The sequence below is a fragment of the Occallatibacter sp. genome (genome assembly GCF_036502485.1).
Taxonomy (GTDB): domain Bacteria; phylum Acidobacteriota; class Terriglobia; order Terriglobales; family Acidobacteriaceae; genus Telmatobacter.
Map to the genome: position 1 here is coordinate 1 of NZ_DASXYM010000088.1, position 54,373 is coordinate 54,373.

Genomic DNA, 54,373 nt, shown 5'->3' on the forward strand with positions numbered 1-54,373 from the left:
ACCGGGAGTTCATGCGCCGAAGGATGGCACCAGCATCTGCCGAAGTCAATGCGCATCACTCCGAATGCTTGCGGCTGCGCTTCCACTCCTCCACAAGCTGGCTTTCATCCTGAGGGGGCGTCCAGAAGCGGCTGACGGCGATTCCGGCGAAAACCAGCACCAGCCCGACGGGGATGTCGCGGGCCGGAACGCTATGCCAGGAGAGATAAGGAACCGGCATCTGGAGCCCCACCGCGAGAAAGAACGCACCGCAGGCGATGAGCAGCGCGACGACCAATGTCCGGATGAAAGGCATGGAAACGCCTCCTGGGAATTCAATCCCGGCAGACGCGGACATAGTAGCAAAGTTGTGGCGCCGCGGGCACCTAGTCGGCAGCGACGGCTTTTTTTGCGGGGCGGCGGGCGCTGGTGGATCGCCGCGTAGTGCGGGGACTGCGAGGCTTTTGCTCAGGCTGCCGGGGGATGGCGCTGATATCCGTCTTGCCTTCGGCCAGCTGCATCAGAAACTGCTGCGACGAGAACGCCGGCGCGTCCTTGAGGGCCTTGTTAGCGCGCACATACATGCCGTCGGGCTGCTGCAGGCGGGCCTTTGTGGTGTCAGCCAGATAAGCCGGCAGGATCTCGTCGTGAATTCTGGCCAGCGCTGCCGGGTCGCGAACGGGGAACGCTACCTCGCAGCGCTCGAAGAGGTTGCGCGGCATCCAGTCGGCCGACCCAAGATAGATCTCGTGATCCCCACCGTTCGCGAAGAGGAAGATGCGTGAGTGCTCCAGGAAGCGGCCCACAATGGAACGTACCCGGATGCGCTCCGAAAGACCGGGAACGCCGGGGCGAATGATGGAGACACCGCGAATGATGAGGTCGATTTCGACACCGGCCTGCGATGCCTGGTAGAGCGCCTCGATCACAGAAGGCTCAAGCAGAGCGTTCATCTTGGCAACGATGCGAGCGGGGCGGCCGGCGCGCGCGTGGTCAGCCTCTCGCCGAATGAGGCCGAGGAAGCTCTCTGCCATGGTCAGGGGCGCCACCAGCAACGGGCGATAGTCGTCCACCTCGGCGTGGGCGGTCAGGTAGTTGAACACCATGTGCACGCGCTCGGTAATTTGCGGATCGCAGGTGAGCAGGCTGAGGTCGGTATAGAAGCGCGCGGTCACGGGGTTGTAGTTGCCGGTGCCAAGATGGCAGTAGCGGCGCGTTACTCCATCTTCGTCGCGGCGAACCAGGAGGGCCAACTTGCAGTGGGTCTTGAGTCCCACCACGCCGTGGAACACCTGCACGCCGGCGTCTTCCATGTTGCGCGCCCAGCGAATGTTCGAGGCCTCATCGAACCGCGCCATCAGCTCCACTACGAGAGTGGCTTCCTTGGTCGCAGCGGCCTCCGTGATGGCCTGGAACATGGGCGAGTCGGAACTGGTTCGATAGAGCGTCTGCTTGATGCTCACCACGTTTGGATCCTGCGCGCCCAGCTCGATGAAGTTCACCACCGGGTCGTAGCCATCGTAGGGGTGGTGCAGCAGGATGTCGCGCGTGCGCAGGTCTTCAAAGATGCTGGTGGCCTTGCGGCTCAGCACGAGTGGGTGCGGCACGAAGGGCTGGAACTTGAGGTCGGCACGCTGCACGTCGCTATAGAGAAACATGATGCGTGATAGATTGACCGGGCCCTCGCCGCGAAAAACCTGATCCTCTTCGAGTTCGAAATTCGTGCGCAGGCGCTCAACGATTTCGGGGTGCGCGCCGCTCTCAATCTCCAGCCGGACGGCATCGCCCTTGCGGCGATTATGCAGTTCCACGCGAATCGTCTCGAGCAGCGAGCGGGCTTCTTCTTCTTCGAAATAGAGATTGGAATTGCGCGTGACGCGGAAGGCGGTGTAGGCCTGAACCTCGTATCCGCGATACATGCCGCTGAGGTTCTGCGCGATCAGATCCTGCAGCAGCACGTAATCGAAATGGCCGTCACTGGAGGGCAGGCGCAGGAACCGCGGCAGGGCGCGCGGCACCGTGACGACGCCCAGCACCAGCGGGCCGGAACTGCGGCGCTTGGGCCGCAGCAGCAGCGCCAGGCACAGGGCCTTGTTCAGCACCCGTGGAAACGGATGCGCCGGGTCAATGGAGATGGGCGTGAGCAGCGGGTCCACCTCGCGCTGAAAGTAGCTTTGCGCGTAGGTCTTTGCATCCGGGCTGAGCTCGTTCCAGTCGAGCAGGCAAATGCCCTGCTTGCGCATCTCGGGCAGCAGACGCTGATCCCAGCAGGCGTACTGGGCCCCTACGAACGAGTGGATCTCTCGCGTCAGTGCCGCCAAAGATTCATCGGGCTGAAGGCCATCGTAGCCGGGCTCGCGGTAGCCGTCCTCAATGCGCTGCATGAGGGCGGCCTGGCGGATTTCCACGTACTCGTCAAGATTGGACGCAGTGATGGCGAGGAACTTGACCCGTTCAAGCAAAGGGTTGGTCGCATCCTCTGCTTCTTCCAGGACGCGTCGATTGAACTGCATCCAGGATTCGTCGCGGCCGTTGAACAGCCGCGGTTTTTTTGTGGTCTTGGCCATTGCAATGACACCTGCGCCGTTCACGTCAGCATAACGGATGTGCCGACCAGGGCAAAAGGACAGAACCACTTATATCTGCACAACTACACGCTGTTCACGCACTTTTCACAGGGGCATGCCAGGGTTCGTCAATCGGCCAGCTTGATCTGGGCCAGCTTGCGAATCGCCGGCAGATCCGTCGCCCGGTGCACCGTCAGGCGTACTCCTGTGCCCTCGGGAAACTTGGGAGCTGAGGCGAGTGCCTGCTCCGCGGCTTTGGGCAGGTGTGCTTCCCGCGCGGCAAGAATGGCTTTGTCACTGAATGTGAAGGCTACCCGAAAGCAGTCGTGGCAGGGAGACATGAACACGACATTGCGCCCTTTCTTCTTCAGGCGGAGCGACCATCCATATTTGTTGGCGTAGATGGCCTTCCATTCCTGGGTGAGCTTGCCGGCATCGGCGGTCACTTCCTCAATGAGTTCGTTCCAGAGCGGCGCCGCGGACCCGAGAGCTGCGTCGACCTCGGCATGGGACGGTTCGGTAGTCTTGCCGATAAATGCATTAGGCGTATTCATGGGCACTTCCTTTCACACCGCACGGTGATCGGATGGGAATGCGGTGGGATTGTAGCGCGCTGGGTCGAATGGCGCAGTGACATCCCGAAGGACCGGGGGCCCTGCCCGGAATTGACCTGCACGCCCGCGGGGTTGAGGATGGAAGCAGGCACCTGCCAATTCCCCCTGAGGAGCTCCCCATGCCAAACGAGACGGACAACCCGAAGTCGCGGCTGGATCCTGCGGAGCCGCTGCCTCAAGAGGCTCAGGATTTTGCGCGCAAGCTGCACAAAATGCTGGATGGGAAAGAGAAGGACGAGGCCACCGTGGCCCATCAGTTCGCGGGTCTTGAGGATATGTTCGACCTCATCGCCGCTGGACTCTACAGCCTGGCTTCGATGCTGGTGGGCGAGGGCGAAGACTCCATCCGGCTGGTGGAGACGGCGGTGACCAACGCCGATGTTTCCTCTGCTACTCAGCCTGAGGAGGCCCGGCAGGCAAGCCGGCACGCGCTCGTCGCCGCGGCTCTGAGTATGATCGCCGAGCGCGATCCCGCAGCCCTGGCCGCTCCCGAGGCACTGGAGCACGCCGAGACCTGTATTGAGGATGACGATCTCAATGCCGCGGGCGTGTCGCGTGAAGAACTGGAGCGCATGATGGCCGGTCCCGATCGCGACCGGGTACGGGCGTGGCTGGAAAGCCTCCCCACCCCTACGCGGACCATCTTCGTGCTGCGCGCCGTGGCGGGCTACTCCACCGCGGAAACCGCTTCCATGCTTTCCGAATACGCCGGGCCGGCCGCCAGAGGCTGGACCCCGGAGCCCATCCGCGAACTGTTCCGTCAGGGACTGTGTTCGCTGGCATCGCAGATGGTCAAAGCCGGCATTCGCGAGTAGCCTCCTCGCAGGGCGGGGAGGCTCAAGCCGCCGGCTTCCTCCACTGTGTCATGGCTCCCAGTCGTCACTCCGGTCCCTTCCCCGCGGCCTCGCCGGGGGCAGGCGCCGGCAGACCTATCCGGCGTCGCGAACAGAAGTTCTTTTGCGTTCGATACACTAGATTAAGAACCTTGCCGCGGGTAGTGTGCATCCATTGGATGAACCGATGTTTTGAGTCAACCGCCTCTTATCAGTTTTGACCGGATCGAAGACCATTGAAGCCAATTGATTGTTCAGCTAAGCCCTCAATCCGCCGCCGTGTGCCTTGCCTTGTGCAGGGCGCACTTGTGATGGCCCTGGGACTATCGGCGAGCGACGGCGGCATGCGGCTCTACGCACAGGGACAGGGCCAGTCGCAGTCAGCGCCAGCGCTGCCCAGCGCGCAGACTCTCCAGACCTCCGTACCGACTGCCGCGCCGAGCGCGGGTTCCAGCTTCCAGGGAAGTGTAACGGCCGGCGAGGCAAACGATCAGACTCTCGATCTGACTCTCGACGATGCCATGCAGAGGGGCCTCAGGAATAACCTGGGCGCCATCCTCAGCGGGCACCAGGCGGCTTCAGTCAAAGCGGAGCGCCTCAGCGCTCTGCAGTCGCTTTTGCCCAGCATCGACGCCAGTCTGAAGGAATCCGTGCAGCAGGTGGACCTGGCCGCTCTCGGCCTGCGGATCCCCGGCTTCCCCACGATCGTGGGCCCGTTTGGCTATACCGATCTGCGGGCCTCTCTGACGTGGTCGGTGGTGGATGTGAAATCGTTGCGCGGGTACCTGGCCGCCCGCCACAACTTTACCGCGGCGCAGTTGACCGCGGAAGATGCTCGCCAGATGGTGATTCTCAGCGTCGGCAACGCCTACCTTGTGGCTCTCGCGGACGAGTCCGAGGTGCAGAGTGTGCAGGCCCAGGTGAACACGGCCAAGGTTGCCCTCGATCAGGCGGTGGCGAGCCATGAGGCCGGGACCGCGCCGCTGCTGGACGAATTGCGGGCGCGGGTGGCCTATCAGACGTTGCAGCAGCAGGTGATCGTGGCGCAGAACAAGCTGGACAAGGACCGACTGGCCCTGGCCAGAACCATTGGGCTGCCCGTCGCGCAGAAATACAATCTCGCGGATAAGGCGCCTTACGCGGCGTTCGATCAAGTCGATCTTGAATCGGCGTTGAAGCAGGCGCATCTGAATCGCAAGGATCTTCAGGCGATGGCCGAGCAGACCAAAGCGGCTGAAGAACAGCGCAAGGGCGCCACCGCGGACCGGTTCCCGCGGGTGACGACCAATGTCGACTACGGCCTGATTGGCGTAAATTTCGGCAGTTCGCATGGTACGGTGGACGCGACTGGTGCGGTGAGCGTACCGGTGTTCAAGGAGTTCGGCCTGCGCGGCGAGGCCCAGCAGGCACAGGCGCAGCTTGACACGCAGCGCGCCCAGTTGAGCGATATGAACGCCCAGGTGGACGCGGATGTGCGGGATGCACTGCTTGATATTCAGGCGGCTCAGCGGCAGGTGGAAGTGGCACGCTCCAGCGTCGAGTTGGCCAACGAGGCGCTCAACGAGGCCCAGCAAAGATACGTTGCCGGAGTGGATAACAATCTGGCCGTGACCCAGGCGCAGCAGAGCGTGGCACAGGCCAACGACCAGCTTGTCAGCAGCCTTTACCGGCACAACCTTGCCAAGCTGAGCCTGGCGCGCTCGCTGGGCGCAGCCGAGAACTACAAGAGTTATTTGGGAGGAAAGTAGACGTGGCGGATACAACGACAACGCCCGCTTCAACAGAGCAGGAGACAGAAGTAGTTCAACCTCGGTCACGGCGCAGGGGAATCATTGTCATCGTCCTCGCTGTCATCGTGGTGGCCGCTCTGGCGTTCTGGTGGCACTCCACCTTTTATGAAGATACGGATGATGCGCAGGTAAGCGGTCACCTCATCCAGGTGAGCGCGCGCATCCAGGGACAGGTGCTGCACGTAGATGTTTCGGAAAACCAGATGGTAAAGAAAGGCGACCCCATCGCCGAACTGGATCCTCGCGACTACCAGGTGGCAGTGGAGAACGCCAAGGCAGCTCTTGCCAGCGCCCAAGCCAGTGCGCTGGCGGCCAACGTTGCCGTGCCGCTGACGACCGTGAACACCGGCGCCAATCTCACCTCCGCCAACGCGCAGTTGAGCGGAAGCCATGCCCAGGTGCAGCAGGCGCAGGGACAATTGCAGGCGGCGCAGGCGCGAATTGCGCAGGCTGAAGCCAACAATGCCAAGGCTCAGAGCGATCTGGAACGCTATAAGCCGCTGGTCGAGAAAGATGTGATCAGCAAGCAGCAGTACGACGCGGCCATCGCCGCTGCCAAGGCTGCTGAAGCCGGCGTAGCGGATGCGCGTGCAAGTGCTGCGGCATCTGGGGATGCTGTACGCGTCGCGCGTCAGCAGGAAGCTGCGTCCGAGGCTTCGCTCAAGTATGCGCAGACCGGCCCTCAACAGGTGGCCGCCCAGAACGCCAAGTACAAGCAGGCCCAGGCGCAGGTGCAGCAGGCGCAGGCACAGCTCGACCAGGCGGAGCTGAACCTCAGCTACACCAAGATCGTGGCGCCCGAGGACGGCATCATCACCCGCAAGAGCGTGGAGGTGAACCAGAACGTGTCCTCAGGACAGAACCTGCTCACGCTCGTCAGTCTCAGCGACATCTGGATTACCGCCAACTTCAAGGAAACCCAGTTGGAGCACATGCAGGCTGGTCAGGCGGTCGATGTTTCAGTGGACGCGACCGGAAAGACCTATCACGCCAAAGTGACGCAGATCGGCGGCGCGACCGGCTCGGTTCTGAGTCTGTTCCCCCCGGAGAATGCGACCGGCAACTACGTCAAGGTGGTGCAGCGTGTCCCCGTGCGCATTGACTTCACCGATCTCAAGGACGAGGATCCCAACCACGCCCTCCGCCCCGGCCTGAGCGTGGAACCGAAGGTCCGCGTCAAGCAGTAATCTCGCATCTGATCTGTTCCTTCACAACCGGCGTGCCCCAGGTCTCGATTCTGAGACCTGGGGCACGCGTCCCATCCCGCCCTGTGCGTTCCGCAAGCCCGCTGCCAGCACCAAACAATATCTGCGCGCAGGTTATGGGCTGGTAATCTGATTCGTGCCCGGAGTCACTGCCCAGTAGCTGGTGCGCGCCGTGATCTCAAGCCCTGGGTACTCCGGCAGCTTGAGGCGCAGGGTATGCAGCCCCTCCCGCGGCTCGTGCGGATGGAAGCTGAGCATGTACCGGTTCGGCAGGCGATTGCTGATGGCCGCCAGATCGCGTTCCAGGTCCTTCTCGTTCCCCAGCTTGAAGTACTCTCCCCCGGTGAGCCGCGCCACGGTGGCCGGCACATTCTTCTGCAGGCTGTCGGCGGTAGCAATCGCCGCCATCTTGGCGAACGTGAGCGGCGGCACAAGCTGGCCAACGCAGTCATAGAACTGCGACCATCGGCTTGTTGGCGCGTCAGGATCGGGGTCTGGATCCTTGCCCATGCATCCATTGGGCGGGTTGGGATGATGATTTTCCAGGCTCAGAATTCCCGACGGCCGGCCGCTGGGCTGGGTGGGCAACTGTCGCGCGGCGTAATGCGAGGCCTCTGCCTTTCCCGTGGAGAACGCGACGCTGTAGATCGTCGTATTCGATTCCGTGACTGCCCGGACGGCCTGCTCGATGGTCGTGTGGCTGCCGCGATCGAGGGTCTCGCTGATCAGCAGAATGGCGCGCCTGTACCCCGACGGCTCGGCCCGCAGCAGATTCACGGCAAACGAGAGCGAATCCAGAATGGCCGCGCCGTTGTCTCCCAACGGCACATTGTGCATGGGGTCAGGGCCGGCGCAGTTGTAGAAATGATGTTGGCGCGTGCACCCTGGCCGCAGACTGCGCAGGGCAGACTCCGCCTCCTCCACATCCGAGGTAAACGGCTGCAGAAGCTCTGGTTCGCTGTCGAAGGCGACCACCGCGACGCGGCGCCGCACCCCGCCTACTATCGAACCGAGCATGGGCGCGAGGGGTGGCGCAAGGGTGTCGTACTTCTCGAATTCCCTGGCGCCCGCGCCGCCGGTCTCGAGCACCACCACCAGCGCGAGAGGTTCGCTGCCCGAGTCGGCGTCGAGAGAAAGCTTTTGCGGAACGCCATCATCCGTCAGAACGAAGTCTTCCGGCTTCAGCGTGTAAACCAGCGCGCCGGACTTGTCGCGAACCAGAGCCGGCACCAGAACCACGGTGCTCTGTGAGCGAAAGATGGAGCCCTGCGGGCCGGCTGGTGACTGGGCGTCAATCCCGCTCCACGCCGCGAACACCGTTGACATTGCAACGGCGCCGCATGCGGCTCGGTTTGCCAGAAGTCCCCGCAGTTCTGCACAGCCGCGCCGCATAGTCACCCGATCATCCCATTAGACGGGAGCGGCCGAGGTACGTCGCCCGGCTTTCCCCAGTCGCCTGGGAGCGGTATTCTCGCCAACATGAAGTCCTCTTTGCGCAACCTGCGATTCGCATTCCGCATGATGGCGAAGAGCCCCGGGTTCACGGCGGCCATCCGCTCACCCTGGTCCTTGGCATCGGGGCCAACGCGGCCATCTTCACCGTGGCCAATGCGCTGAAGTTGCCGCCATCGATCCCGACCAGCCCATGACTAAGGTCGAGACGGTGAAGGAACTGGTGCAGGATGCGCGGAGTCAGCCGAGCTTCCTGTTGATGCTGGTGGGAGCCTTCTTCACGACCGCCGTGGTGTTGACCATCGTCGGTGTCTACGGCGTGCTCTCCTACTCGGTGTCGCAGCGGCGCCAGGAGTTTGGCATCCGCATGGCCATGGGTGCCGAACCGCGCGACATTCTCCGCCTGGTGCTGCGCCATGGCTTCAGCCTGGCCCTTGCAGGAATCGGGGCGGGGCTGGTTGCAGCGTTCGGCCTGACCCGCCTGCTGGCGAGCATGCTTTTCGAGACCGGCGGCCATGACCCACTGACGTTTGTAGCGGCGCACGCTCTGTTTCTCGTCGTCGCGCTTGCGGCGAGTTACGTACCGGCGCGCCGGGGCACCCAGGTGAGCCCGGTCGACACTCTCCGATGAGAACCAGACCGAGCCGTCCCGCTGCAGCGCATTAGACTAGTGCCTGCACCCATGCGCGATTCCATCCACGTATCGAAGGAAAACTATCTCAAGGCCATTCTTGAAGCCGACGCGGAGGGCCGCCAGGTCATCCCTGCCACGCTCGCACATTGGCTTGAAGTTTCACCCCCGGCGGTGACCATGGCCGTGCGTCGCCTCAAGCGCGACGGATACGTGCTGGTCGGCGAGGACGGAATCGTGCGACTGACGGAAAAGGGCCGCGAGACCGCATACCAGACAGCTCTGCGCCACCACCTCATCGAGCGCATGCTAAGCGAGATTTTCGGCATGGAGTGGTACGAGATCCACGAAGAAGCCGAGCGCCTGGAGCATGCCGTCTCTCCGGCCTTCGAGGCCAAGCTGAAAGAAAAGCTGGGTGAAGGCGGCGCCTGCCCCCACGGAAACGCGGTTCTGCCTGAAACCTCGCAGGCGCGGAAAGCGCGCGGCGAGGTGCCGCTGAGCGAAGCCGGGGAGGGAAAGCGCTACACCGTCGTCAGTCTTCAGGAGCGCGATCCGCTGCTCCTGCGTTTTTTGCATCGAAATGGAATCGGGCCGGGCAAGTCCCTGCGTGTACTGCAGCAGAACTACGACCAGACCGTGGCGATTCAGCTCGATAGCGGAGATTCAATCCTGGGCAGGCCGGCAGCAGAGGCGGTTTGGCTGCAGGCACGGTCGGAAGTAAATTCAAAATAACACTTTCGAATTAACTACGATTAACGAACTTGTGTCATACTGCCTTTAGAAGCCTGCTCTCCCGGCCTTCGTCACCCTATGGCCACCGAAATCTCAGGAAAACTGCTGGTTCCCGAGCCCTCGTTACCCGAGGTGCACGCCAGCGTCCGTATCTCTGGGTCGACGCTTTACTGGCGCAGACTGCTCGGTTTTATCGGACCAGGATTCCTCATTTCGGTGGGATATATGGATCCCGGCAACTGGGCCACTGACATAGCCGGCGGCTCGCAGTTTGGCTACACCCTGCTTTCCGTCATCATGATCTCCAACCTGATGGCGATTCTGCTGCAGAGTCTGAGCCTGAAGCTGGGAGTGGCCACAGAACGGGATCTGGCGCAATTGTGCCGTGAGTCCACGGGCCCCGTCGGGGGCACAACCCTCTGGCTCATGGCGGAGGTGGCTATCGCCGCCTGCGATATGGCCGAAGTGATTGGATCCGCCATCGCCCTGAATCTCCTGTTCCACATCCCCTTGCTCTGGGGTGTGCTGATCACCGGCCTGGACGTTCTGCTGATTCTGCTGCTGCAGCGGTGGGGCTTCCGCACCGTAGAGGCCATCGTGATCGTGCTGATCGGCACCATTCTCGGGCTTTTTATCGTGCAGACGATCCTTTCCCGCCCGCAATACGGTACGGCAATTGCCAGCCTTCTGATCCCGTCCTCGAAGATTCTCACCGACCGCCGCGTTCTGTTTATTGCCATCGGCATGCTGGGCGCCACGGTGATGCCGCACAACCTGTATCTTCATTCGTCCATTGTGCAGAGCCGGCGCTATAAGCGCACTCCCGAGGGCAAACGTGAAGCCATCAAGATGGCAAACATCGATTCGGCCCTGGCGCTGACCCTTGCCCTGTTCGTGAATGCGGCCATCCTCGTGGTTGCGGCGGCGGTCTTCCACCGTTCCGGGCACTTCGAGGTAGCCGCCATCGAGGACGCTTACAAGCTGCTGAGCCCGCTGGTGGGCGCCACGTTTGCCAGCACATTGTTTGCGGTGGCTTTGCTGGCTTCAGGCCAGAACTCCTCGATCACCGGCACGCTGGCCGGACAGGTAGTGATGGAAGGCTTCGTCCATATGAAAGTGGCGCCCTGGCTCCGGCGCCTGATTACCCGGGCGATCGCCATTGTTCCGACCATCGCGGTGGTGGCCATCTACGGCGAGCACGGCACAGAAAAGCTGCTGCTGTTAAGCCAGGTGATCCTATCCCTCCAACTGAGCTTTGCTGTGATTCCTCTCGTTGTGTTCACCAACAGCCGCAAGCACATGGGCGAGTTCGTGAACGCGGCCTGGCAGAAGGGGTTGGCGTGGGCAGTTGCGGTGGTCATTGCCGGGTTGAACGGCTGGTTTCTGGTTCTGATGGCAAAGTAGCAGGAAGGCAGTGGTCAGGTTGTCAGGTGATCCAGTGATCAGGTGATGAGCCCGGGGATTGCCCATGAGACCCCTCCGCCTGGTCACTATTCCGTTACAATCAATACAGATATGATCCGATTTTTCAGTGCCGGGGAATCGCACGGCGAGGCTTTGATCGCGATGATCAACGGCCTTCCCGCGGGGGTACCGGTCGATCTCGAATTCGTGAACCGCGAGCTGTGGCGCCGCCAGCAAGGCTACGGCCGTGGCGGCCGCATGAAGATCGAAACCGACAAGGCCCACGTGCTCTCCGGTGTTCGCCACGGGAAGACCATCGGCACTCCCGTCGCTATCGAGATCGTCAACCGCGACTGGAAGAATTGGGAAGAGAAGCTGCCTGTGGAGGCTGGCGATCCGGCCAAACACCAGGCGGTTGCGTCGCCACGTCCCGGCCACGCTGACCTTGCCGGCGCGCTCAAGTACAACTTCCCCGATGCGCGTTATGTGCTGGAGCGTGCCTCGGCTCGTGAATCCACCTCGCGCGTGGCAGCCGGCGCATTTGCCAAGCTCATGCTGCGCGAGCTCGGCATCGAAATCCTCAGCCACGTCATCCGCGTGGGCCATATGGAACTGCAGCGCACGGCCGCGTGGGATGAGATTGTTGCAGTGAACCAGAAAGACGAAGTTCTGCTGGGCTGTGTAGATGGGGAAGTCGAAGCCGGCATGAAGCAGGAAGTGGAACAGGTATCGCGCACGGGCGACACGGTGGGCGGTGTGTTCGAAGTGGTGGTGCATGGCGCGCCCGCCGGCCTGGGCACGTACGCCCAGTGGGACGAGCGCCTGGATGGTCTGCTGGCCTGGAGCGTCATGAGTCTGCAGGCTGTGAAGGCGGTGGAGATTGGCCGCGGCGTTACGGCAGCCGAGTCGTTCGGCTCGCAGGTGCATGACGCCATCCACTACGCGGACGAGAACAACGGCCGCCCCACTCGATTCACCCGCGAGCAGAACAACGCAGGCGGGATTGAAGGGGGCGTTTCGAACGGCGAAGACATTGTGGTGCGCGGCTATCTGAAGCCAATCTCGACGCTGCGGCGACCGCTGGAGTCGGTGCGGTTCGATACGCGCGAGGCCACCAGCGCTGCCTATGAGCGGAGCGACATCTGCGTGGTTCCGGCCGCGGGCGTGGCTGCGGAATCCATGGTGGCGTTGACGATTGCGGACCTTGTACAGAGAAAGTTTGGCGGCGACTCAGCTCTGGAGATGAAACGTAACTTCGCCGGCTACATCGAACAGATCAGGAGTTATTAGTCGCAAGCGATGATGTTGAAGATTGTTAAGTATCCCGAGCCGGTTCTCTCTCAACCCGGCGAGCCGGTCACGGAATTCGACGACGAACTGCGCAAGTTAGTGGCCGATATGTTCGAGACCATGTATGCAGCGCAGGGCATCGGACTGGCCGCGCCGCAGGTTGCCGTGCCGAAGCGCGTTACCGTGATCGATTTGAGCATGGGCAAAGACCCGGAGCAGAAGCTGGTGCTCATCAACCCCGAAATCATCCATCGCGACGGCAAGCAGTACGAAGAGGAAGGCTGCCTCAGCTTCCCTGACATTCGCGAGAAGGTGCAGCGTGCCTGGACGGTGACGGTGCGCGCCCAGGACGAGTACGGCAAATGGTTCGAGATGGACGGCGAGGAACTGCTCTCTCGTGCTTTCCAGCACGAGATTGACCACCTCGACGGCATGCTGTTCATCTTCCGCATGAGCGCGCTCAAGCGCGACCTGGCGCTGCGCAAAATTCGCAAGATGCAGCGCGAGGGAACCTGGTAGCGCCGTGAAGGTCGTCTTCTGCGGTACGCCGCGTTTCGCGGTGCCCACGCTTGAGGCACTGATGGCGGCGGGGCATGAGATCCCGCTGGTGGTGTCGCAGCCGGACCGGCCGGTGGGCCGCGCGCAGGAGTTGACTGCTCCGCCGGTGAAGCAGATTGCACTGTCTGCGGGTCTGGCGGTCACGCAGCCCGAAAAGATCCGCAACAACGCAGAGTTCCGTGCGCAGCTTGAGGCCATACAGCCTGATGCGATCGTGGTTGTCGCGTACGGCCGCATCATTCCGCCGTGGATGCTTACGTTGCCGCGGCTGGGCTGCATCAATCTGCATGCGTCGCTTTTGCCGCGCTATCGTGGTGCGGCGCCCATCCAGTGGGCCGTCGCGGTGGGCGAAAACGTGACCGGCAACACGACGATGCTGCTGGAAGAGGGGCTCGACACCGGCCCGATCCTTTTGCAACAGGCCCGCGCGATTCTTCCCGAAGAAACCGCGGCAGACCTTTTTGAAGAACTGGCGACGGGCGGTGCGCCGCTCGTTGTGCAGACACTTGCCGGCCTCGAGGACGGCAGCATCATGCCACTCCCGCAGGATCATGCGCGGGCCACGCTGGCGCCCATCCTCACCCGCGAGGATGGCCGCATGGACTTTGCCGGGCGCACTGCCCAGGAACTTCAGAATCGGTGGCGAGGCTTTCAGCCCTGGCCCGGTGCGTTCACGTTGTTCGAAAGCAAGAAACTGATCGTGCATCGGGTGAGCGTCGTTGACGGGGACGGGAGTTCGGCCACGCTCCCGGTCGAAGCAGGTTCCGGCGTCGTGGTTACGAAGGATCAGCGCATGTTCGCGGGGTGCGCGCAGGGCACTTGGCTTGAACTCCTCGAAGTTCAGCTCGAGGGCAAGAAGCGCGTGAGCGCCGCCGAATTTCTGCGCGGTCACCACGCTGCGAATATGCGGCTGGGCTGAGACATGGCGCAGGTTTCCGCAGCGCGCAAGGCTGCATTCGGTATCCTGCTGAGCGTTGAGCGCGGCGATGGCCACTCCGACGATCTGCTGCGCGGGGAGTCGATTGCGCGGCTCTCTCCCGTTGATCGCAATCTTGCTACGGCTTTGGTGCTCGGCGTTCTCCGCTGGCAGATCGCCCTCGATGCGGCGATCCGGCCGCTGCTCAACAAGCCCAATGCAAAGCTCGATGCAGAAGTGCTGATTGCGCTCCGGCTCGGGGTCTTTCAACTTGAGCACATGGACCGCATTCCAGTGCGCGCCGCAATCGACGAAAGCGTGGAACTCACAAAGCAGGCGGGCCACCGATTTGCCTCGGGGATGGTGAACGCGGTGCTGCGCAAGCTGAGCGCGCCCTCCGATCGACCTCGCGCGGATGGCTCGGATGCGAGTGCCTATCCCGCGTGGATGACGGATCGCTGGACGCTGGGCTTCGGCCAGGATGTGACCTGTGAGATCTGCCGTTACGGCCAATCGCAGGCATCCGTTGCAGTGCGTTTGAGAACACCGGATGTGGGAGCGGAACTCGTCAGCGAGGGAGTGAAACTCGCGCCCGGAGCATTGCTGGCCGGTGCCCGCCTTGTCGTGGCTGGTGACGTTACTGCGACAGAGGCGTTTCGCGCGGGTCGCGTCCGGATACAGGACGAAGGCTCGCAGCTTGTGGCGGAGATAGCAGGGCAGGGGAGCGCGATTCTGGATTGCTGTGCTGCGCCCGGGGGCAAGACGATGGTGCTTGCGGAGCGCAATCCTGATGCGACGATCGTGGTGTCTGACGTCAGTCCGGTACGTCTCGATGCGCTGCGTGATCGCCTCAAACCGCTGGGAGATCGCGTGGAGTGTCGGCTGGCCGATGCGACTCAGCTTCGGTATGGAGCCGAGTTTGATCTCGTCCTGGCAGATGTGCCCTGCAGTGGCACCGGAACCCTGGGGCGCAATCCGGAGATTCGCCATCGGCTCACGCCGGCTGAGTTCGCCCGTCAGGCCGAACGGCAGAAGCTGATTCTGTCGAGCGCATTGCGTGCCGCCCAACCAGGGGGAGTCGTCGTTTACTCCACGTGTTCGCTCGAACCGGAAGAAAATGAGCAGGTGATTGGGGCCGTGCTGAGCGACCATGCGACTGCGCGCGTGCTCTCAATGAAATTGCGGCTCGAGCAGATGGAAGCTGAAGGCATTCTTATCGCTGGCGCCGCCGCGAAGCTGAATGAGTGCATCGCGCCAGACGGCTATCTGCGGCTGTTCCCCGGCATGTTTGGAACCGATGGTTTCTTTGTCACGCGATTGCAGAAGAGCTGAGTCATTGCTCGTGCGTTAGCTTCAACTCGGCGTAGTCGCGGCCAAGGATCGCACAGAGTGCCTCGATCACCAGTTCATGATCGGCGCGCATCGGCAGCCCCGATACGGTGACGCTGCCCACCACCCCGGCGCCTGCGACGCTTAAAGGAAACGAGCCGCCGTGGGTGGCATAGTCGGAGAGCGCGAGCCCCTGGGACTCGCAAATGGTCTCGCCTTTGATCCTCTCTTTGATCCCGACTGCATATGAACTTCGATGAAATCGCGCTACCACATTGGTCTTGCGACGAACCCATTCCACGTTGTCGGGAGTGGTGTCATCCATCGCGGCGTAAAAGAGCGGCTGACCGAAGCGGCGGATATCAATGACGACAGGGAGCGAGCGTTCCTGTGCAAGCATCCGCAGACGCGAGCCCAGATCCCAGGCAGTCTGCGCGTCCAGGCGCGGCAGCACGAGTTCGCGTTCCTGCAGTGCGATGCGGTCGAGGTCTTCCTGCAATCCCATATGCGCTTATCTCCGCGGACTCCCATCATCCTACACGGGACGCGACGGATCGTTGCGAAGGGTCCGTGCATATGCGAACGGCTTCTCCTGGTGGAGAAGCCGTCTGCGTATTCTACCCCGAGATACTACTGAGGCCGCTTATCCTCAGGCTTTCGATCTTTGTTGTGCTGCGGTTGAGCGTGCTGTTCCTGCGGTTTCGCCTGGGCAGGATGCTGCTCCGGATGGGACTGCTCTGAACGAGGCTGTTGCGGATGTGCCTGCGATTGGGCGCGGGGTGTTTCGGGGTGACCCGAATCTGGCCGCTGGGGCTGCACTGGATGCTGCGCACCCGTATGCTGAGGCTCCTTTGACTGGGGACGCTGCGGTTCTGCGTGCTGCTGCTGTGGAGTGGGGTGGGCCTGCGGCTGTGCATGCGCCGGCGGACGCGCCGGAGTGCTCTGCTCGGGCCGCGTACGCTGCTCCGGCATGGGTGCGCGATTCTGCTCCGGAACCTGGTGCCCTTGGACCGGTTGTGGATGATTCGGCTGCGCAGCAACATGCTGTTGTTGCTGTTGCGCCCGCTGGCGGTCCTGCTGGGCCTGCAGTTGTTGTTGCTTATGCTGCTGTTCCGTCTGCTGCTGAGTCTGGTTGTTATGCTGCGCCTGCATGGGCTGGCCGCCGCGCATAGGTGGCTGGGCCGGCTGGTTGAAGCGCGGCTGCTGTTGTGCCTGCTGCGAAGGGGCCTGGCTTCCCTGCCGCGGCTGCTGTTGCTGCATGCGCACCGGCTCGGGCGGTCGCACATTCTTGTCCGCGGCCACGGGATGCGTCACCGCCACCATCTGCGGACGGTCGTGATTCACGCGCGCAAAGTTCTGCCGATCGCTATGTGCCTGCTCCCTGATCTGCACCTGTGTGTGCATGGGCGGATTGTGCTGCTCGTGCATGGCGGCTATCTCTGCCGGTCGCGGACGATACTTGACGCCGCCGCTGCCGCCGTTGTAGCTCACGCGCGTCTCGTTCACGTTCACCACCTTGGTGACGTTGTAGACGTACACGTTCTTCACAACGGTGCTGTTCACGTTGTTTACGCTCCGGTTGTAAGCGAAGTCGTTGCCGTGCCAATAGCCGCCTTCGTAGCCATAGCCGTTGTAGCCGTGGCCGTAAGGAATGCCGCCGTAGTAGCCCACGTGCCGGCCCCAGTAGCCGCGATGCCAGCCATACCGATGATTGTTGTCGTTGAAGCCCCACCAGCCGGGGGTCCACAATGCGCCCACATAAGGCGCCGTAACCCACGCCCCCGGCACCCAGTAGTAACCCTGGCTGTTATCCCACTGCCACGACCCCGGCGTCCAGATATAGCCATCACCGGGACACGGCGGCTGCTGATAGGCAGGCAGCGGCGGCGGAGGCTGCTGTGCATAGTCCACCGGCTGCTCGTAGTCGTTGTAGTTGTCGGAATTGCTGCCTGAGGGGTATTGGTCGGAATACTGATCCGGCTGTGTCGAGTACTGGTCGTATCCCGTGCTGCCCTGTGCCGGCGGGGGCTGGCTGCCGGCATACTGCCGACCTGAGCCCGGCTGCGCCGGCGAACTGGATTTCTTGCTGGGGGCGGTTGGCGCAGGCTGCCCATATTGATCTTTCCCGTTGGAATAGGCGCCACTGGGTGCGGCCGTGTTGTCGCTGGCGTTCGAGATCGGCGCAACATTCGCCGAGGCTGGATCCTGGGACGCGTTCGGGTCGGCGCTCTGATCTGCGCTAGGGTTTGCACTGGCAGCTTGATTGTTCTGATTGCTCTTGCATCCCGCTGCGCCTATAGCCAGCACCAGCAACAGCGATGCACATCCTGCGAGTCTGGGAAAGACTTTCATCCACCACACCTCATCAGTGCACTTGGATGCGCCGGGCGATCAAGGTTTTGTTTCGGGGCAACCGAATGGAATCCCGCCGCTATTTTTTCGGGGCCGGAACGCGCGCCCCCGGTGGAACCGACCTGCCCTGGGCGTTGGGGGGAGGAGTTGTCACTGGCCGGCGCTCGGGCCGGTTCCCGGACGGCTGGCAAAGCTCGGAGTCCTGCCCCCGCGACAGTCCGGAGGCCTGCCCTTGAGCCGCGCACAGGCGGGGTTTCAGATCGTCAGCCTGTTTGTGGGTTATGAGCTCCGTGTGCTCCACGGCGTTGAACGCATCCACGCCGAAGCGGTAAATATAGTCCTCAGCCGGCTTCTGCCTGCCGTAATCGAAGTGGCTCCACGTTGTGAGGAACTGTTGGCCGTCAGGCTGCGCCAGCACCGCGTAGACCTGCGTCTCATTCACGCCGGCCGGTGTATTACTGGTCCACACCGGGACCGCCTGGCCGCCGCGCATCCAGCGCGGAATAATCATGTGCTGTCCAAAATCGTAGTGAAACGTCGTGAAGTACGTGGTTGCGGCACAGTCCCGGCAGTCGTCGTAGAGGGCAGCCAGTTCCCGCGGCGAACCTTCGCGCAGCGTCAGCCAATCCACCCAGCGCAAATTCACGCCCTTCAGCAACGGAGTCCTCATGTGATTCGTCAGGTTCACGCTCCACAGATCGAAAGTATCCGATCCCGGCAGCGCATCGGCGCCGGCGCGATTCGTAGTTACCACCAGCGCTGCGTCGTAGAGCACACCGATCTCGCGAATCGCGGTCCATTTTTCCGTCGTCAGCGCGCGACTCACCCAAACAATGACGGCTTGGTCGGTATCGCTGTGGAAGTCCACCCAATGAAATGCCATCGCATCCTGCTTTGGGGCATCCTGTTTTGAGTTTTCCGGCTTCACGGAGTCCGGTGCAGTCGCGGCGGGTTTGGGTGCATCCTGGGCGGACGCGACAAGAGCGCACGAAACACTTGCCAATAGAAGCAGCCAGAGGAAGGTGCGGCGCATGCAATCAGACTAAATCAAAGCATCGCCGCACTCGGTTGACCAGCTGAGGAATGGTTTCGGGCAGGCTGCAGTTTGTCCCGGTTGGGCCGGGCGTTCCCGGTCCCTGCACCCGTGCTTTACGATAAGAGAGCGTGCAAACCATACGAGTAGAAACACCATCGGCCCGGTATGACGTTTTCGTGGGCAGCGGACTTGTGAGTTCGCTAGCCCCGCGCATTGAGCGTGTGGCCGGCCGTCTTCCGCGCCGCATCTTTGTCGTCACCTCGCCGGAAATCTGGGCTCTCTGGGGCGAAGCAGTTTCAGCTTCGTTCGCGGAGCAACCGGTCGCTTTGTTCCTGCCGGTCGGTGAGAAGCACAAGACCCTTGTCAATGTTGAGAAGCTTGCCCGCCAAATGATCTCTGCCGGAGGCGATCGCAGCGCCCTGCTGATCGCATTCGGCGGCGGCATCGTCGGCGACGTGGGCGGCTTTCTTGCTGCCATTTTCATGCGCGGCATCCGCTACGTGCAGGTCCCCACCACCTTTCTGGCGCAGGTTGATTCCTCCGTAGGGGGCAAAACCGGCGTGAACCTGCCCGAAGGCAAAAACCTCATCGGCAGCTTCCATCATCCTCTCGCCGTGTTCGCCGACATCGGCGTGCTGGGTACGCTGCCGGATCGCGAGTTGCGCGCGGGGCTGATGGAAAGCGTGAAGGCGGGCATCATTCGTGACCGCACGCTGGTGCGCTTTATGGAAGAGCACGTGGACGATGTGCTGCGTCGCGATCCCAAAGCGTTGGAGAAGGTCATCGCCGCTTCCGTGCGCATGAAAGCCGAGGTAGTCAATCGAGACGAGCGCGAAAACGGCTTGCGCATGATTCTCAACTTCGGCCACACCCTTGGCCATGCCATTGAGCAGGTCACGCGCTACAAAGTTCTGCTGCACGGCGAGGGGGTGGGCTGGGGCATGGTGGCCGCCCTGCAACTCGCAAAGACGCGCGGCACCGTAAGCAGCCGCCAGGCGGAACGCCTCGAGAGCCTCGTCCACCTCTACGGGCCTTTGCCTCCGCTGAATCTGCGGGCGTCAAAACTGGTGGCCGCCACCGCTGCCGACAAGAAGAACACCGGCGGGGTGCGGCGATTCGTTCTTCCCGTAGGCATTGGCGATGCCGGCGTTGTGGATGATGTGACGCCTGCGGAGCTTGAATCTGCAGCCGCCTACATGCTGGCGCGTGCCGCGGAAAGGCACCCCTGATGGCAGTCTCCGGGGCCAAGCCGGCGGGCGCGCTGGATGAATCGAGCGCGGCTCACGCGGTTCAGCAGATGTTCAACTCCATCGCGCCTCGCTACGACCTGCTGAATCATGTTCTCTCCGCCAATATAGATCGTTTGTGGTGGTCGCGCACCGCGCGTCGTTTCCGCACAATTCTTGCCGATCCAAATGCGGCCATTCTCGACATCTGCTGCGGCACGGGTGACATGACCATGGCCCTGCTGAAGCATCGCCCCGCAGGTGCGCGTCCTGTCCTCGCCGGGGACTTCGCCCGCGCCATGCTCGCGCGCGGAGCACGCAAGTTCGCCGGCCGCGGCGCCATCGCCATTGAAGCCGATGCCATGCATCTGCCGTTGCGCGACGGTTCGCTCGATCTGATCGTGACGGCATTCGGGTTTCGCAATCTCGCCAATTACGAGGCCGGTCTCGGCGAGTTCCATCGTGTGCTCAAGCCGGGCGGGCAACTCGGGATTCTTGACTTCAGCGAGCCGGGCGGACTAACAGGCAAGGCTTACGCTGTGTATTTCCGCCGCGTTTTGCCCGCCATCGGCCGCCTCATCTGCGGCGCAGATGGTCCATACAATTACCTGCCCACATCCGTCGGCAATTTCCCGTCGCCCCCGCAGATGCTCGAGATGATGCGCCGCTGCGCCTACCAAGAATGCGGGTGGCAGCCGTACACCTTCGGCATCGCTGGACTATACACCGCAAAACGGACAGGATAGGCTTGAGGGCAAAATGAGTTCCGGCGCGACAGCCATCGAAGCCATCTCCGCTGAAAAGCGCCAGGTCGCGCTGCACTCCATGCTTGCCGCAGCGGTGATGACGCTGCTGAAGATCGCCGCCGGTATCTTCTCGGGCTCGCTTGGCATTCTGTCGGACGCAGCTCACTCAGCTCTGGATCTTGCCGGCGCCACGCTTACGTTTTTCTCGGTGCGCGTGTCTGACCGGCCGGCAGACGAAGATCATCCGTACGGCCACGGCAAGGTCGAGAACATTTCCGCGTTCCTTGAAGCCGGACTGATGGCCATCTCCTGCGCGTGGATCATTTGGGAAGCGCTCTCGCGTATCTATAGCCACTCGGTCGAACTGCGCCATTCGCTGTGGCCCGCTCTCGTCCTCCTGGCTTCGATCGGCGTGGACTACTGGAGATCGCGCCAATTGCGAGAGGTCGCACGCCGGACCGGCTCGCCGGCCCTGGCCACAGACGCCTTCCACTTTGCATCGGACATCTGGGCGACGCTCGCTGTTCTCATCGGTCTGGCTGCAAGCTGGATGGGCAATCGCCTTGGACTGCCGGGCTTGCGATACGCCGATCCCTTTGCTGCCATCGTGGTGTCTCTGATGATCCTGCGCATCACCTGGCACCTCACGCGCGAAACCGTGGGCGCTCTCACCGATCAGATTCCCGTAGAGACGCGTCAGCGCGTCGTCCATGAAGTTGAGGGCGTCGATGGCGTGCTGGCGGTGGAGCAGGTGCGCGTGCGCCGGTCGGGCGCCGCCTTCTTCGCCGACCTTACCCTCGCTCTCCCCAGCCGCTCTACCTTTGAGCACACAGGCGAACTCGTCCGCGCCGCCACGGATGCGGTGCATCGCGCGCTTCCACAAGCCGACGTGGTCGTTCACACGGTTCCTCGCCAGGCGCAGGCTGAAAGCATTTTCGATCGCGTGCGCGCCGTGGCTGCGCGCAACAACGTCTCCGTGCACGAACTCAGCGTGCAATCGCACCACGGCCGCTTGCGCGTGGAGCAGCACGTGGAGCTCGACGAGAACATGCCACTGCTCGATGCGCATTCCTTCATCACCGGTATGGAGCAGGAAATTTTGCGCGAAACTCCGGAAGTGGATGCGGTGCTTACTCACATAGAAAGTGAGCCTGCCACCATCGAACAGCCCGAAGAGATCATCGTCGAAGACCGCCGCATCGAACTGGCGTTGCGTTCGGCGGCTGAGTCGTTTCCTGAAATTGTGGACGTGCACGAACTGGTTGTACGACGCGCGCATGAGCACGTCGATCTCTCGTGCCACTGCACTCTGCCGGACGACCTTTCGATGCAGCGCGTGCACCAGGTCATTACGGGCCTTGAAGACCGGCTCAAGATAGAGTGCCCTGAGATCAGCCGCGTGACCATTCACCCCGAGCCGGTGACCGATAATACGCGTTAGGGGGACGGAGCATGATTGCGCACAGCGAATGGCGGCACGATGGCGTCTTTGAAGGCGTAACCGAAAGCGGCAATAAGATCCAGTTCGATACGGATGCACCTTATGCGCATGGCCCCAGCCCCATGGAGGCCGTGCTGGCCGCTCTTTGCAGTTGCACCTCAGTCGACGTGGTCTCCATTTTGAAAAAGAAGCGTCAGGAAGTCACCGCCCTTCGCGTCAGCGCCGTTGCCGAACGGGCCGCGGATCCACCGCGCGTTTTCACGCACATCAAGCTCACCTACGCCGTGCGCGGCAAGCTCAGTCGCAAAGCCGTCGAAGGCGCTGTCTCGCTGTCGAAGAACAAGTATTGCTCTGTATCGAAAATGCTTGAAAAGGCTGCCACCATCGAGTACGAGATCGTCTATCCCGATGGAGAGCCGGAGCCATGAGCGCCTACGCAAGGCCACGCAGCACGCATCCCCTCCTGCGCTTCTTTCGCATCGCCTCGCTGATGATGATTCTGGTCGCGATCGGGCTGCTCGCGGCAATCACCACGATGCACTTTGCGATTCACGGCGCCGAGGTGCAGGTTCCCGCGCTGAAAGGCATGACTGTCGCCGAAGCGCGCAGCGAGACCAGCGCGCTAGGCCTAAATCTCACCGTGGACAATCGCTATTACTCCTCCAGCCTGGCCGCCGGACACATCCTTACGCAGTCCCCCGCGTCCGGCGCTGTGGTGCGTCGTGAGTGGCGCGTGCGTGTCTCTGAAAGCCTGGGGGCCCAGAAGGTGGATGTTCCCAACACAATCGGCACCGACCAACGCGTTGCCGCTTTGAATCTGCGTCGCGTCGGCTTATCTGTAGGAGCTACAGCTCACCTGCCCTACCCCGGAGCAGCCGAAGGCACAGTGCTCGCGCAGGACCCGCCGCCGCACGCCCAGGGCATCGAGGGCCCCAGCGTGAATCTGCTGGTGGCTGCGGCTCCCGATGAGACCGCCGATGGCTTTCTGATGCCGGACGTGACCGGTATGCCGGTAGTGACGGCTCAAACCGCACTTACGCGCGTGGGCATCAAGTTCGCTCCGCCGACGTTCGTTGACGTAGCCATCCCACCCGTGGGCGAAGGCGGCACAACTCCCAAGCCTCCTGTCCCGCCCGGCTCCGTCATTGCACAGCAGCCACCCGCGGGCACTCGCATTGACCAGACCACGCAGGTCCACCTGACCGTGGCCAAATGAGATTCGACTTGGCGAGCTGGAGCATCTAAACACCAGAATGGCAGCCGATCCGCAGCATCCGCCCGCACCTCAAAATGCGCAAGACGCCGGGCTGTCGCACGCGTGGCGCGCACTGCGCCATCGCAACTTCCGTCTCTTTTTTGGCGGCCAGAGCATATCTCTTATTGGCACCTGGATGACGCGAGTGGCCACGTCCTGGCTTGTCTATCGGCTCACCAAATCCGCGGTCCTGCTGGGGACGGTCGGCTTCGCCGGCCAGATTCCCACGTTCCTTTTGGCGCCGATCGCCGGCGTAATCGTCGATCGCATCGACCGCCGCAAGGTCCTGGTGTGGACTCAATCCGCGGCGATGCTGCAGTCACTTCTGCTGGCATGGCTCACGCTCACCAACCGTATCACTATTACCGAGATCCTGATTCTCAGCGCCTTCCAGGGCGTCATCAATGCTTTCGACATGCCCGGCCGCCAGTCGTTCATGATTCGCATGGTCGAGGACCGCACCGATCTCTCGAACGCGATTGCCATCAACTCGTCCATGGTGAATGTGGCGCGTCTCATCGGTCCTTCGCTGGCGGGCATAGTGATCGCTGCGACCAACGAAGGCTGGTGTTTTTTCATCGACGGTGTCAGCTACATTGCCGTTATCGCATCCCTCGTGATGATGCGAATCAAGCCTGAAGAGCAGTTCCATCACGGCGTGACCATGGTCGAACAGTTGCGCCAGGGCTGGGTATACGTGGCGGAGTCGCGTCCCATCCGCAGCATCCTGTTGCTGTTCGCATTACTGAGCCTGATGGGCTGGCCCTTTATGGTTCTCATGCCCATCTTCGCCGCGCAGGTGCTGCACGGCGGGCCGCACACACTGGGATTCTTGATGGGCGCCGTAGGTGTGGGATCACTCATTTCGGCACTGTCGCTGGTGCTGCGGCGATCTGTTCGCGGCCTCACCAAGATCATTCCCATCGCGGCCGCGATCTTTGGCGCCGGACTCATCGCCTTCGGCTTATCGAACAACCTGTGGCTTTCGATGCCAATGATGCTCGTCACCGGATTTGGAATGATGCAGGGCCTCACCGCCAGCAACACGATCTTGCAAACGCTGGTCGACGAGAAGATGCGGGGCCGCGTGATGAGCTACTACACCATGGCGTTCGTCGGCATGGCGCCGTTCGGCAGCCTGCTCTCGGGCGCGCTTGCGCATGCCATTGGCGCTCCGCACACGGTCATGCTCAGCGGCGTCGCCTGCATTATAGGGGGCATTCTCTTCCAGGCGCGGCTCGGCGCCATCCGTCACGACATGCGCCCCATATACGAGCGGCTGGGCATCATTCCGCGCAAAGAAACCACTCCGGAAGAGATACCGCTCGACGAAGCCGTCGAGTCTTGAGCAACTCCAGCGCACCCAGCACCCTGTTGTGTCAGGCCGGGTGTTACTGTTCGTGTCTATTTTCACGGGGTATTGCGTAGGAACTGGGGAAGCCCGGGGTGTCGGACAAATCGAAAAAAAGACCCGGGACTGCGCTCAGGTGCAGTCCCGGGCGGGAGTGAGTTTCAACGCGCGAGCTGGCCACCAGCGCGTTGCCGCTCAGAGCTTCTCTAATCGCGCAAAGCGGCGTGCCTTGCCGGTGCGTTCTGAAAGGGACTGCCCTCCAGGCTGAAACGGCGGCCGAACAGAATCGCATTCAGGACGTATGTGCCGTTGGCGGAGCGGCCAAAGTTCATCAGAACGTGCCCGCCGTTCGATTCCGAGCCGGGCCCCATGGTCCAGTTGAGCGTGGCATCGCCTTTGAGCTGGTGCAGTGTTACCAGATGCTTTCCGGAGTTCTGCTCCACGGTATAACTGCCGCTGGGGAAGCTATGGCCCTGCGCGGTGAACTCGAAGGGCACGTTGATTGTTTCGGCGGCGTGCGCGGTACCGCAGGTGAGCATCGCCGAAGCGGCGAGCGCGGAGATCAAGAACAGCTTCGAGAGCTTGATGCGCATAGCGATTACTCCTCCAAAAAACTACCAAGCGGCGTACACGGGATGCGTCAAGCGCGCGTCAAGAAAACGTGGAGATTGACTGGCCGCTCGGTTGCATGCCTGCTGCGATGGTGTTTATTGCTACTCCGAAGGCATGGAGAAATACGTTACCCCCCGACTATCATGCGCGTGCCGCGCGAGGCTTCCTCAGTGCGGTGGCTGTGCTTGATCAGGTTGGGGGTAATGGAACCGCCGAACTGGATCGATTCGAGAGAGTAGTTGCTGCCTGTGGTCTCAAAGCGCAGGACCACGCGATGATCGCGCGGTTCGGGACTGCCCGGACCGAGGATTCTGGTGATGCTTCGCGAACCGTCCGTGAGCTCGAGCGTGACGAAGTTCGCGTTCTGATCCGTAGCGACCTTGTACTCCCCTGCTGGGAAGGTCTTGCCCATGACCGAGAAGCTGAACGGAACCTGGAGCGTCTCTGCCTTCGCAGTTTGGCTCAGTAGCGCTGCGGCTGCGGCGATGGCTGGAACCAGGAGAAGTTTGGACAGTGTGGACCGCATGGTGTGTCCTCCATAGAGGCACATTAGCGGTCGCGAAAAACAAAAGCGTCAAATGCGCGTGGAGAATGCGTCAAGGTTAGCTGAGCGCCCAACGCGCTCACCGCTGCCTGAGCCGCTCGCCGCGCCGGATGGCTGGTTGTGAGAGTCCTGCGCCTCAAGTCTTGCGATATGCTCGTGCAGATCCGCGGCTTCGCCGTAGGCCTGCATGTTCATTGCGCGGTGTAAGGCAAGGCGCAGCATGGCTGTTGCGTTGGCCCAGTCGCCGGCGGCTTCGTAATGCGCAGCGGCGTCCTGGGCAATCAGTTCGTCACGGCCGTAGAAGATGGCGCGTAGCCGCTCCGCCACGCGCACGTGGCGCGCAGCGCGCCGGCCAGGAGACTGGCGCTGATAGAGCACTTCGCGGAACATGGTGTGAGCAAACACGTAGAAGCTGGACCGCGTGCCGTCGGGCAAGTCATCTTCGCCTGCGCGTCTCACGAACGATACGCGCCGCGCCAGCGCATCGCAGGCCTCTTCAGTTGCCGCGAGATCACGTCCCAGGGCGGCCGCGATCATCCATGCGGGGAAAGCGACGGGCGCCAAGCTGCCCGCTTCCAGCATTTTCTGCTCTTCCACGGAGAGGTGCTCTATCTCCAGTTCGATCATGTGCGCCAACTCGCCGGGCGTTGCGGCATCCGTCTGATCAAGCGGCTTCTGCAACTCCCATCGCGGGGCGTCACCATGGCTTACGGAGGCGAGAATCTTCTCCGCAATCAGATGCTCCAGTATGCAGAGCACAAAGCGCGGATTGCCTTCCGAGTGCTCATACACGAAATCGGCGAGGCCAACCGGCAGCACGCTCTGCTGCAGGCGCGCGCGCATCAGCGTAGCAGCTTCAGTACGCACCAGCCTGGGCAGCGCAATCGATCTGCACAGACGGCGCATGCAGAGGTCATGCATGAGGTGGGCAACCGGCTCGTATGTGGAACCCGTTTGTGGCGCGGCCGTGGTAACAATGGTGAGCTTTGCGTCGCCGCGGCGGCGTGCCAGCGCCGAGATCACCGACAAGGTCGACTCATCAGCCCACTGCAGGTCTTCAAGGATCAGCAACAGCGGCTTCTCGCGAGCCAGATCTTCCAGAGAGGCGCACAACTCGCCGGGAACGAGCGACGCGGAGACATTGCCCTCCGTCCCCGAGACCCCAGGCGTTCCCTTGCTGTTGCGAAGCATCCGGCAGACAGCCTCAGCGACTGCGGAATCGGAACCACACCGGAACGCGTCTGCCAGTGGATAGTATTCCTGCTTCCCGGCGAAACCCGGAATGCACTGTCCATGCGCGACAAGCACCGATGCGGTCGCCTCCACCTGGCTGCGGAAGGCCTCGATGAGTGCGGTTTTGCCGATGCCCGTTTCCCCGGTAACGAAGAAGACCTGGCGTGTGCCGGCGGCGGCGTCGCGCATGGCGGCTTGCAGCGCGCTCAGTTCAGCGCGGCGGCCTGTGAGGCTCGAAGGAGGCAGAGTCAAGGGTGAAATTGTTTCCGCCGCGGCGAGTCCCCCGGCGGGCGCGTCCGTTAGCCCGGCGATAAAGCAATAGCCCCGTTTGGGCAGCGACTGGATGAAACGTGGATTGCGTGCGTCGTCATTCAGTACCTTGCGGAGATCGAGCATATAGGTGCGCAGGATTTGCGGCTGCACATAGGTCTCAGGCCATAGTGCGTCGAGCAGTTCGTCGTGCGACACAAGGCGGCCGGGGTGCTCCACCAGATAGCGCAGAACCGCGAACGGCTTGGGAGGCAACGGAATGCGGACGCCAGCCTGCCATAGGCATTCATTGAGCGTATCGAGCGTGAAGGTGCCAAACTGCTTCAAGAGAGGGGAAGCCTCCGAGGAATCTGACGCTGCGGAATGCAGCACGTCTCATGTCTATTTCATTTTCTTGTATTCCGCTCTCTTTGTGTTACGAACGGGACGACATCACTGCAATCCGGGACGAACGTGTTCGCAACAGGCGCCAGTGTTCGAATCTGTGAGGGTGAGTTGGGTTGAGAGTCGCAATTTGAATTGCTGGTTACAATGGTGCGAGTTCGCGGAGAAGAAACTGGTTTGAATCAAAGGTTTTCAATGGATGGCGCGGACACCTGGCAAGTTTCTCTTTTTGTTTTCGCATGATTCTCAATGCGAGGACTTGACGATGTGTCCGGGCTGCGATAATTCCGTTGAGATGCCATGACAGAGGATCCACTCAGGGAGAGGCCAGCACAACTATCCAATAAATGAAGCGATCCCGGCCGTTCCAACGATTCACGTTGTTGATTCTTTGCGCGTGCGCTTGGCTGAGCTGTCATGCGCAGACTGACATCCCGGCATGGTGCAAGGCGTTGCCGCGGCCGGAGTTCAGCGAGCTGGAGCGTGTTCCTGTGTCCGATTCGTGGTTCGAGGTGTACAAGGTAACGCCCGGCGTGTTCGCGATTTACGAGCCGCACCAGTCGGAAGAGACCATCGGCTATCTGATTTTGGGCGAGAAGCGCGCGCTCGTATTTGATACCGGGATGGGCATCGGGGATTTGAAAGCGCTGACGGCGCGGCTCACGCACCTTCCCATCATCGTACTCAACTCGCACACGCACGACGATCACGTGGGCAATAATTGGCAGTTCGACATCGTGTACGGAATGGATACCGAGTTCACGCGGCAGAACGCGCGTGGCTCCCGCGACGATGCGCAGGCAGAGATCGGCACCGGCGAAGTATGCGGCAGCCTTCCGCCCGGATTTGATCGCAACGCATACGCGACGAAGCCGTGGAAGATTGCGAAACTTGTGCATGACGGCGAGCGCATCGACCTCGGTGACCGCATCCTTGAGATAATCGCCACCCCTGGCCACACGCCCGATTCGATCACGTTGTTCGATCGCGCGCAGGGGCTGCTATTTACGGGCGACACGTACTATCAGGGCACCATTTGGATCTACCGACCCGAGACGAATCTGGCAGCATATGGCAACTCTGTGCACCGGCTTGCAGCGCTGGCGCCACAGGTGAAGATGGTGCTGGGCGCCCACAATGTGCCTGTGGCGTCCCCTTCCGTGTTGCCGGAATTGTCTGCCGCGTTCGACAAGGTGCGCGCACGCCAGGTGCAGCCCTCACCGCTGGGTTCGGGCAAGGTGGTCTACAAGGTGGGTGCAATTTCGTTCCTGATCCGCAAGCCCTAGGATTGCCGGGCGTCAGGTGAGGCGGGCTGAAAAAATCCACGTGCATCCACGCGGAACAATCCATAGGCGAAGAGGGCGAAGAGAATGGCATGGGGAACAAACTGCTGCCAGTGGCCAACGCTGATCGCCACGTGGAAGGCCATCCACGCAAGCGCAAGCCAGCGCGCCCAGTTGTGGCCGCGCAGCATGAAGGCTCCGGCCACAATGGCGAGCAGGTGCACGCCTGCGATCAAAGCGGTCTCGTAGTGGTTGGCGGAGATCGGGTAGCCGTTCATGAAGTCGCCGACCAGGCCTGCGAGTCCGGCAAGGATCAGCAGCGCGGCGATGACGATGACGGGAAGCGGGGGTCTTTTCATTCTGCCTTCTTATAATGGCTTGCCGATTTCCCAGTGATGGCCGAAGGGGTCAACGAGGCGCCCCACGCGCCAGCCGTACTCCTGGTCGGCGACGGCACGAATCTCGATCGCGCCCGCATCGAGGGCACGCTGGAACCCGCTGTCAGGATCTTGCACGACGAGGATCATGCGGCTCGTGCTCCCGTAGAGGGTTTCGGGACTGAAGTTCTTGTGTTCGGGCGATTCGTCAGCGACCCAGAAGCGCGACTCGCCTACGGCGAGCTCCGCAACGATCGCGCCATCCGGCGCCTCGATCTGAAACAAAACCTGCGCGTCGAAGGCATCGATGTAAAACTCAACTGCCGTCTTGCCGCGCCGCACGCTCAGCATGGGAGCGACTCGCGCTGGTGCGGCGACGGGGTGCGCAACGCCAGCACCCCACTGCGCGGGATCGAGGTTGCGCGCGTGACGGGAGAAGAGCCAGTGATGTCCGGCGAGATCGCGCGCGGCATACTGGAACTCGCCGTACACGGTTTCGTGCGGCTCTTCGAGGATGAGCGCCCCCGCCGCCCGCGCCTGTTCACAGTGCGCCTCCACGTCGTCGATAAAAATGGTGAGGCTCTGCGTGCCGTAGCCGAGCTGATCAGGCAGGGAAGTCTGAAGGCCGGCGGCCTTGATCATCACGAATGCGCTGCCGGCGCGCATTTGCGCTCCGCTCACTGGGTCTCCGTAGCGGTAGTGCTCTGTAAACCCAAAAGCTCTGGCCAGCCACGCAAGCGATTCTTCCACGTCGTGGTAGTAGATGTGCGGCAGAACGGTATCAACCGGAACGGAAGAGTTGAACGTCATGTTAGTGATCCAAGGAAGGTATTCGTGCTTAGCGAAAGAATAGGCCAGCAGCCGTCGGGCTGTATTGTAAAAAAGCGTCAATGCGCGGCGAGAGGAATGTGGTTGCTGCGAGCGGCAGAGTGCGGCCGGTAGGCGGCGGGAGTGATGTCGGCCAACTCGCGGAATTCATGAATAAGATGCGACTGGTCGTAGTAGCCATGCTTGATCGCAAGCGCGGTCCAGTCAGTGGGCGGTCCGGTGCGAATGGAGCGAAGCACGCGCTGCAAACGGCGCACTCGCGCGAAGCGCTTGGGCGTGAGTCCCACCCGACTGGCAAAGCGGCGCTCGAAGGTCCTCGGCAGCAGGCCGAGCTGCGAAACAATTTCAGAGATGCGCATACCGCGCTGCACAGCGCCGATAGCCCAGGCTACGGCGGGATCGAACCGCTGGTCGAGGTGTTCAAGCAGCAACTCCTCGACTACTGCAAAGCGCTGCTGTGCGGAGGATGCGTCTAGCAGGCGCTCGCGCAGCGTCCCGCCACCTTTTCGCCACAGGACATCCAGGCTCACCACCTGGTTGGAAGCTTCGCTCGCCGGCATGCCAAAGAAGTGTCCCGCGCCACCGGCGCGGAACTCCACTGCGGCGAGCCAGCACATCTGGCTGGTGTCGAGAACGACCGATTGTGCGTGAGGACCGGCGAGCACAGCGCCCGCATGGCGGGTCACGAGCGCGGGCCGCACATGGTCGTAGGTGCGGAAGGCGTTTTCCGCGAGGTTGATCATCAGATGCGCCTGGGCGTTGGGTACAATGCGCTCGAGTCCCGAGGCAAGGTAGGTCTGGTGATAATGAAACGATCGGACGAACGGCAGCAACTTAGAGGATCGCGGACGCGCGTTGACGTTCACCATGGTGAGGAGAGTAGCACGATGCCGGACTGGGCAGGCTCCAGTCGGATTATGATGACAATCACTATGCGACCTCAACCGCTCATTGCTGTTTCGGATGTGGAAGCCAGCAGTCGCTGGTATCAACGCCTGCTGGGCTGTCGCAGCGCTCATGGTGGCAGCACGTACGATCAGCTTACTCATCATGGTGAACTGGTGATGCAACTGCACAGCTTCGCCGTGGAGCACCATCACGGGTCAATAGGCGATCCGAAAGACAAGCCCTATGGCAACGGCGTGCTGCTGTGGTTCGAGGTGGGCGACTTTGATGCGGTGATGGAGCGAGCGGCTGAGATGGACGTGTCGATCGTTCTGCCGAAGCATCGCAACCCCCCTGATGGCGAAGGCGGTCCTAATCACTGGGAGTGCTGGATGCGCGACCCGGATGGATACCTCGTGGTGGTCGCCAGCCCCTATGGGACCGCCGATGGCGATTGGCGACCGCCTGAGAACCTATGGGACTGAGTCCGCGCGCGCACGTAAAATCGAGACAAGGCGACCGGCTGTGCAGTGCGGCCAGTTGAAGTCTCGTTGGAGGTTTTTGCGGCTTGCTCATCGATTCGCATGCGCACCTGGACAGTCCGCGCTATGGGGAGGATCGCGCCGAAATGCTGCGGCGCTGTACCGACGCTGGCGTAGGCGCGGTGCTTTCCATCGGGATCGGGGAAGGCCCGCAGGAGATGCACCAGGCGCTAGATATCTGCCGCGAGTACAACGGGCAGCCGGGGATGCCGCGGCTGTTTGCCAGCGCGGGCATCTATCCGCACGCAACGCCCGAGGCGGATGATGCAGCGATTGCAAAGCTCGACAGCCTGCTAGCCGAGCCGGAGGTCATCGCATGCGGAGAGATCGGTCTCGACTATTATCACGAGGGCGCCCCACACGATGCGCAGAGAGCCGGCCTCATCCGTCAGCTTGAAGTTGCAGCCGCGCGCAAGCGGCCCATTCTCATTCACTGCCGCGGAACCAACGAGACCACCGACGCCTGGAACGATCTCTTCGTCGTCCTCGACACGTACTGGCGACACACTGGCCTGGGCGGCGTGATGCACTGCTTCGGCGCGGGATGGGAAGAGGCAGAGCGCGCGCTCGACATGGGCTTTCTCATTTCATTTGCCGGAAACGTGACGTACGCCAAAGCGCAGAACCTGCGCGATGTGGCGGCCAGGGTTCCGCTGGATCGGCTGCTGGTGGAGACCGATGCGCCGTTCCTCGCCCCCGGCCCTTTGCGTGGGAAGCGCAATGAGCCTGCGCTCGTCATACATACCGCCCAGACGCTGGCAGAGAAAAAGGGCGTGACTGCCGCCAAGATCGCAGCAGCTACGACAGCCAACTTCGTCCGGCTGTTCAGGCTGGAGGAGGAGTTCGCCTGAACGGGCCGCCCATCCACTTTGTGTGACAGAGCATACCCCCGGCATGGGAAACTGATAGAGATTCAGCGCGAAAAGGGTAGTGGCTGCATGTGGTTACCCGTCGCGCATTGAGGTACGGCATGGCGCAGGATAATTCGTTTGACATCGTAAGCAAGGTCGACATTCAGGAAGTGCGTAACGCGATCGACCAGGCCTTGAAGGAGATCCATCAGCGATTTGATCTGAAGGACTCGCACTCGGAGATCAAGCTGCAAGAGGCCGATAAGGAAATCCAGCTTGCTTCAAAGGATGAGTACAAGCTGGAAGCGGTGAAGGAGATCCTGGGGCAGAAGCTGGTCAAGCGCGGGGTCTCGCTCAAGAACCTGACCTATGCCAAGGTGGAGCCCGCGGCCGGCTCAAGCGTGCGGCAGAAGATCACCCTGCAGCAGGGCATTCCCGGCGAGAAGGCTAAAGAGATTGTAAAGCTGATCAAGGACTCGAAAAAGAAGGTCCAGGCCAGCATTCAGGGCGATACTGTGAGAATATCCGGCAAGGACAGAGACGACCTGCAGGGGATCATCGCGTTTCTACGAGGCAAGGACCTGGGCGTGGACCTGCAGTTCACCAATTACCGGACGAATTAGGATGGCGGAATCCCGGCAACTTCCCTGCAGCAAGCCGGAACCCGAGAAGCGTGGAAAGCGGACAGATTTGAGCACACTGGCGATAGCGACGGCGAGGGAAGTCTTCGATCTGCTGCGGGACGACCTTGTAGCCATCGAGCAGGAACTGGGCAGGGACGCGGCATCGAGCGTCAGCACCATTACGGAGATTGCCGAATATCTGCGCGGCGGCGGCGGCAAGCGCATACGCCCCAGCCTGCTGCTGCTGTCCGCGCATATGCTGGGCCACTCGGGCCACGGTGCGGTTCGTCTGGGTGCAGTTGTAGAGATGGTGCACACCGCCACGCTGGTCCACGATGACATCATCGACGGCGCTGATATGCGCCGGGGGCGCCCCTCGGCCAACACTACCTGGGGCAATGAGAAGTGCGTGCTGGCCGGCGACTGGCTTTACATGCAGGCTTTCAGGGTGGCACTCGAAGAAAAGAACCTCAAGGTTCTGGACCTTCTCATTGGCCTGACGCAGCAGATGGTGGAGGGCGAACTGCTGCAGATACAGAAGTTGGGCAAGGCTGTGAGCGAGGCGGAGTACTACGACCTCATTTTCCGCAAGACCGCGTGCCTGTTTTCTGTATCGATGCGGCTGGGCGCGGTGCTGGCCGGGGCGACCGAGCAGCAGGAAGCGTCAGTGGGCGTGTATGGGCGCGCCGTGGGTCTGGCGTTCCAGATTGTCGACGACGTGCTCGACCTGACCGCCACCGAAGAAGTGCTGGGCAAGCCTGTGGCCAGCGATCTGCGCGAAGGCAAGGCGACGCTGGCGGTGATCCACTCGTTCGATCACGGAACGGCTGCTGACCGGCAGGCAATCCAGCGCGTGCTGGACGATCGCAGCTTCGAGAATGTGAGTCGGCAGCAGATAAAGGACATCCTCGTCCGCAATGGCTCAGTGGCGTACGCGATGAGTGTGGCCGATCGCTACGCCGAGCAGTCGCGCCAGGCGCTGAAGTCGATGCCGGAATCTGATTTCAAGCGGGCGCTGCTGTGGGTGCCTGATTTCGTGGTGGCGCGCGACAAGTAATCTCCACTTTGCGGAGATTCCATGGAAAAGCTCTGGGCCGAGGTCGATGAATACCTAGCCAATCTGCTGGCGCCGCACGATCCGGCGCTGATTCAGGCGCTCCACGTGAACTGTGACGCCGGGTTGCCGCAGATCGATGTGCCCGCTTCTAGGCAAGTTTCTCGATGTGATCATCCGCATCTCAGGGGCGCGGCGGGTGCTGGAGATCGGGACGCTCGGCGGTTACTCGACCATTTGGATGGCGCGGGCTCTCCCGGATGACGGGCGCGTGGTGACGCTCGAACTGGAACCACGACACGCCGAGATTGCGCGGGCAAATCTCGAGGCCGCCAAGGTGCTGAACCGGGGTCGAGATTCGCGGGGGGGCAAGCGCTGGAGAGCATGCGCGCGTTGCTCAGAGAGAAGGCGGACCCATTCGATCTCATCTTCATCGACGCCGACAAGCAGAACATGCCCGCTTACCTGAAAGCGTCCCTGGAACTCTCCCGGCGGGGCACAGTGATCGTCGCCGATAACGTGGTGCGCGACGGCAAAGTGGTCGACCCGAGCAGCGGCGACCCGCACGTGCGCGGCGCGCGGCGGTTCCTCGAGATGGCAGCGAAGGAACCGCGCCTCAGCATGACTGCCATTCCGACGGTGGGCAGCCGCGGCTACGATGGTTTTGGCGTGGCGGTGGTTCTAGGATAGCGGCACCCAATCCAGATTTGTGCATTGCGTAGACCCCATTCCCATTCCGAAAAGATTGCCCAGGACGGGCGGATTTGAAATGAATCTCAAGATTTAAATTGATTTTTAGCAAAACAAACCTTTACAGTGTGTGCATTCTCCGGATGCTGTTTTGTTTACTCCCCCTGTTTGAGGTGTAGTTGTGTTCTGTCCGAAATGCGATTCTGAGGCTCTTGCCACTATTCCGGCCGAAGTCCGTCTTTATCGGAACGGCCCCCGTACCCTGAGCCATCCGCCGGTCTCCCCGGCACCTTCAATCCTGGTGTGCCTGGATTGCGGATGGGGCGAGTTTTCCCTTCCCCAAGCATGGCTTTCAGCCGGGTGGCTTCATTCGCTGCGGCCTGAGCCGGCGGCGAAACCGACTCCCGCGGCGCATGCGCCAATTCCGTTCCGGCCAGTAGCCCGCTCGGCGTAAGGTAAAAAAGGAAAAGGCCCCCAGCCGAAGCCGAGGGCCTTCAGGTCTCTGATCAGTGGTCACTGACCACTGATCACTGGTTCTAGTACATGCCGTCCATGCCGCCGCCGTGACCGCCGGCCGGAGCAGCTGCCTTCGGCTCGGGTAGCTCGACCACCAGAGCTTCGGTGGTCAGCAGCAGCCCGGCGATGGAAGCCGCGTTCTGCAGGGCGGTGCGGGTCACCTTGGTGGGGTCGATGACGCCGGCCTTCACCAAGTCTTCGAACTGGCCGGTGGCTGCGTTGTAGCCGAAGTGCGGCTCAGACGACTCCAGCACCTTGGCGACAACCACTGCACCCTCTTCGCCGGCGTTGGCGACGATCTGGCGCAGGGGCTCTTCGAGCGAGCGGAGCACGATCTGCGCGCCGATCTTCTCGTCGCCGGTCAGGGTCTCGATCAGCTTCTTCACGGCCGGGGTGGCGCGAACCAGGGCTACGCCGCCGCCCGGGACAATGCCTTCCTCGACAGCCGCACGGGTGGCATGCAGAGCGTCTTCCACGCGCGCCTTCTTCTCCTTCAGCTCGGTCTCAGTGGCTGCGCCAACCTTGATGATGGCCACGCCGCCCACGAGCTTGGCAAGGCGCTCCTGCAGCTTTTCCTTGTCATAGTCGGAGGTGGTCTTTTCGATCTGCGAACGGATTTCCTTCACGCGGCCGTCGATATCGGCAGCCTTGCCGGCGCCGTCCACGATGGTGGTGTTGTCCTTATCGATGGTGATGCGCTTGGCACGGCCCAGATCCTCGAGCTTCACGCCTTCCAGCTTGATGCCCAGGTCCTCAGTGATGGCCTTGCCGCCGGTGAGGATCGCGATGTCGCCCAGGATGGCCTTGCGACGATCTCCGAAACCGGGAGCCTTGACGGCAGCAACGTTCAGCGTGCCGCGCAGCTTGTTCACCACCAGGGTGGCCAGCGCTTCGCCTTCCACATCCTCAGCAATGATCAGCAGCGGCTTGCCGCCACGCGCCACCTGCTCCAGGAGGGGCAGCAGATCCTTCATCGCCGAGATCTTCTTCTCATAGATCAGGACGTATGGGTCATCGAGGGCCACTTCGAGACGCTCGGCATCGGTCACGAAGTAGGGGCTCAGGTACCCGCGATCGAACTGCATACCGTCCACGGTCTCAAGGCCGGTGTGCATGGTCTTCGATTCTTCGATGGTGATGACGCCGTCTTTGCCCACAACCTTGACGGCATGCGCAATGATGTCGCCAATTTCCTGGTCGCCATTGGCCGAAATTGCGCCAACCTGCGCCACGGAACCTTCGTCAACCGGCTTCGAGAGCTGGCCGAGCGCGCCGCCTGTGGTCCACTTGCCGTCCTTGTCGCGGGTACCGATGATGGTGGTCACGGCCTTATCGATGCCGCGCTTGAGGGCGGTCGGATTGGCGCCGGCAGCCACCGTCTTCACGCCTTCGCGGAAGATGGCCTGGGCCAACACAGTTGCGGTCGTCGTACCGTCACCGGCCACGTCCGAGGTCTTCGAAGCAACTTCCTTCACGAGCTGCGCGCCCACGTTCTCCAGCGGGTCCCGCAGCTCGATCTCCTTGGCCACCGTCACGCCGTCCTTGGTGATGGTGGGCGAGCCAAACTTCTTCTCAATCACGACATTCCGGCCCTTGGGGCCGAGCGTTGCCTTTACAGCATCCGCGAGCGTGTTGACGCCGCGCAGGATTGCCTGACGGGAATCCTCACCGTGCAGAATTTGCTTTGCCATTTTTCTTCTCTCCAGAGATCAGTGATCAGAGATCAGAGATCAGTTTTGAACTGTGAAACAAGTGCGTTTCGTTCACTTGCGTCGGGCGAGCTTCCAGGGTCAGAAATGAGGCAGCGAGTACTTGCATTCGCAGATCTCGATCTCGTGGCCGCAGGTATCGGCCTGGTTACTTCTTGACGATTCCGAGGACTTCTTCCTCGCGCATGATCAGGAACTCTTCACCGTCGATCTTGATCTCGGTGCCGGAGTACTTGCCGAAGAGGATCTTGTCGCCTGCCTTGACGTCGAGCGGGAAAACCTTGCCTTCGTCGTTTGATTTGCCCTTGCCAACTGCGATGACTTCGCCTTCCTGCGGCTTTTCTTTGGCGCTATCAGGGATGATGATTCCTCCACGAATGGTTTCGCCCTCTTCGAGACGGCGGACCAGGATACGGTCGTGGAGCGGGGTGAAGGTGGTCGTAACTGAAGTTGCTGCCATTGCTTTGCTTCTCCTTCACACGCGAACGGGTCGAGAAGGGCCCGGCCGCGGGCATTTAAGATTGGGATTTACTGCTGAAACGGTCAGAACGCGCTCCGCTAGTGCGGCTGGGAGACCCGTCAGGAGCAGTCACCCCGGGAGTGTGCTAGCACTCTCGCCTTCCAATTGCTAACGATAGGCAATGCCGCGGACTCTTGTCAAGCCCTTCGGGGCAATAATATGAGTACATCATGCTCAGTTTTTATGATTCTGTAATCATTTAACCGGCGGCTCGTTACCTCATTGAAGCTATTCGACGGCGGGAATGAGCAAGTCGGGCGGCCAGCCGGTTCTTCGCACGGCTCGCCGGGTGTCGAACACAAAAGGTACAATACCTCCCATGCACCGCCGTACATTTGTGTCGTCTATCGTTCTGCTGGCCATCTTCGGCCTGAGTCTCGGAAATTTGTCTGCCCAGGAGAAGCGTGGCCGCAAGTATAAGGCCCCCCCGCCCACCGCCAAAATTGAAGTCACTGTGCTCAAGGACGCCAACGGCAAGCCCATTGAGAATGCTGCCGTGGTCTTCCATACTCTCGATGATCCCGGCAACATGGAGCTGAAGTCGAACGAGGAAGGCAAGGCACTGATTGATGTGCTGCCCCTGGGCGAAACCGTACGCCTGCAGATCATCGCCAGGGGTTATCAGACCTACGGTGGAGACTACAAGATTGACAACAACGAACTGGCAATCGAAGTTCGCATGAAGCGCCCCGGCGAGCAGTACTCGATCTACAAGTCGCACGCGCCTGAGAGCCAGAAGGACAAGCAGAGCACGGTTCAAAAGACTGGCGACGACGACAAGGACAAGCCGAATAGGGATGCCAAGCCGCAGTAGCTGCTGCGATAGGTCAGGTCATCAGGTGGTCAGTTGATCCAGTAGTGGTCATGATCTAGCAGCAGAATCAACGGGACAACTGATCAGCTAGACTACCTCAGCCCTGTGATACTTTCCGGCCAATCCGCACTTGTCACCGGAGGCGCCAAGCGCCTGGGCCGCGCGATTGCCCTGGCGCTTGCGGGCGCCGGGGTGGACGTTACGATCACCTATCGCGAATCCGGCGATGACGCAGTCGAAACTGTCGATGCCATCGAGCAACTTGGCCGTCGCGGCTTTGCCATTGAGTGTAATGTCCGCACGGAACAGTCCGTGCGTGACGCCGTCGCCGCCGCCGTCGCCCGGCATGGCCGTCTCGACATTCTCGTGAACAACGCAGCCATCTTCGAGTCGGGGCAGCTTGACCAGATCACGGTGGAGCAGTGGGACGCGGTGTTTGAAACCAACGTGCGCGGCCCCTTCCTTTTCGCACGTGAAGCGATCCAGCACCTCAAGGCAGTGAACGGCCGCATCATCAACATGGGCTCGCTTGGTGGCCTCCACCCCTGGGCCGATCATGCCCACTACTGCTCGTCAAAGGCGGCTCTGCACATGCTTACGAAGACGATGGCGAAGGCCTTCGGCCCGGAAGTCGCGGTGAACGCAGTGGCACCTGGGTGGATCGACATGGATCCTAATCCGACGGCGCAGACGCAGCGCATGGTGGCGAAGACGCCGCTTCGCCGCACGGGATCGCCGGAGGATATTGCTTCGGCTGTGCTCTACTTCGCGAGCAGCGCATCCTTCATCACCGGCCAGATCATGCCCGTCGACGGCGGGCTGGGCCTCTGACCCCCTGCACAGAAAAGCCCCGGAGAAGCACGGCTGCTCCGGGGCTTGATAACGCTATTTCCGATCGTCCCGTTGTTGGGGAGGTCGGTTTACTTCTGAGGCTGAGCCGGGCGTTCTTTGGGATGCGACTGTGGTTGCGCCGGTTCCGGTCGCTCCTGCGCCTTGGGCCGCGCTACCTTCTGTTGTTCTGACCGGCGTTGTTCCGCCTGCTGCGCCTGCTGCTGTCTGCGTTGTTGGGCTTGTTGCTGCGCCTGCTGTTGCCGCTCCGCATTCATCTCCCGCTTGGCGGCCTGCTGCTGCTCCTGATTGTGCTGCTGCGCTGCTCGCTGCTGGACCTGCTGTTGCTGCTCGCTTTTCCGCTGCTCGGACACCTTCTGCTGCTCCTGCCGCTGCTGCTGCGCTCTTTGCTGCTGGTTGCGCTCCTGAGCAGTCCTTTGCTGCTGCTGGTTGCGCTGTTCAGTCATCTTCTGCTGCTGCTCTTCGTGGTTCCTCTGCTCCTGAGCCACTTTCTGCTGCTGTTCCTGGCTCTTTAACTGAGCGCTTTTCTGCTGCTGTTCGTTCTTTCGCTGCTGGGCGAGGTTCTGCTGCTCGCGTCGCTGCTGCTGTTGTTGCTGAGCCTTCTGCTGTTCCTGATTACGCTGCTGTGCGGCTCGGTTCTGTTCCTGGTTGCGCTGCGCGGTGTTTCGCTGCTCAGCCGTTTTCTGCTGCTGTTGTTCCTCTCGGGTCCGCTGTTGCTGTTCCGCTATCTTCTGCTGTTGCTGCTGTTCACTCTTGAGCTGGCCGTTTTTCTGCTGCTGTTGGCGAGTCCGCTGGTCGGCCAGCTTCTGCTGTTCCTGGCGTTGTTGCTGCTGCTCGGCGTGCTGCTGCTGATCACGCCTCTGATTGGCGGCGGAGTTGGCGCCGTTTTCAGGCCGCGTCATGCCGCCCTTTTCCGACCGGTTCGCCGGGGGATGATAGGGGGCTCCTGCGGCCTTTGCAGCCACCACCGCGCGCCCACGAAACTCTCCCGGCCGCGCCGTTGCAGCCACCATGGGCCTGCCCTGATTGGTGGATGCCCGGAACTCCGGGTTGCTCCGTGCCATCGTACGATTTTGTATCTGCATGCGAGCCGGGGGGACGTGGCGCTCATGCATGACGCGTTCTTCCACGGGCGTGGCCCGCTCGCGAATGCCGCCCTCGCCGCCGTTGTAACTCACTCGATTTTCTCTGCGGTTGACTATGACGGTCCGGTCTTCATAGACATTGCGGATCTCGGTCGTGTTCACGTTTGTCACGGCACGGTTGTATAGGAAGCGGCCCCGGTCCCATCGTCCGCCTGAGTAGCCGTGCCCGGAGTAGCCGTAGCCGTAGTCGATGCCGCCGTAGAAGCCAACCTGATTGGCCCAGTAGCCGTCGTGGAAGCGGTACCCACCGTTATCCCAACCCCACCATGCGGGCGTCCATAAGAGGCCTCTCTGCGGGGCCATCACCCAGGTTCCGGGAACCCAGTAGTAGTCATCTACGTTTTCATCCCATGCCCAGTACCCGGGTGCCCACATATACCCCTCACTGGGGCACGCAGGCTGCTCGTAGACGGGAAGCGCGGGAGGCGCGAAATTGACGCTGATTGTTACCTGAGCCTCTGCGGGTCGCAACAGCAGCAATCCGAACAACGCGCAGAATGTGATGCGAAGAATGTTTTTCATATCTATCGTTCCTTCTCGGGTCAAGAGATCATGCCGGTAATAAATGGGAACGATGAGTTAGGGGCCCGCTCGCTTGGTGTAATGGACGCCGCATCGCGAGCCTGATGCGCCTGAAGAATTCGATGGGGCATGCTCGCTGAGAGTTGCCGCTCCGTCATTTTGCCTGACCAGCGAATCTCTTAACCTGCTTTTCCATCTCATGAGCAATGAGTTATCTGGTCCCTGCTCGCCGCGAAGGCCGCCGCTTCCTCAACCCTGTGCCGACGGAGATGGGCGGTCTATCGGTGATGTTGAGAATTGGCCCTGAATTCTTTCTCGGCTCAAAAGCTCGCTCGCCGCGGCAGCCGCTGGGGCCCTTTCACACCGATCCGCGCGTTTATGCCGAGGCGCCGCGCACTGGCCTGCGCATCACCTGGTTGGGACATGCGGCGTCTCTGATTGAGCTCGATGGCGTGCGCATTCTGATCGATCCTGTGTGGGAGGAGCGTGCCTCGCCTACAACCTGGTCAGGACCGAAGCGCTTCTTTGAGCCCACGCTACCGCTGGAGCAACTGCCGCGTATCGATGTGGTGCTCATCTCGCACGACCACTACGACCACCTTGGCGCCCAGAGCATGCGTTTGCTGTCGCAAGTGCCTGCTGCTCGAGAGGCACGCTGGATTACGCCGCTGGGTGTCGGAACGATTCTGGAATCGATGGGTGTGAACCGCAACCGCTGCACGGAAGTGGATTGGATGGATGCGGTGCAAGCCGGTCCTGTCACCATTACAGCGCTGCCCGCGCGCCACTTCTCGGGCCGCAGCCTGTTCAACCGCTTCCAAACGCTCTGGGCGTCGTTTGCACTCGTAGGGCACACGCATCGCGTCTATTATGGCGCCGATTCCGGCGAGTGGCCGGGCTTTGAAGAAATTGGCGCGCGCCTGGGCCCCTTCGATCTCGTAATGCTCGAGATCGGCGCGTCCAATCCGCTCTGGGCGCAGATACACATGGGACCGGAGGGCGCCGTGCGCAGCTTCCGCGCACTTGGGGGCCGCGGGCTGCTGATGCCAATTCATTGGGGGCTGTTCGATCTGGCGCTTCACCACTGGCGCCAGCCCATCGAATACGTGTCTGCCGTGAATGATTTGAAGTTGTGGTCGCCGATCCCGGGCCAGCCATCCGACTTGACAAAGGGAGAAGAGTTCCGTTCGGAGTGGTGGAGGTCGGCTGAGTAATGCCTGACGTCGCGTGGATTTCCCCCGCCGCATCCCCGCGCGCCGGGGTTACGCTACTGGCATGCTCGTTGAGAGACAGCCCGCGACCGGCCGCCCCGGCGCCTCCACGCGATTCAACACCGCCATTCCCATCTTCCTGGTCGGCAATATTGAAGCTGTGATGCCGTGGTACCAAATGCTCGGCTTTGAAGCCATCTATTTTCCACCGGGTTTTTGCATTCTGCGCCGCGACGCCGTCCAGATATTCTTGCAGCATCAGCCGGGTTACGCGCGCCCCGACGAGCCACTGCGCCGCGAGCGCGAGGCCTGGGTGTGTATATCGAGACCGATAATGTGCAGGCCCTGTTCGAGGATTTTTCGCGGGTGCCTGAGGTCAGGATTCTGCGGCCGCCCTGTAAACAGGAATATGGCCAGACGGATTTCGAGGTCGTTGATCCCAACGGGTATGTGCTGGTTTTCTCACAACCGGATTGAGTGGATTGAACTCTCAACGCTTCAGGGCTGCTGCTGATGCCTGCGGGTTGGTGTCGAGCACGCCCCAACTCTGCGGCCTATTTCGAGATAAATGCTCACGGTTCCGGGTTCACCGGAAATGATCAGGGTCGATAAACCCAGCGCTGTTGGCTGCTACCTGGCCGCGAGCACGTTCACCAGAGATGCAAATATCTTCCAGCCGTCGGAGGAGCCCAGGATCAACTCGCTGGAGCGGTCAGGATGCGGCATCATGCCCAGCACGTTGCGGCCTTCGTTGAGAATACCCGCGATATTCCCCAGGGACCCATTGGGATTGGCCTCGGGCTTGACGTCGCCTTCGGGCGTGCAGTAGCGGAAGGCGATGCGGTCTTCCGCCTCGAGGCGTTGCAACTCTTCGGGCGTGCAGAAGTAATTGCCTTCCATGTGGCCGATGGGGATCTGTAGCACGTCGCCCTTTTTGAGGGCGCCCGTGAATGGGCTGCTGGCTGTCTCGGTGCGCAGGTGCACCTGCTTGCAGATGTACTTGAGGCCGGCATTGCGCATGAGGGCGCCTGGTAAGAGGCCGGCTTCGGTGAGGATCTGAAAGCCGTTGCAGATGCCCAGCACCAGGCCGCCGGCCGCGGCGAACTTCTTCACTGATTCCATGACTGGCGAGAAGCGCGCGATGGCGCCCGTGCGCAGGTAGTCTCCGTAGGCAAAGCCGCCGGGGACGAGGATTGCGTCCACGCCCTGCAGGTCCGGGGAATCATGCCAGAGGAACGTGACCGGCTGATGCGCGATGCTCTCGATGACGTTGTACGTGTCGTGATCGCAGTTGGAACCCGGGAAGACAGTAACGCCGAATTTCATACTAATAGGGTATCAGCGACCGGCAGTTGGGTGGTCCATCAGCTTCTTCAATGCCACGACATACTCATGCGGCAGAGCCTGCTTCTTCATGTGCTCGTCGCAGACGACGTGAGTGGTCTCGCCCTCCGCCAAAAGATGCGGGTGCTTGTCGTCAGCGTTCTTGCGCAGGATACGATAGGCGAATTTGAGCACTGAGCCGCGCAGCATTTCAGGCTTTGTCTCGATGAGAATCTCATCGTCATAGCGCGCCGGGGCGCGATAGCGGCAGTTGGCCTCCACCACCGGGAGAATCAGCTTGTGATCCTTTTCCATCTGGCTGTAGGCCAGGCCGAGAGAGCGGAGGAGCTCTACGCGGCCGATTTCGAACCAGACGAGATAGTTGGCGTAATACACAACGCCCATTTGGTCGGTTTCGGCATAACGTACGCGAACGTGGCTGGTGACGGGCATAAGAGATTAGGGAGTAGGGATCAGGGAACAGGGAGTAGAGAATAAAGCGGCGGCAAGGTTTCCTATTCCCTAGACCCTATTCCCTGTTCTTCACGGCTTGATGTGGTTGAACATCGGCAGCTTGGTAACGTCGTTGAAGATGATGAAGGCGAAGAAGACGACCAGCACCACAAAGGCGGCCTGGTAGATCCGCTCCTTCACCGCCAAGCTGATGTCGTGCCGCAGCATGCTCTCAATCAGCAGCAGGAGGATGAGGCCGCCGTCGAGGATGGGGAAGGGCATCAGGTTCAAAATGCCGAGGTTGATGCTGATGGAGGCGGCCAACCCGAACTTGGGCAGCCAGCCGTTCATGCTGGCAGCTTCGCCCGCCATGCGCGCAATGCCCACCGGGCCGGAGAGTTGCGAGACCGCGACCTTGCGCGTGAAGAGCCTGCCCAACACCTTCACAATCAGGGTGGAGCTGTCGACGCAGTAGGTCTCTGACTTGGCGATGGCTACGCGGAGCGGCATTGGCTCACGGCGCATGGGCGGGTTCACGGCGGCAAATCCCAGCTTCCACGTGGAGTCGGGCTGCTTCTCCGGCGTGGGCGTCAGGGTCACATGCTGCCCATTGCGCAGAACGTCAAGCGTGAGCTGCTTGCCAGGGAACGCCTTCATATAGGCGAGCAGCGTGCCGACGTAGTGGAACTGGTGGCCGTCGACTGAGACGATCTGGTCGCCACCCTTCAACCCCGCCTTGTCCGCGGGAGTGCCGGGGCTGACCTCGTGCACGGGAATCGGTCCCGGCATGAACTGAGGCTCAATGCCGGCATCGCTTACGTCCACCGCATCTTCGCCCCTGGGCAGGGGGGGAATGTGCAGAGAGAGCTGCAGGGTCTGCCCATTGCGATTCACCGTGACGGGCACGTTCTGATTGATATTGAGCTGCGACTCATTGCCCACCTGCATCCAGTCGGGATTCTGGATGCTATCGAAGCTCGTAATCAGGTCGCCGGTCTGGAATCCTGCCTGCGCGGCGGCCGAGTCCGGTACCACCCATTCGATGTTGGCCGTATTCACCTGGTGCTGCGGCACTTCGTTGATGAACCCGAAGTAGAACACCATCAGCACGAAGGCCAGGATGAAGTTGGCCACCGGCCCGGCGACGCCAATCAACATCCTCTGCCAGCGAGGGTGATTGGTGAATGAGCCCGGATCGTAGTCGGCGCGACGGGCATCGGCCGGCGTGTCGCCTGCCTGGATCTGATCCGGCGTTTCGCCGGTCATCTTGACGTAGCCGCCGAGAGGAAGGAGGCAGACCTTGTAGTCGGTGTCGCCCCGCTTGATGCCGAACAGCCGGGGCCCGAAGCCGATGGAAAACGCCTCGACGCGTACGCCGCAGAGCTTGGCCACGGCGAAATGGCCGAACTCGTGGACCACCACCATGATCCCAATCAGGACAATGAAGCTAAGGACGGCAACCACGAATGTGTGAAGATCCTGCATAGAAGAGGAACGTATCCTTTGGGCGCGCGAGACTTAGCTCACCAGCACGCGCGCTCTCTGACGCGCCTGCCGGTCTTCGGCCAGCACCTCGGCGATGGTCGCCGGGTGCGCCTCCGGGGTGTCAGCGAGCACTTTTTCAATTGTATCTGCTATCCCGGTAAATGGTATGCGCCGATCGAGGAAGGCCTCCACGGCGACTTCGTCTGCCGCGTTCAGGGCGATGCAATGCGCGCCACCCTTTTCCGCCGCTTCGAAGGCCAGGCGCAGGCAAGGGAAGCGCTGGAAGTCGGGTTCTTCGAAGTCGAGATGACGCAGGGCGGCCAGGTCGAAGGTCAGGTTTGAGGCTGGGCGCTCCGGGTAGGCCAGAGCATACAGGATCGGCAAGCGCATGTCGGTCACGGAGATCTGCGCCAGGATCGAGCCGTCGACGTACTCCACCAGCGAGTGCACGGTGGACTGCGGGTGCACAGTAACGCGGACCTTGGAGGGCGGCACGTCGAAGAGGCGGCAGGCCTCAATGACCTCCAGGCCCTTGTTGAGCATGGTGGCCGAGTCGATGGTGATGCGCCGACCCATGACCCAGGTGGGGTGCTTCAGGGCCTGCTCCGGAGTGATGGACGCGAACTGCTCGATGGGCGTCTGCCGGAAGGGCCCGCCCGAGGCTGTAAGCCAGATGGTTTTGACTTCGCGATGCTCGCCTACCCGCATGCACTGGTGGACGGCGTTGTGCTCGCTGTCGATGGGCAGAATGGGCACATTGCCGGCGTGGGCGGCGGCTGTCAGGATCTCACCGGCGGCGACCATGCATTCCTTGTTCGCGAGGCCGACGGGCTTTCCGGCGAGGATGGCGGCGTGGGTGGCTTCAAGGCCTGCGACGCCGACGATGGCGGACACCACAAAATCAGCTTCGGGATGAGTGGAGCAGAGGACGGTGCCTTCCGTTCCGTGGACGAGTTCGATGCCGGAGATTCCCGCTTCGCGGAGCCGCGCCGTCAATTGACTGGCGAGTTCCGCAGTGGCCATGGAGACAACGCGGGGCCGCCAGCGGGTCGCCTGCGCAAAGGCCTCATCGACGTTGCGGCCAGCCGCCAGCGCCGTCACCGCATAGCGGTCAGGGAATTGCTCAACGATGGAGAGGGTGCTTTGTCCGATGGAGCCGGTGGAACCGAGGATGGCGAGTCGTTTCAATGGCTTGGTCTTTTCCGTTTCATGGGTCTACGCCATGATAAAGGTTTGCGTTGTGCCCTTGCCCATGCCGCAATGTCAGAACGAGTGATGGATCAGGTGCACGTACCACAGTGCCGGGGCGGCCAGCAGGAGCGCATCGATGCGGTCGAGGACGCCGCCGTGGCCGGGCAGGATGGTGCCTGAATCCTTCACTCCTGCCGACCGTTTTAACGCCGACTCGGCCAGGTCGCCTACCTGCGCTACGACGTTGAGGAACGCTGCGAGGGCCAGCCAATACCAGATCGGGTCTTCGGCAAAGGACAGGACTGCGGTGTTGAAGTGTGTCGCCAGGGCGTCGGCGAGCGCCAGGAGGCCGCCAGCCACTGCCATGCTGCCCAGCACGGACGCCACGGAGCCTTCCCATGATTTGTTAGGGCTGATGGAGGGGGCGAGCTTGTGCCGTCCCCAGGCGCGGCCGACGTAGAGGGCGGCAATGTCGCCCGCCCAGACCACGCAGAGCAGAAAGACCACCAGGGATGGCCCGTTCGATTGTTGCCTGAGAGCTGGAAGCGAAACCAGGGTGAAGCCCGTATAGAGCAGCCCGAATACAGCGTTCGAAGCGTCCGGCAACACGCGCTGGATTGGGCTGAGGAAGGTGCACCAGATGAGCAGCAGCAAAGCGAGGATGCCCAGCGTGGGCGCCGTCTGATCCGGCCACTGATAGCTCGCTCCAAAGAGCGCGAAGATTGCCACCACCAAGGCGATACGCGGCGGATCCGCGCCGAGCGCCCTGGCCAGTCCCAGGTACTCCCATCCGGCCAGCGCCGCCACGACCGCCGTCGCCACCACAAACAGCGCCTGCCAGTGCGGTGGCAAGAACACAAGAACAAAAACGAAGGGGATCAGGACGATGGCGGTGACGACGCGTTTCATTGTTGGGTTGAGGATACAGCACCGCACCGGCGGCGCTGTATCCTCAACCTGCATAGACCTTTACGAGAAGAAACTCGGGCAATTTCGGGATATCAGGCGCTAGCGTTGACGTTTGACCCCGCCTGCACAGCCCGCTTAACGGCCAACGTGAGCATCAGCCGGGTCATGCCGTTCATCAGCATGTTGACGCCGACGAATACGCCGATGATCCGCAGCGTTCCGCTGGGCCAGTGAGCCCAGATGAGAAATCCCAGCAACAGGGTTACAAGGCCATCGAGGAGCAGCCAACCCGAGACGCCCTTCTGCCTCGCGCTGAAGAACATCACCACACTGACTACGCCTTCCACAATGAAGAACCAGATCAGCGCGAGGGTGAGGGCCGCCAGTCCGATGCCCAGATGCATACGGAGGAACAGGCCCGTCGCGATGTAGGCCAGCGCCACCACGATTTTCCAGAGGATGGGCCCCACACCCTTGCTGCGGAAGGCATGCACTGCCTGCACCACGCCGCCGATCATCAGGAGCCATGCGAGGATGATGGTCACCGCGATGGAGGTTTCGGCAGCCAACGCGATGGCCAGCAGTCCGCCCACGATCAGCAGGATCGACAGCGTAAGGGAAAGTCCGAAGCGCGGGGTCAGCTCGCGCGTGTCCTGTTGAAGTGCGGGTGTCGACGCGCTCATGGGTCCTCCTCATGGATTTAAATCGAGGTTTTGTGGATAGGTCAGTCGATCACGCGATTATGCTGTGCGTCTGATCCACAGGTGCGACGGTCTCCGCCTGGTACTTTGCCACCGCCGTTTCGAGATTGAAATACATGCCTTCACGGCCCAGCGTCTCGCCCAGAGATGATTTCTGCACCACGCCCAGCACCTCGGGATTCATTCCTACGAGCCACAGTCGAATGTGGAGGTCGCGCATTTTCTGCTCGGCCTCAATCAGCATCTTCAGTGCTGTGTATTCAAGATCGAAGACCGCCCTCAGATCGAGTGCCATGACGGCAGGCTGTGCCTGCTCCACGTAGGCGCGGAGCTTGCGCAGAAGTTGTTGGGCGTTGGCGAAGAAGATGCGTCCTTCAGGACGCAGAATGAGGAGGCCGGGAAAGCTCTCGTCCTCGGGATGCGCCTCTGACCGCGGCCGGAAGATATTGCTGCCTGGTTTGCGGCCCAGCATGTGGACCCGCGGATTGGCGGCTTGGTAAGCCAGCGCGACAATGGACGCGATGATGGCGACGAGGATGCCTTTGAGCGTGCCGACCAACATGACGCCGGCGAAGGCGATGAGGGCCCAGAGGAACTCGGTGCGGCGCACGGCGAGGATGTCGCGAAACTCGCGCGGCTTGATCATTCCAGCCGAGTAGACGATGACCACGGCGGCCAGCGTGGCCTGCGGCATGAGGGCAATCAGGGGCGCCAGCAGCAGCATGGTCACGAGCGTCATGGCCGCGGTCACCAGCTCTGCCATTTGCGTGCGCGCCCCAGTCAGCCGATTCACCGCGGTCTGGCTGGTGCCGCCACCGCCGGGCATGGCGCCCAGCAATGCGCCGCCGGCATTGGCAAGGCCGGTGGCGAGGAGCTCACGATTAGCCTGCGGCAAGGGTTCGTCTTTGGCAGCGAAGGCTCGGCCCGCGGCAATGGTTTCAGTGAAGCTCATCAGGGCAATGCCCAACGCGCCCGGCCAAAGTTGCGAGGCGAGGTCAAGCGAGGGAGGGGTGAACGCGGGCAATCCGCGCGGGATGAATCCCACCAGTTCCACGCCATGCGCGGTCAGGTGCAGGAAGAACGCTCCTGCAATGCCCGCGGCCACGGCGATAAGGGGAGCCGGAGCTTTGGGCGTGTAGTGCTCCATGGCGATCAACAGCAGGATCATGGCAAGGGCAAGGGCCAGCGTGATCGGTTTGGTTTCAGGCAAGGTCCGGACGGTGGAGAACACGTTGCGCAGGAACGGCCCCTTGGCGAAATGCGTGCCCAGGAGCTTGGGAACCTGGTCAAGAATAATCACCACGCCAATGCCGGCTTTGAAGCCGATCAGCACGGGCTCAGAGATGAAGTCGGCGACAAACCCGAGGCGAAGAACGCAGGCCACGATGAGCATCGCGCCCACCAGCAGGGTGAGGGTTGCGGTGGCGCGCAGGAGCGTGGCGGGGTCGGCGCTGGGCGCGAGTTCACTCAACTCGGCTGCGGTAAGGATGGCGATGGTGGACGTGGTGCTGACGCTCAATACGCGCGAAGTGCCCAGGATGGCGTAGATCAGCATCGGCAGAAATGCTGTATACAGCCCGACCTGCAGCGGCAGGCCTGCCACGCTGGTGTAGGCCATGGACTTGGGGATGACGACGGCAGCGGCCGTCAGCCCGGCGACGATGTCAGGGCGCAGCCATGTTCCGCGGTAAGACAGCAGCCATTCCGGCAACCCGAAAAGCGCGCGTCGTTCAGGGTCGGATGGCAATGGTGTCTCCCGCTGCTGGTTGGCCGCCATGGATCAATTTAGCCATGGATCAATGCAGCCATGGCATTGCAGCGGCCACACCGCGGCTTCAGGAGAGGATCGCCGGGGATGCAGGCTTGTTGAACTAGGAGAAGTGCCAGTTCAGGTTGTGAAGATCGGAGCGGGGATGTTCAGGGTTCGTCGCGGAAGGCACTAGCTGACCGCGATCTTGTAGCGATCGGCTTCTTCGTCGGTGGGCAGCACGTTATCGCCGAGCCCTCCGAAGCGCCGCTCGCGGCGCTGGAAGTCAGCGATAGCCTCAAGCAGATTGATTCCGCGGAAGTCAGGCCATAGGCGTTCGGTGACGTAGATCTCGGCGTAGGCGATCTGCCAGAGGAGGTAATTGGAGATGCGCATCTCCCCGGAGGTGCGGATCAGGAGGTCCGGGTCCGGCATGTGCGCGGTGTAGAGATGGCGGTGAATGTCCTGCTCCGTGATGTGGCTGGGAGCTATGTGTTTCTGCTTCATCTCGGCCAGGAGGCCGCGCACGGCGTCGACGATTTCAGATCGCCCGCCGTAGTTGAGGGCGAGGGTGAGCGTGGTGCCGGTGTTACGCGCCGTGATCTCGGCGGCCCAGTGCATCTTGTCCTGCACTTCAGTGGGCAGCTCATGGACGCGGCCGATGTAGCGGATGCGAATGTTGCTGTCCATCATGCGCTGCACGTTGCTCTCGAGGTAGCTTTTGAGGAGGCGCATGAGGAAGTTAACTTCGGCGCGGGGGCGGCGCAGGTTGTTCTCGAGCGAAAACGCGTAGAGCGTGAGCCAGGGCAGGCCGATGCGGGAGGCGGTTTCCGTGACGAGCTGCACGCTTTTGGCGCCCTGCTGGTGGCCGAGGAACCGCTTGAGCAGGCGTCGCCCGGCCCAGCGGCCGTTTCCATCCATGATGATGGCGACATGCTCGGGCAGGCGCTCCGGCTTCAGCGTGTCGTAGACGGCGCGCTCTTCCCGGGTGAGCTCATGAATGCGCAACGTACCTGCTGGCTGCAACTGGGTTTGCCTCTTGAGTAGCCCACCGCGTGTGATGCGGCCGCCGGTTCTCGCGACCGTCTCTGGAGAGACGGTGCTGCATTTAGTGTAACGTCCGGCAGGCTGTGGAGAGAACTCAATGACGATCTGTTCATGCGCCGCGCGGTACAGGCCGGGCAACGCTGCAGCGACCACGGCTGTGCTGCCCAGGAGCATACAGGCAGCACAGCCGTGGGGCGTGCCAGGAGACGGAGGTCGGAGGGAGGCGAGCTGCCGCGTTATGCGGTGCGCCGCTGGCCCGAGGCCTTGTCACGCAGCGCACCGACAAAGAGGGTGCGATGCAGCGAGTCGAGCCGCGGGAGCAGGGACGCAATCTCGGCCAGGAACGGGTCCGCCAGGATTGCGGTGACCTCTTCCTCGCGTCGGCTGCGGGTGTCGCGCACCAGCTGACAAACATCGATTTCGAGAGCATGAGCCAGGCGTTCAAGCGAGCCGAGGGTAGGAATCGCCTTGCCGTTCTCAATCTTGGAAATGTAGGTACGCGGCACCTGCATCCGACCGGCGAGCTGGCGCTGGCTCAGGTGTCGGGCACGGCGGATGTCGCGCACTTGCGCCGCGACCTGCAGACCGGCTTCCGCGGTGGTGGGCTGGAGATCCGGTACAGCTATCGGTCCCAGCACGGGTACGTCCTCGATGTCGAGGGGTTTGTGGCAGCGGCGGCACATTGAGTTGCTGGTGCGGAACTGAACCAGCGCGCAATGTTCGCAGCGGACGACTTCGCGAGAATCAACGCTCACTAAAGTGGTCGGCATGGGTTGTGTGCGGAGAGCCAGAGCGGGTTCTCCTGGGTGCATTTCTGCACCACCATGTGTGCTACTGTCGGGGGAATGAACCATAATTGTCAAGTAGAAACTTGGGGTCACCCGCAAGTTTCCCCTATCATACCCTGAAAAACCCGAAGAAACGCGAACCAATTTGTGCAACAGGGAGTAAACATGAGCGAAGAATCTCGATATGGGCGCGAGCAGGCGCTCAGCCTATTGCGGGAATGGACCCAGAGCGACAGCCTGCGCAAGCATGCGCTGGCTGTGGAGGCATGCGTGGCGGCCTACGGGGCAGCGGAGGCCGAGCGGCTGGGGTTGACCGGAGCGGACCGGGAGGAGCTGGTAAACCTCTATTCGACGACGGCGCTGCTGCACGATTTTGATTACGAGCGGCACCCCTCGCGGGAGGAGCACCCGTTTGTGGGGGTGAGGGAGCTGGAGCGGCTGGGCTGGCCGGAGGAGCTGCGAACGGCGATTCTGGGGCATGCGGAGTATTCCCGCACGCCGCGGGTGACGCACTTGGACAAGGTGCTGTTTGCCTGCGATGAGCTGGCGGGGTTTCTGACAGCGTGCGCGCTGGTGAAGCCGACCAAGGCCATTGCCGATGTGGAGGCGCCCAGCGTGAAGAAGAAGATGAAGGATAAGGCGTTCGCGAAGGGCGTCAACCGGCAGGACGTCATTCAGGGCGCGGCGGAGCTGGGCGTGGATCTGGATGCGCACATCGCGTTTTGTATTGAGGCGATGAAGAAGCGGGCGGATGTGCTGGGACTGTAGAGACAGTGGTCAGTTGTTCTTCGCGTTTGTTGCACGGAGTTCAGCGACGATTTCGGCGGCGGCTTCTCTCGCGTCGTCTTCGCGGTCGGGCGGGAAGCTGATGGCGCCCACGCGGGCGTGTCCGCCGCCGCCATAGCGCTCGCAGACCGCAGCCAGATTCACCATCTTCGCGGGGTCGGCCTTGGTCCATGGGTTGGAACCGACGGCGACCTTGGTGCGGAAGCTCGATTTGGACAGGCCAATGGAGTAGGTGGCGCGCGGGTGCAGGTAGTACGGGATGAATTTGTTGAAGCCCTCGGTGGGGTGGTCGGTGATGTCGAAGAAGATGGTTCCATCGCGCTCTTCGCTGCGGCTGCGGATGAGGGTGATGTCGCGCTCGTGGCGCTCGAGCAGCGGAGGGAGCAGACTGGCGACGAAGGGCTGCTGAAGGACTTCGCCCAGCGGCATTTCCGTGAGCAGGGGGATCAGGCGCGGAATAAATGTGGGGTCCTGGATGGACTCGATGACGAGGGTGAGTTTCATGGCCGGCGCGGCCATTTCCACCGCGGATTCAGGGCTCTCGTAGAGTGCGCCGTCGACGATGTTGGCCCAGTGAATCAGATCGGCGACGGGCGCGGTGTCGAAGCCGAACCGGGTGGCGCCGATGTGGGCCAGGAAGCTGGTGCAGGACGTGTAAGTGGGGTCAAAGAACTTGTGCGAGGAGCAGGCCTGATCTTGCTGGCAGGCTTTGAAATGGGCTTGATCCTGGGGCGTGAGGAACGCGGAAAGGTGATGGTCGAACCACCAGGTGATGCGCGGCGACGCGGAGTACTTGAAGTCGACGATGGCGTTTTCGTCGCCGGTGAACTCGGCTTCATTAAACAGGGCGCCGGCGCGGTGAACGAGGCCGTGGTACTCGTATGCGACGTCGACGCCGGCTGGGGCGGCGACGCACTCGCGGTGAAAACGCGTGAACAGCGAGGCCGAGCAGGCTCCGTCAAAGCACTTGTCGTGATAGAAAACCCGAACCTGCAACGTGGGTACCGTCCTTGCAACGAAAAATGGGTAAGATCCAGAACTGTTAAGGATCAAGGGCTTGGCTGATTGTGTCAAGGCGGCCTGCGCCACCTGCGGTGGGGCCAGCTGCGGCTTCGCCGCCTCCATTCTCAGAGGAGGGAGGGGGTGGGGGCCACCTGCGGTGGGGCCGATCGCGGCCGGCTGCGGTGCGGCCACCTGCGGTGGGGCCAACTGCGGCTTCGCCGCCTCCATTCTCATAGGAGGGAGGGGGGTGGGGGGTGGAGCAGGGACAGAGGTGCAGAGGGGCAAAGGGGCAGCGGAGTCAGCCGAGGGGGAGGGGGAGGGGGAAGGGGTGGGGGTGGGTTGCTGGGATTTGGATTGGGCGCGGAGGGCTTCGGTGCGGGCGCGGCGGGAGCCGATGGCGGTCTGGGCGGCGTAGAGGAGTTTGGAGGTTTCGGCGGGGCTGAAGACTTCAAGGATCATGCCGTGGGTGACACAGGCGATGAAGGCGTCGATGGCGTCGGGGTCGGGGGTGAGGAAGGGCATGGCTTCGCGCCAGATCCGGCGTGTGCCTTGGAGCGATTCGGGGCTGTAGTCGTTGCGGGCGTCGTCGCGGGCGCAGGCCTTCAGGTAAGCGTCAAGGCAGCGTTGGACGGCGGCTTCGGGGGTGGGGGTAGACATGGAGGGTTCCTTTCTTAGCGGGTTGGCGGGCGTTGGCGGTGCAGGAGGGTTCGTGCCGGAGTTGAGTTCCATCCCGCCAAAGCAGAGCCAGGGGGGTCACCCGCGTCCGGTCGAG

At 61.9% G+C, this 54,373-nt stretch carries 53 protein-coding genes and 1 pseudogene; 28 read left to right on the plus strand and 26 right to left on the minus strand.

Going from position 1 to position 54,373, the window contains the following annotated elements:
- Positions 1-55: 55 nt before the first annotated feature.
- The 3 genes from VGL22_RS12415 to VGL22_RS12425 form a co-directional block, all read right to left on the minus strand.
- Positions 56-295 (minus strand): hypothetical protein, encoded by a 240-nt coding sequence (locus tag VGL22_RS12415; protein ID WP_465267248.1) that lies wholly within the window; start codon positions 293-295, stop codon positions 56-58.
- Between the two features lie 70 nt (positions 296-365).
- Positions 366-2,546, minus strand: a complete 2,181-nt coding sequence (gene ppk1 / locus VGL22_RS12420) for a polyphosphate kinase 1 (RefSeq protein ID WP_465267249.1) — start codon at positions 2,544-2,546, stop codon at positions 366-368.
- 128 nt (positions 2,547-2,674) lie between these two features.
- Entirely contained in the window at positions 2,675-3,100 is a 426-nt protein-coding gene (locus tag VGL22_RS12425) for a DUF3788 family protein (protein ID WP_465267250.1), read from the minus strand.
- 179 nt (positions 3,101-3,279) lie between these two features.
- On the opposite strand from VGL22_RS12425, the gene VGL22_RS12430 reads away from it, so the two are divergent.
- The 3 genes from VGL22_RS12430 (at position 3,280) to VGL22_RS12440 (ending at position 6,970) form a co-directional block, all read left to right on the plus strand.
- The gene (locus tag VGL22_RS12430; RefSeq protein ID WP_465267251.1) at positions 3,280-3,975 is read left to right on the plus strand and encodes an RNA polymerase sigma factor; all 696 of its coding nucleotides are present in this window, start codon (positions 3,280-3,282) and stop codon (positions 3,973-3,975) included.
- Positions 3,976-4,304: 329 nt separating this feature from the next.
- Positions 4,305-5,741 (plus strand): TolC family protein, encoded by a 1,437-nt coding sequence (locus tag VGL22_RS12435; protein ID WP_465267252.1) that lies wholly within the window; start codon positions 4,305-4,307, stop codon positions 5,739-5,741.
- A gap of 2 nt (positions 5,742-5,743) precedes the next feature.
- Positions 5,744-6,970 (plus strand): HlyD family secretion protein, encoded by a 1,227-nt coding sequence (locus tag VGL22_RS12440; protein ID WP_465267253.1) that lies wholly within the window; start codon positions 5,744-5,746, stop codon positions 6,968-6,970.
- A gap of 132 nt (positions 6,971-7,102) precedes the next feature.
- Here VGL22_RS12440 and VGL22_RS12445 read toward each other — a convergent pair whose 3' ends face one another.
- Entirely contained in the window at positions 7,103-8,314 is a 1,212-nt protein-coding gene (locus tag VGL22_RS12445; RefSeq protein WP_465267254.1) for a VWA domain-containing protein, read from the minus strand.
- 319 nt (positions 8,315-8,633) lie between these two features.
- Between VGL22_RS12445 and VGL22_RS12450 the strand changes: the two genes are divergently transcribed.
- From VGL22_RS12450 to VGL22_RS12480, 7 genes are all read left to right on the plus strand, one after another.
- Positions 8,634-9,071: an FtsX-like permease family protein gene (locus VGL22_RS12450; RefSeq protein ID WP_465267255.1), complete on the plus strand. Its 438-nt coding sequence runs from the start codon at positions 8,634-8,636 to the stop codon at positions 9,069-9,071.
- A gap of 51 nt (positions 9,072-9,122) precedes the next feature.
- A complete protein-coding gene (locus tag VGL22_RS12455; protein WP_465267256.1) occupies positions 9,123-9,803 on the plus strand; it encodes a metal-dependent transcriptional regulator in 681 nt (226 codons plus the stop codon).
- A gap of 78 nt (positions 9,804-9,881) precedes the next feature.
- A complete protein-coding gene (locus tag VGL22_RS12460) occupies positions 9,882-11,207 on the plus strand; it encodes an Nramp family divalent metal transporter (protein WP_465267257.1) in 1,326 nt (441 codons plus the stop codon).
- A gap of 111 nt (positions 11,208-11,318) precedes the next feature.
- A complete protein-coding gene (aroC, locus tag VGL22_RS12465; protein ID WP_465267258.1) occupies positions 11,319-12,497 on the plus strand; it encodes a chorismate synthase in 1,179 nt (392 codons plus the stop codon).
- Between the two features lie 9 nt (positions 12,498-12,506).
- Positions 12,507-13,016, plus strand: a complete 510-nt coding sequence (gene def, locus VGL22_RS12470) for a peptide deformylase (RefSeq protein WP_465267259.1) — start codon at positions 12,507-12,509, stop codon at positions 13,014-13,016.
- A gap of 4 nt (positions 13,017-13,020) precedes the next feature.
- Positions 13,021-13,974, plus strand: coding sequence for a methionyl-tRNA formyltransferase (fmt, locus tag VGL22_RS12475; protein WP_465267260.1), 954 nt, complete (start codon positions 13,021-13,023; stop codon positions 13,972-13,974).
- A gap of 3 nt (positions 13,975-13,977) precedes the next feature.
- Positions 13,978-15,303, plus strand: a complete 1,326-nt coding sequence (locus VGL22_RS12480; protein ID WP_465267261.1) for a transcription antitermination factor NusB — start codon at positions 13,978-13,980, stop codon at positions 15,301-15,303.
- Between the two features lies 1 nt (position 15,304).
- Here the strand turns inward: VGL22_RS12480 and VGL22_RS12485 are convergent, their stop codons facing one another.
- The 3 genes from VGL22_RS12485 to VGL22_RS12495 all read right to left on the minus strand — a co-directional run bounded on the left by VGL22_RS12485 (position 15,305) and on the right by VGL22_RS12495 (position 18,535).
- Positions 15,305-15,805 carry a heme-degrading domain-containing protein gene (locus tag VGL22_RS12485; protein WP_465267262.1) on the minus strand — a complete coding sequence of 167 codons (501 nt, stop codon included), beginning with the start codon at positions 15,803-15,805 and terminating at the stop codon, positions 15,305-15,307.
- Between the two features lie 125 nt (positions 15,806-15,930).
- The gene (locus VGL22_RS12490) at positions 15,931-17,652 is read right to left on the minus strand and encodes a YXWGXW repeat-containing protein (RefSeq protein WP_465267263.1); all 1,722 of its coding nucleotides are present in this window, start codon (positions 17,650-17,652) and stop codon (positions 15,931-15,933) included.
- Positions 17,653-17,731: 79 nt separating this feature from the next.
- Positions 17,732-18,535 carry a hypothetical protein gene (locus tag VGL22_RS12495; protein WP_465267264.1) on the minus strand — a complete coding sequence of 268 codons (804 nt, stop codon included), beginning with the start codon at positions 18,533-18,535 and terminating at the stop codon, positions 17,732-17,734.
- 329 nt (positions 18,536-18,864) lie between these two features.
- Here VGL22_RS12495 and aroB point away from each other — a divergent pair, with 329 nt between their 5' ends.
- Genes aroB through VGL22_RS12525 form a run of 6 tightly spaced genes read left to right on the plus strand, consistent with a single transcriptional unit; the run spans position 18,865 to position 24,704 of the window.
- Complete coding sequence (gene aroB / locus VGL22_RS12500) at positions 18,865-19,917, plus strand: 3-dehydroquinate synthase (RefSeq protein ID WP_465267298.1); 1,053 nt, start codon at positions 18,865-18,867, stop codon at positions 19,915-19,917.
- The gene (locus VGL22_RS12505) at positions 19,917-20,660 is read left to right on the plus strand and encodes a ubiquinone/menaquinone biosynthesis methyltransferase (RefSeq protein WP_465267265.1); all 744 of its coding nucleotides are present in this window, start codon (positions 19,917-19,919) and stop codon (positions 20,658-20,660) included. Before aroB ends, VGL22_RS12505 begins: the two co-directional genes overlap by 1 nt.
- Positions 20,661-20,673: 13 nt before the next feature.
- Positions 20,674-22,101, plus strand: a complete 1,428-nt coding sequence (locus VGL22_RS12510) for a cation diffusion facilitator family transporter (RefSeq protein WP_465267266.1) — start codon at positions 20,674-20,676, stop codon at positions 22,099-22,101.
- Between the two features lie 11 nt (positions 22,102-22,112).
- Positions 22,113-22,529: an OsmC family protein gene (locus tag VGL22_RS12515; protein ID WP_465267267.1), complete on the plus strand. Its 417-nt coding sequence runs from the start codon at positions 22,113-22,115 to the stop codon at positions 22,527-22,529.
- Positions 22,526-23,317: a PASTA domain-containing protein gene (locus tag VGL22_RS12520; RefSeq protein WP_465267268.1), complete on the plus strand. Its 792-nt coding sequence runs from the start codon at positions 22,526-22,528 to the stop codon at positions 23,315-23,317. Before VGL22_RS12515 ends, VGL22_RS12520 begins: the two co-directional genes overlap by 4 nt.
- Positions 23,318-23,354: 37 nt before the next feature.
- On the plus strand, positions 23,355-24,704 hold the full coding sequence (locus VGL22_RS12525; RefSeq protein WP_465267269.1) for an MFS transporter: 1,350 nt from the start codon (positions 23,355-23,357) through the stop codon (positions 24,702-24,704).
- A gap of 209 nt (positions 24,705-24,913) precedes the next feature.
- Here VGL22_RS12525 and VGL22_RS12530 read toward each other — a convergent pair whose 3' ends face one another.
- The 3 genes from VGL22_RS12530 to VGL22_RS12540 all read right to left on the minus strand — a co-directional run bounded on the left by VGL22_RS12530 (position 24,914) and on the right by VGL22_RS12540 (position 27,693).
- Positions 24,914-25,300 carry a hypothetical protein gene (locus VGL22_RS12530; protein WP_465267270.1) on the minus strand — a complete coding sequence of 129 codons (387 nt, stop codon included), beginning with the start codon at positions 25,298-25,300 and terminating at the stop codon, positions 24,914-24,916.
- A 146-nt stretch (positions 25,301-25,446) separates the two neighbouring features.
- Positions 25,447-25,845, minus strand: a complete 399-nt coding sequence (locus VGL22_RS12535) for a hypothetical protein (protein WP_465267271.1) — start codon at positions 25,843-25,845, stop codon at positions 25,447-25,449.
- Positions 25,846-25,893: 48 nt separating this feature from the next.
- Positions 25,894-27,693, minus strand: a complete 1,800-nt coding sequence (locus VGL22_RS12540) for an AAA family ATPase (protein ID WP_465267272.1) — start codon at positions 27,691-27,693, stop codon at positions 25,894-25,896.
- A gap of 548 nt (positions 27,694-28,241) precedes the next feature.
- Here VGL22_RS12540 and VGL22_RS12545 point away from each other — a divergent pair.
- Entirely contained in the window at positions 28,242-29,036 is a 795-nt protein-coding gene (locus VGL22_RS12545; RefSeq protein ID WP_465267273.1) for an MBL fold metallo-hydrolase, read from the plus strand.
- On the opposite strand, the gene VGL22_RS12550 is transcribed toward VGL22_RS12545, so the two are convergent.
- The 3 genes from VGL22_RS12550 to VGL22_RS12560 form a co-directional block, all read right to left on the minus strand.
- Positions 29,033-29,392 (minus strand): hypothetical protein, encoded by a 360-nt coding sequence (locus tag VGL22_RS12550; RefSeq protein WP_465267274.1) that lies wholly within the window; start codon positions 29,390-29,392, stop codon positions 29,033-29,035. The genes VGL22_RS12545 and VGL22_RS12550 overlap by 4 nt on opposite strands.
- Before the next feature lie 9 nt (positions 29,393-29,401).
- Positions 29,402-30,220 carry a VOC family protein gene (locus tag VGL22_RS12555; protein ID WP_465267275.1) on the minus strand — a complete coding sequence of 273 codons (819 nt, stop codon included), beginning with the start codon at positions 30,218-30,220 and terminating at the stop codon, positions 29,402-29,404.
- Between the two features lie 77 nt (positions 30,221-30,297).
- On the minus strand, positions 30,298-31,071 hold the full coding sequence (locus VGL22_RS12560; RefSeq protein WP_465267276.1) for a helix-turn-helix domain-containing protein: 774 nt from the start codon (positions 31,069-31,071) through the stop codon (positions 30,298-30,300).
- A 99-nt stretch (positions 31,072-31,170) separates the two neighbouring features.
- Between VGL22_RS12560 and VGL22_RS12565 the strand changes: the two genes are divergently transcribed.
- From VGL22_RS12565 to VGL22_RS12595, 7 genes and pseudogenes are all read left to right on the plus strand, one after another.
- Entirely contained in the window at positions 31,171-31,608 is a 438-nt protein-coding gene (locus VGL22_RS12565; protein ID WP_465267277.1) for a VOC family protein, read from the plus strand.
- Positions 31,609-31,691: 83 nt separating this feature from the next.
- Positions 31,692-32,516: a TatD family hydrolase gene (locus tag VGL22_RS12570; protein WP_465267278.1), complete on the plus strand. Its 825-nt coding sequence runs from the start codon at positions 31,692-31,694 to the stop codon at positions 32,514-32,516.
- A 119-nt stretch (positions 32,517-32,635) separates the two neighbouring features.
- A complete protein-coding gene (locus VGL22_RS12575; protein ID WP_465267279.1) occupies positions 32,636-33,139 on the plus strand; it encodes a YajQ family cyclic di-GMP-binding protein in 504 nt (167 codons plus the stop codon).
- A 67-nt stretch (positions 33,140-33,206) separates the two neighbouring features.
- Positions 33,207-34,196, plus strand: coding sequence for a polyprenyl synthetase family protein (locus VGL22_RS12580; RefSeq protein WP_465267280.1), 990 nt, complete (start codon positions 33,207-33,209; stop codon positions 34,194-34,196).
- Positions 34,197-34,217: 21 nt separating this feature from the next.
- Positions 34,218-34,457: a hypothetical protein gene (locus VGL22_RS12585; RefSeq protein WP_465267300.1), complete on the plus strand. Its 240-nt coding sequence runs from the start codon at positions 34,218-34,220 to the stop codon at positions 34,455-34,457.
- Complete coding sequence (locus VGL22_RS12590; protein ID WP_465267299.1) at positions 34,393-34,662, plus strand: O-methyltransferase; 270 nt, start codon at positions 34,393-34,395, stop codon at positions 34,660-34,662. Before VGL22_RS12585 ends, VGL22_RS12590 begins: the two co-directional genes overlap by 65 nt.
- Positions 34,563-34,883, plus strand: a pseudogene (locus tag VGL22_RS12595) (O-methyltransferase); the annotation flags it as partial. The gene VGL22_RS12590 and the pseudogene VGL22_RS12595, both read left to right, overlap by 100 nt.
- 536 nt (positions 34,884-35,419) lie before the next feature.
- On the opposite strand, the gene groL reads toward VGL22_RS12595, so the two are convergent.
- Positions 35,420-37,090, minus strand: coding sequence for a chaperonin GroEL (gene groL / locus VGL22_RS12600; RefSeq protein ID WP_465267281.1), 1,671 nt, complete (start codon positions 37,088-37,090; stop codon positions 35,420-35,422).
- A 166-nt stretch (positions 37,091-37,256) separates the two neighbouring features.
- Positions 37,257-37,568 carry a co-chaperone GroES gene (locus VGL22_RS12605; protein WP_465267282.1) on the minus strand — a complete coding sequence of 104 codons (312 nt, stop codon included), beginning with the start codon at positions 37,566-37,568 and terminating at the stop codon, positions 37,257-37,259.
- A gap of 379 nt (positions 37,569-37,947) precedes the next feature.
- Between VGL22_RS12605 and VGL22_RS12610 the strand changes: the two genes are divergently transcribed.
- Entirely contained in the window at positions 37,948-38,442 is a 495-nt protein-coding gene (locus VGL22_RS12610; protein ID WP_465267283.1) for a carboxypeptidase-like regulatory domain-containing protein, read from the plus strand.
- A gap of 105 nt (positions 38,443-38,547) precedes the next feature.
- Positions 38,548-39,273, plus strand: coding sequence for an SDR family NAD(P)-dependent oxidoreductase (locus VGL22_RS12615; protein WP_465267284.1), 726 nt, complete (start codon positions 38,548-38,550; stop codon positions 39,271-39,273).
- Between the two features lie 89 nt (positions 39,274-39,362).
- Here the strand turns inward: VGL22_RS12615 and VGL22_RS12620 are convergent, their stop codons facing one another.
- Positions 39,363-40,958 carry a YXWGXW repeat-containing protein gene (locus VGL22_RS12620; RefSeq protein WP_465267285.1) on the minus strand — a complete coding sequence of 532 codons (1,596 nt, stop codon included), beginning with the start codon at positions 40,956-40,958 and terminating at the stop codon, positions 39,363-39,365.
- Between the two features lie 206 nt (positions 40,959-41,164).
- On the opposite strand from VGL22_RS12620, the gene VGL22_RS12625 reads away from it, so the two are divergent.
- Positions 41,165-42,172, plus strand: a complete 1,008-nt coding sequence (locus VGL22_RS12625) for an MBL fold metallo-hydrolase (protein ID WP_465267286.1) — start codon at positions 41,165-41,167, stop codon at positions 42,170-42,172.
- Positions 42,173-42,799: 627 nt separating this feature from the next.
- On the opposite strand, the gene purQ is transcribed toward VGL22_RS12625, so the two are convergent.
- The 9 genes from purQ to VGL22_RS12670 form a co-directional block, all read right to left on the minus strand.
- Positions 42,800-43,495: a phosphoribosylformylglycinamidine synthase subunit PurQ gene (gene purQ / locus VGL22_RS12630; RefSeq protein WP_465267287.1), complete on the minus strand. Its 696-nt coding sequence runs from the start codon at positions 43,493-43,495 to the stop codon at positions 42,800-42,802.
- Between the two features lie 12 nt (positions 43,496-43,507).
- Positions 43,508-43,945, minus strand: coding sequence for an acyl-CoA thioesterase (locus VGL22_RS12635; protein ID WP_465267288.1), 438 nt, complete (start codon positions 43,943-43,945; stop codon positions 43,508-43,510).
- Positions 43,946-44,035: 90 nt separating this feature from the next.
- On the minus strand, positions 44,036-45,430 hold the full coding sequence (rseP, locus tag VGL22_RS12640) for an RIP metalloprotease RseP (protein WP_465267289.1): 1,395 nt from the start codon (positions 45,428-45,430) through the stop codon (positions 44,036-44,038).
- Between the two features lie 33 nt (positions 45,431-45,463).
- Positions 45,464-46,618 carry a 1-deoxy-D-xylulose-5-phosphate reductoisomerase gene (locus tag VGL22_RS12645; protein ID WP_465267290.1) on the minus strand — a complete coding sequence of 385 codons (1,155 nt, stop codon included), beginning with the start codon at positions 46,616-46,618 and terminating at the stop codon, positions 45,464-45,466.
- A gap of 75 nt (positions 46,619-46,693) precedes the next feature.
- A complete protein-coding gene (locus VGL22_RS12650; protein ID WP_465267291.1) occupies positions 46,694-47,530 on the minus strand; it encodes a phosphatidate cytidylyltransferase in 837 nt (278 codons plus the stop codon).
- A gap of 92 nt (positions 47,531-47,622) precedes the next feature.
- Positions 47,623-48,213 (minus strand): HdeD family acid-resistance protein, encoded by a 591-nt coding sequence (locus tag VGL22_RS12655; RefSeq protein ID WP_465267292.1) that lies wholly within the window; start codon positions 48,211-48,213, stop codon positions 47,623-47,625.
- Between the two features lie 49 nt (positions 48,214-48,262).
- Entirely contained in the window at positions 48,263-49,978 is a 1,716-nt protein-coding gene (locus VGL22_RS12660) for a SulP family inorganic anion transporter (RefSeq protein ID WP_465267293.1), read from the minus strand.
- A gap of 192 nt (positions 49,979-50,170) precedes the next feature.
- Positions 50,171-50,986, minus strand: a complete 816-nt coding sequence (locus tag VGL22_RS12665) for an isoprenyl transferase (RefSeq protein ID WP_465267294.1) — start codon at positions 50,984-50,986, stop codon at positions 50,171-50,173.
- A gap of 275 nt (positions 50,987-51,261) precedes the next feature.
- Complete coding sequence (locus tag VGL22_RS12670) at positions 51,262-51,795, minus strand: helix-turn-helix domain-containing protein (RefSeq protein ID WP_465267295.1); 534 nt, start codon at positions 51,793-51,795, stop codon at positions 51,262-51,264.
- A 183-nt stretch (positions 51,796-51,978) separates the two neighbouring features.
- Here VGL22_RS12670 and VGL22_RS12675 point away from each other — a divergent pair, with 183 nt between their 5' ends.
- On the plus strand, positions 51,979-52,581 hold the full coding sequence (locus VGL22_RS12675; protein ID WP_465267296.1) for an HD domain-containing protein: 603 nt from the start codon (positions 51,979-51,981) through the stop codon (positions 52,579-52,581).
- A 9-nt stretch (positions 52,582-52,590) separates the two neighbouring features.
- Here the strand turns inward: VGL22_RS12675 and VGL22_RS12680 are convergent, their stop codons facing one another.
- Positions 52,591-54,258 (minus strand): DHH family phosphoesterase, encoded by a 1,668-nt coding sequence (locus VGL22_RS12680; RefSeq protein ID WP_465267297.1) that lies wholly within the window; start codon positions 54,256-54,258, stop codon positions 52,591-52,593.
- Positions 54,259-54,373: the final 115 nt, after the last annotated feature.

Coding starts and splice junctions, on each gene's coding strand:
- rseP (WP_465267289.1), bottom strand. CDS start 45,430: ATGCAGGATCTTCACACATTCGTGGTTGCCGTCCTTAGCTTCATTGTC.
- VGL22_RS12525 (WP_465267269.1), top strand. CDS start 23,355: ATGGCAGCCGATCCGCAGCATCCGCCCGCACCTCAAAATGCGCAAGAC.
- VGL22_RS12425 (WP_465267250.1), bottom strand. CDS start 3,100: ATGAATACGCCTAATGCATTTATCGGCAAGACTACCGAACCGTCCCAT.
- VGL22_RS12445 (WP_465267254.1), bottom strand. CDS start 8,314: ATGTCAACGGTGTTCGCGGCGTGGAGCGGGATTGACGCCCAGTCACCA.
- VGL22_RS12675 (WP_465267296.1), top strand. CDS start 51,979: ATGAGCGAAGAATCTCGATATGGGCGCGAGCAGGCGCTCAGCCTATTG.
- VGL22_RS12550 (WP_465267274.1), bottom strand. CDS start 29,392: ATGAAAAGACCCCCGCTTCCCGTCATCGTCATCGCCGCGCTGCTGATC.
- ppk1 (WP_465267249.1), bottom strand. CDS start 2,546: ATGGCCAAGACCACAAAAAAACCGCGGCTGTTCAACGGCCGCGACGAA.
- VGL22_RS12680 (WP_465267297.1), bottom strand. CDS start 54,258: ATGTCTACCCCCACCCCCGAAGCCGCCGTCCAACGCTGCCTTGACGCT.
- VGL22_RS12585 (WP_465267300.1), top strand. CDS start 34,218: ATGGAAAAGCTCTGGGCCGAGGTCGATGAATACCTAGCCAATCTGCTG.
- VGL22_RS12605 (WP_465267282.1), bottom strand. CDS start 37,568: ATGGCAGCAACTTCAGTTACGACCACCTTCACCCCGCTCCACGACCGT.
- VGL22_RS12495 (WP_465267264.1), bottom strand. CDS start 18,535: ATGGCATTTCATTGGGTGGACTTCCACAGCGATACCGACCAAGCCGTC.
- VGL22_RS12635 (WP_465267288.1), bottom strand. CDS start 43,945: ATGCCCGTCACCAGCCACGTTCGCGTACGTTATGCCGAAACCGACCAA.
- VGL22_RS12620 (WP_465267285.1), bottom strand. CDS start 40,958: ATGAAAAACATTCTTCGCATCACATTCTGCGCGTTGTTCGGATTGCTG.
- VGL22_RS12565 (WP_465267277.1), top strand. CDS start 31,171: ATGCGACCTCAACCGCTCATTGCTGTTTCGGATGTGGAAGCCAGCAGT.
- VGL22_RS12460 (WP_465267257.1), top strand. CDS start 9,882: ATGGCCACCGAAATCTCAGGAAAACTGCTGGTTCCCGAGCCCTCGTTA.
- VGL22_RS12555 (WP_465267275.1), bottom strand. CDS start 30,220: ATGACGTTCAACTCTTCCGTTCCGGTTGATACCGTTCTGCCGCACATC.
- VGL22_RS12480 (WP_465267261.1), top strand. CDS start 13,978: ATGGCGCAGGTTTCCGCAGCGCGCAAGGCTGCATTCGGTATCCTGCTG.
- VGL22_RS12490 (WP_465267263.1), bottom strand. CDS start 17,652: ATGAAAGTCTTTCCCAGACTCGCAGGATGTGCATCGCTGTTGCTGGTG.
- groL (WP_465267281.1), bottom strand. CDS start 37,090: ATGGCAAAGCAAATTCTGCACGGTGAGGATTCCCGTCAGGCAATCCTG.
- VGL22_RS12435 (WP_465267252.1), top strand. CDS start 4,305: ATGGCCCTGGGACTATCGGCGAGCGACGGCGGCATGCGGCTCTACGCA.
- VGL22_RS12455 (WP_465267256.1), top strand. CDS start 9,123: ATGCGCGATTCCATCCACGTATCGAAGGAAAACTATCTCAAGGCCATT.
- VGL22_RS12610 (WP_465267283.1), top strand. CDS start 37,948: ATGCACCGCCGTACATTTGTGTCGTCTATCGTTCTGCTGGCCATCTTC.
- VGL22_RS12510 (WP_465267266.1), top strand. CDS start 20,674: ATGAGTTCCGGCGCGACAGCCATCGAAGCCATCTCCGCTGAAAAGCGC.
- VGL22_RS12530 (WP_465267270.1), bottom strand. CDS start 25,300: ATGCGCATCAAGCTCTCGAAGCTGTTCTTGATCTCCGCGCTCGCCGCT.
- VGL22_RS12650 (WP_465267291.1), bottom strand. CDS start 47,530: ATGAAACGCGTCGTCACCGCCATCGTCCTGATCCCCTTCGTTTTTGTT.
- VGL22_RS12535 (WP_465267271.1), bottom strand. CDS start 25,845: ATGCGGTCCACACTGTCCAAACTTCTCCTGGTTCCAGCCATCGCCGCA.
- VGL22_RS12520 (WP_465267268.1), top strand. CDS start 22,526: ATGAGCGCCTACGCAAGGCCACGCAGCACGCATCCCCTCCTGCGCTTC.
- VGL22_RS12430 (WP_465267251.1), top strand. CDS start 3,280: ATGCCAAACGAGACGGACAACCCGAAGTCGCGGCTGGATCCTGCGGAG.
- aroC (WP_465267258.1), top strand. CDS start 11,319: ATGATCCGATTTTTCAGTGCCGGGGAATCGCACGGCGAGGCTTTGATC.
- VGL22_RS12575 (WP_465267279.1), top strand. CDS start 32,636: ATGGCGCAGGATAATTCGTTTGACATCGTAAGCAAGGTCGACATTCAG.
- VGL22_RS12450 (WP_465267255.1), top strand. CDS start 8,634: ATGACTAAGGTCGAGACGGTGAAGGAACTGGTGCAGGATGCGCGGAGT.
- VGL22_RS12670 (WP_465267295.1), bottom strand. CDS start 51,795: ATGCCGACCACTTTAGTGAGCGTTGATTCTCGCGAAGTCGTCCGCTGC.
- VGL22_RS12415 (WP_465267248.1), bottom strand. CDS start 295: ATGCCTTTCATCCGGACATTGGTCGTCGCGCTGCTCATCGCCTGCGGT.
- purQ (WP_465267287.1), bottom strand. CDS start 43,495: ATGAAATTCGGCGTTACTGTCTTCCCGGGTTCCAACTGCGATCACGAC.
- VGL22_RS12485 (WP_465267262.1), bottom strand. CDS start 15,805: ATGGGATTGCAGGAAGACCTCGACCGCATCGCACTGCAGGAACGCGAA.
- VGL22_RS12655 (WP_465267292.1), bottom strand. CDS start 48,213: ATGAGCGCGTCGACACCCGCACTTCAACAGGACACGCGCGAGCTGACC.
- VGL22_RS12515 (WP_465267267.1), top strand. CDS start 22,113: ATGATTGCGCACAGCGAATGGCGGCACGATGGCGTCTTTGAAGGCGTA.
- def (WP_465267259.1), top strand. CDS start 12,507: ATGATGTTGAAGATTGTTAAGTATCCCGAGCCGGTTCTCTCTCAACCC.
- VGL22_RS12625 (WP_465267286.1), top strand. CDS start 41,165: ATGAGTTATCTGGTCCCTGCTCGCCGCGAAGGCCGCCGCTTCCTCAAC.
- VGL22_RS12505 (WP_465267265.1), top strand. CDS start 19,917: ATGGCAGTCTCCGGGGCCAAGCCGGCGGGCGCGCTGGATGAATCGAGC.